The 55,517-nt window shown below is 40.7% G+C and carries 61 protein-coding genes, 1 other RNA gene and 1 other annotated feature; of the genes, 4 read left to right on the plus strand and 58 right to left on the minus strand.

All coding sequences use genetic code 11. From position 1 onward, the window contains the following. Positions 1–8 precede the first annotated feature (8 nt). From AC27EF_RS08830 to AC27EF_RS09025, 40 genes are all read right to left on the minus strand, one after another. Positions 9–1,040, minus strand: coding sequence for a sensor histidine kinase (locus tag AC27EF_RS08830; protein ID WP_306778455.1), 1,032 nt, complete (start codon positions 1,038–1,040; stop codon positions 9–11). Then, a complete protein-coding gene (locus tag AC27EF_RS08835) occupies positions 1,037–1,729 on the minus strand; it encodes a response regulator transcription factor (RefSeq protein ID WP_227755300.1) in 693 nt (230 codons plus the stop codon). The genes AC27EF_RS08830 and AC27EF_RS08835 overlap by 4 nt, the downstream gene beginning before the upstream one ends. Positions 1,730–1,940: 211 nt before the next feature. Then, on the minus strand, positions 1,941–2,498 hold the full coding sequence (locus AC27EF_RS08840) for a PTS sugar transporter subunit IIA (RefSeq protein ID WP_487110387.1): 558 nt from the start codon (positions 2,496–2,498) through the stop codon (positions 1,941–1,943). 235 nt (positions 2,499–2,733) lie between these two features. After that, entirely contained in the window at positions 2,734–3,423 is a 690-nt protein-coding gene (locus AC27EF_RS08845) for a cytochrome c biogenesis CcdA family protein (protein WP_487110388.1), read from the minus strand. Positions 3,424–3,566: 143 nt separating this feature from the next. Next, positions 3,567–4,376 carry a sporulation transcription factor Spo0A gene (gene spo0A / locus AC27EF_RS08850; protein WP_487110389.1) on the minus strand — a complete coding sequence of 270 codons (810 nt, stop codon included), beginning with the start codon at positions 4,374–4,376 and terminating at the stop codon, positions 3,567–3,569. A 265-nt stretch (positions 4,377–4,641) separates the two neighbouring features. Then, positions 4,642–5,415, minus strand: a complete 774-nt coding sequence (locus AC27EF_RS08855; protein WP_487110390.1) for an ABC transporter ATP-binding protein — start codon at positions 5,413–5,415, stop codon at positions 4,642–4,644. Further along, on the minus strand, positions 5,412–6,293 hold the full coding sequence (locus tag AC27EF_RS08860) for an ABC transporter permease (RefSeq protein ID WP_487110391.1): 882 nt from the start codon (positions 6,291–6,293) through the stop codon (positions 5,412–5,414). The genes AC27EF_RS08855 and AC27EF_RS08860 overlap by 4 nt, the downstream gene beginning before the upstream one ends. 19 nt (positions 6,294–6,312) lie before the next feature. Continuing rightward, on the minus strand, positions 6,313–7,338 hold the full coding sequence (locus tag AC27EF_RS08865) for an ABC transporter substrate-binding protein (RefSeq protein ID WP_487110392.1): 1,026 nt from the start codon (positions 7,336–7,338) through the stop codon (positions 6,313–6,315). A 77-nt stretch (positions 7,339–7,415) separates the two neighbouring features. Then, positions 7,416–7,651: a binding site (T-box leader), on the minus strand. Between the two features lie 47 nt (positions 7,652–7,698). Next, positions 7,699–8,331, minus strand: coding sequence for a cell wall hydrolase (locus AC27EF_RS08870; RefSeq protein WP_487110393.1), 633 nt, complete (start codon positions 8,329–8,331; stop codon positions 7,699–7,701). A gap of 141 nt (positions 8,332–8,472) precedes the next feature. Continuing rightward, positions 8,473–9,216, minus strand: a complete 744-nt coding sequence (gene nagB, locus AC27EF_RS08875; RefSeq protein ID WP_487110394.1) for a glucosamine-6-phosphate deaminase — start codon at positions 9,214–9,216, stop codon at positions 8,473–8,475. Next, positions 9,203–10,033, minus strand: a complete 831-nt coding sequence (locus AC27EF_RS08880; RefSeq protein ID WP_487110395.1) for a MurR/RpiR family transcriptional regulator — start codon at positions 10,031–10,033, stop codon at positions 9,203–9,205. The genes nagB and AC27EF_RS08880 overlap by 14 nt, the downstream gene beginning before the upstream one ends. Positions 10,034–10,057: 24 nt before the next feature. After that, positions 10,058–10,747: an N-acetylmannosamine-6-phosphate 2-epimerase gene (locus AC27EF_RS08885; RefSeq protein WP_487110396.1), complete on the minus strand. Its 690-nt coding sequence runs from the start codon at positions 10,745–10,747 to the stop codon at positions 10,058–10,060. A gap of 161 nt (positions 10,748–10,908) precedes the next feature. Continuing rightward, positions 10,909–11,649, minus strand: a complete 741-nt coding sequence (locus AC27EF_RS08890; protein ID WP_487110397.1) for a response regulator — start codon at positions 11,647–11,649, stop codon at positions 10,909–10,911. Further along, positions 11,642–13,183, minus strand: a complete 1,542-nt coding sequence (locus tag AC27EF_RS08895; protein ID WP_487110398.1) for an ATP-binding protein — start codon at positions 13,181–13,183, stop codon at positions 11,642–11,644. The genes AC27EF_RS08890 and AC27EF_RS08895 overlap by 8 nt, the downstream gene beginning before the upstream one ends. Before the next feature lie 56 nt (positions 13,184–13,239). After that, the gene (locus AC27EF_RS08900) at positions 13,240–13,407 is read right to left on the minus strand and encodes a hypothetical protein (RefSeq protein WP_487110399.1); all 168 of its coding nucleotides are present in this window, start codon (positions 13,405–13,407) and stop codon (positions 13,240–13,242) included. 125 nt (positions 13,408–13,532) lie between these two features. After that, a complete protein-coding gene (locus AC27EF_RS08905; protein WP_487110400.1) occupies positions 13,533–13,724 on the minus strand; it encodes a hypothetical protein in 192 nt (63 codons plus the stop codon). Positions 13,725–13,923: 199 nt separating this feature from the next. After that, positions 13,924–14,273, minus strand: an RNA gene (rnpB, locus tag AC27EF_RS08910) — RNase P RNA component class A. Positions 14,274–14,297: 24 nt separating this feature from the next. Further along, entirely contained in the window at positions 14,298–15,953 is a 1,656-nt protein-coding gene (locus tag AC27EF_RS08915) for a uridine kinase family protein (protein ID WP_487110401.1), read from the minus strand. A gap of 19 nt (positions 15,954–15,972) precedes the next feature. After that, positions 15,973–16,761 carry a Nif3-like dinuclear metal center hexameric protein gene (locus AC27EF_RS08920; RefSeq protein WP_487110402.1) on the minus strand — a complete coding sequence of 263 codons (789 nt, stop codon included), beginning with the start codon at positions 16,759–16,761 and terminating at the stop codon, positions 15,973–15,975. Then, the gene (locus AC27EF_RS08925; protein WP_487110403.1) at positions 16,751–17,446 is read right to left on the minus strand and encodes a tRNA (adenine(22)-N(1))-methyltransferase; all 696 of its coding nucleotides are present in this window, start codon (positions 17,444–17,446) and stop codon (positions 16,751–16,753) included. The genes AC27EF_RS08920 and AC27EF_RS08925 overlap by 11 nt, the downstream gene beginning before the upstream one ends. Before the next feature lie 9 nt (positions 17,447–17,455). After that, positions 17,456–18,664, minus strand: coding sequence for an RNA polymerase sigma factor RpoD (gene rpoD / locus AC27EF_RS08930; RefSeq protein ID WP_487110404.1), 1,209 nt, complete (start codon positions 18,662–18,664; stop codon positions 17,456–17,458). 37 nt (positions 18,665–18,701) lie between these two features. Next, positions 18,702–20,474, minus strand: a complete 1,773-nt coding sequence (gene dnaG, locus AC27EF_RS08935; protein ID WP_487110405.1) for a DNA primase — start codon at positions 20,472–20,474, stop codon at positions 18,702–18,704. Positions 20,475–20,581: 107 nt separating this feature from the next. After that, positions 20,582–21,598, minus strand: a complete 1,017-nt coding sequence (locus tag AC27EF_RS08940) for a deoxyguanosinetriphosphate triphosphohydrolase (RefSeq protein WP_487110406.1) — start codon at positions 21,596–21,598, stop codon at positions 20,582–20,584. A gap of 60 nt (positions 21,599–21,658) precedes the next feature. Next, entirely contained in the window at positions 21,659–22,420 is a 762-nt protein-coding gene (locus AC27EF_RS08945; protein WP_487110407.1) for a sigma-70 domain-containing protein, read from the minus strand. Positions 22,421–22,431: 11 nt separating this feature from the next. Further along, positions 22,432–23,259 (minus strand): undecaprenyl-diphosphate phosphatase, encoded by an 828-nt coding sequence (locus AC27EF_RS08950; protein WP_487110408.1) that lies wholly within the window; start codon positions 23,257–23,259, stop codon positions 22,432–22,434. A gap of 81 nt (positions 23,260–23,340) precedes the next feature. Next, positions 23,341–23,598: a DNA-directed RNA polymerase subunit omega gene (rpoZ, locus tag AC27EF_RS08955; RefSeq protein ID WP_487110409.1), complete on the minus strand. Its 258-nt coding sequence runs from the start codon at positions 23,596–23,598 to the stop codon at positions 23,341–23,343. Positions 23,599–23,609: 11 nt separating this feature from the next. Further along, entirely contained in the window at positions 23,610–24,227 is a 618-nt protein-coding gene (gmk, locus tag AC27EF_RS08960; protein WP_487110410.1) for a guanylate kinase, read from the minus strand. 13 nt (positions 24,228–24,240) lie between these two features. Beyond that, entirely contained in the window at positions 24,241–25,122 is an 882-nt protein-coding gene (locus AC27EF_RS08965) for a YicC/YloC family endoribonuclease (RefSeq protein ID WP_487110411.1), read from the minus strand. Positions 25,123–25,237: 115 nt separating this feature from the next. Further along, the gene (locus tag AC27EF_RS08970) at positions 25,238–25,774 is read right to left on the minus strand and encodes a Holliday junction resolvase RecU (RefSeq protein WP_487110412.1); all 537 of its coding nucleotides are present in this window, start codon (positions 25,772–25,774) and stop codon (positions 25,238–25,240) included. Further along, positions 25,774–26,745: an RluA family pseudouridine synthase gene (locus AC27EF_RS08975; RefSeq protein ID WP_487110413.1), complete on the minus strand. Its 972-nt coding sequence runs from the start codon at positions 26,743–26,745 to the stop codon at positions 25,774–25,776. The genes AC27EF_RS08970 and AC27EF_RS08975 overlap by 1 nt, the downstream gene beginning before the upstream one ends. Before the next feature lie 8 nt (positions 26,746–26,753). Next, the gene (locus AC27EF_RS08980) at positions 26,754–27,512 is read right to left on the minus strand and encodes an SDR family NAD(P)-dependent oxidoreductase (RefSeq protein WP_487110414.1); all 759 of its coding nucleotides are present in this window, start codon (positions 27,510–27,512) and stop codon (positions 26,754–26,756) included. A 16-nt stretch (positions 27,513–27,528) separates the two neighbouring features. Next, complete coding sequence (locus AC27EF_RS08985) at positions 27,529–28,197, minus strand: HAD family hydrolase (protein ID WP_487110415.1); 669 nt, start codon at positions 28,195–28,197, stop codon at positions 27,529–27,531. Next, a complete protein-coding gene (locus tag AC27EF_RS08990) occupies positions 28,184–28,930 on the minus strand; it encodes a pseudouridine synthase (RefSeq protein ID WP_487110416.1) in 747 nt (248 codons plus the stop codon). Before AC27EF_RS08990 ends, AC27EF_RS08985 begins: the two co-directional genes overlap by 14 nt. Then, entirely contained in the window at positions 28,921–30,279 is a 1,359-nt protein-coding gene (locus AC27EF_RS08995) for an RsmB/NOP family class I SAM-dependent RNA methyltransferase (RefSeq protein ID WP_487110417.1), read from the minus strand. Before AC27EF_RS08995 ends, AC27EF_RS08990 begins: the two co-directional genes overlap by 10 nt. A gap of 7 nt (positions 30,280–30,286) precedes the next feature. Next, on the minus strand, positions 30,287–31,090 hold the full coding sequence (locus tag AC27EF_RS09000; protein WP_487110418.1) for a GTP pyrophosphokinase: 804 nt from the start codon (positions 31,088–31,090) through the stop codon (positions 30,287–30,289). A gap of 115 nt (positions 31,091–31,205) precedes the next feature. Beyond that, entirely contained in the window at positions 31,206–32,168 is a 963-nt protein-coding gene (locus AC27EF_RS09005) for a beta-ketoacyl-ACP synthase III (RefSeq protein ID WP_487110419.1), read from the minus strand. Between the two features lie 102 nt (positions 32,169–32,270). Beyond that, entirely contained in the window at positions 32,271–33,749 is a 1,479-nt protein-coding gene (spoIVA, locus tag AC27EF_RS09010) for a stage IV sporulation protein A (RefSeq protein WP_487110420.1), read from the minus strand. 58 nt (positions 33,750–33,807) lie between these two features. Beyond that, the gene (locus AC27EF_RS09015; RefSeq protein ID WP_487110421.1) at positions 33,808–34,776 is read right to left on the minus strand and encodes a sugar-binding transcriptional regulator; all 969 of its coding nucleotides are present in this window, start codon (positions 34,774–34,776) and stop codon (positions 33,808–33,810) included. Positions 34,777–34,785: 9 nt separating this feature from the next. Next, a complete protein-coding gene (locus AC27EF_RS09020; protein ID WP_487110422.1) occupies positions 34,786–35,655 on the minus strand; it encodes a class II fructose-bisphosphate aldolase in 870 nt (289 codons plus the stop codon). Positions 35,656–35,673: 18 nt separating this feature from the next. After that, positions 35,674–36,936: a zinc-binding dehydrogenase gene (locus tag AC27EF_RS09025; RefSeq protein ID WP_487110423.1), complete on the minus strand. Its 1,263-nt coding sequence runs from the start codon at positions 36,934–36,936 to the stop codon at positions 35,674–35,676. Positions 36,937–37,290: 354 nt separating this feature from the next. Here AC27EF_RS09025 and srlA point away from each other — a divergent pair, with 354 nt between their 5' ends. Both srlA and srlE read left to right on the plus strand, forming a co-directional pair. After that, the gene (gene srlA, locus AC27EF_RS09030) at positions 37,291–37,818 is read left to right on the plus strand and encodes a PTS glucitol/sorbitol transporter subunit IIC (protein ID WP_487110424.1); all 528 of its coding nucleotides are present in this window, start codon (positions 37,291–37,293) and stop codon (positions 37,816–37,818) included. Positions 37,819–37,830: 12 nt separating this feature from the next. Continuing rightward, positions 37,831–38,835 (plus strand): PTS glucitol/sorbitol transporter subunit IIB, encoded by a 1,005-nt coding sequence (gene srlE / locus AC27EF_RS09035; protein WP_487110425.1) that lies wholly within the window; start codon positions 37,831–37,833, stop codon positions 38,833–38,835. Positions 38,836–38,933: 98 nt separating this feature from the next. Here srlE and aroE read toward each other — a convergent pair whose 3' ends face one another. The 17 genes from aroE to rimM form a co-directional block, all read right to left on the minus strand. Beyond that, positions 38,934–39,809, minus strand: a complete 876-nt coding sequence (gene aroE, locus AC27EF_RS09040; protein ID WP_487110426.1) for a shikimate dehydrogenase — start codon at positions 39,807–39,809, stop codon at positions 38,934–38,936. 56 nt (positions 39,810–39,865) lie between these two features. Then, a complete protein-coding gene (locus AC27EF_RS09045) occupies positions 39,866–41,320 on the minus strand; it encodes a UDP-N-acetylmuramoyl-L-alanyl-D-glutamate--2,6-diaminopimelate ligase (RefSeq protein WP_487110427.1) in 1,455 nt (484 codons plus the stop codon). Positions 41,321–41,356: 36 nt separating this feature from the next. Then, on the minus strand, positions 41,357–42,208 hold the full coding sequence (gene dapF, locus AC27EF_RS09050; protein WP_487110428.1) for a diaminopimelate epimerase: 852 nt from the start codon (positions 42,206–42,208) through the stop codon (positions 41,357–41,359). A 169-nt stretch (positions 42,209–42,377) separates the two neighbouring features. Then, entirely contained in the window at positions 42,378–43,646 is a 1,269-nt protein-coding gene (locus AC27EF_RS09055) for an aspartate aminotransferase type Ic (protein WP_487110429.1), read from the minus strand. A gap of 30 nt (positions 43,647–43,676) precedes the next feature. After that, a complete protein-coding gene (locus AC27EF_RS09060) occupies positions 43,677–44,696 on the minus strand; it encodes an NAD(P)H-dependent glycerol-3-phosphate dehydrogenase (protein WP_487110430.1) in 1,020 nt (339 codons plus the stop codon). A gap of 10 nt (positions 44,697–44,706) precedes the next feature. Next, the gene (gene plsY, locus AC27EF_RS09065) at positions 44,707–45,330 is read right to left on the minus strand and encodes a glycerol-3-phosphate 1-O-acyltransferase PlsY (protein ID WP_487110431.1); all 624 of its coding nucleotides are present in this window, start codon (positions 45,328–45,330) and stop codon (positions 44,707–44,709) included. Beyond that, positions 45,330–46,652, minus strand: coding sequence for a ribosome biogenesis GTPase Der (der, locus tag AC27EF_RS09070; protein ID WP_487110432.1), 1,323 nt, complete (start codon positions 46,650–46,652; stop codon positions 45,330–45,332). The genes plsY and der overlap by 1 nt, the downstream gene beginning before the upstream one ends. 90 nt (positions 46,653–46,742) lie before the next feature. Next, positions 46,743–47,561 (minus strand): peptidoglycan editing factor PgeF, encoded by an 819-nt coding sequence (pgeF, locus tag AC27EF_RS09075; protein ID WP_487110433.1) that lies wholly within the window; start codon positions 47,559–47,561, stop codon positions 46,743–46,745. Further along, positions 47,551–47,895 carry a YraN family protein gene (locus AC27EF_RS09080; protein WP_487110434.1) on the minus strand — a complete coding sequence of 115 codons (345 nt, stop codon included), beginning with the start codon at positions 47,893–47,895 and terminating at the stop codon, positions 47,551–47,553. The genes pgeF and AC27EF_RS09080 overlap by 11 nt, the downstream gene beginning before the upstream one ends. Next, a complete protein-coding gene (gene rnhB, locus AC27EF_RS09085; protein ID WP_487110435.1) occupies positions 47,892–48,548 on the minus strand; it encodes a ribonuclease HII in 657 nt (218 codons plus the stop codon). Before rnhB ends, AC27EF_RS09080 begins: the two co-directional genes overlap by 4 nt. A gap of 4 nt (positions 48,549–48,552) precedes the next feature. Continuing rightward, on the minus strand, positions 48,553–49,113 hold the full coding sequence (lepB, locus tag AC27EF_RS09090) for a signal peptidase I (protein ID WP_487110436.1): 561 nt from the start codon (positions 49,111–49,113) through the stop codon (positions 48,553–48,555). A 1-nt stretch (position 49,114) separates the two neighbouring features. Then, positions 49,115–49,969 carry a ribosome biogenesis GTPase YlqF gene (ylqF, locus tag AC27EF_RS09095; protein ID WP_487110437.1) on the minus strand — a complete coding sequence of 285 codons (855 nt, stop codon included), beginning with the start codon at positions 49,967–49,969 and terminating at the stop codon, positions 49,115–49,117. Between the two features lie 25 nt (positions 49,970–49,994). Beyond that, entirely contained in the window at positions 49,995–50,546 is a 552-nt protein-coding gene (lepB, locus tag AC27EF_RS09100) for a signal peptidase I (RefSeq protein ID WP_487110438.1), read from the minus strand. Between the two features lie 175 nt (positions 50,547–50,721). Beyond that, complete coding sequence (gene rplS, locus AC27EF_RS09105) at positions 50,722–51,069, minus strand: 50S ribosomal protein L19 (protein ID WP_487110439.1); 348 nt, start codon at positions 51,067–51,069, stop codon at positions 50,722–50,724. A 112-nt stretch (positions 51,070–51,181) separates the two neighbouring features. Then, entirely contained in the window at positions 51,182–52,009 is an 828-nt protein-coding gene (locus AC27EF_RS09110; RefSeq protein WP_487110440.1) for a Cof-type HAD-IIB family hydrolase, read from the minus strand. A 1-nt stretch (position 52,010) separates the two neighbouring features. Continuing rightward, positions 52,011–52,715, minus strand: coding sequence for a tRNA (guanosine(37)-N1)-methyltransferase TrmD (gene trmD, locus AC27EF_RS09115; protein WP_487110441.1), 705 nt, complete (start codon positions 52,713–52,715; stop codon positions 52,011–52,013). After that, a complete protein-coding gene (gene rimM, locus AC27EF_RS09120) occupies positions 52,708–53,223 on the minus strand; it encodes a ribosome maturation factor RimM (RefSeq protein ID WP_487110442.1) in 516 nt (171 codons plus the stop codon). The genes trmD and rimM overlap by 8 nt, the downstream gene beginning before the upstream one ends. Positions 53,224–53,422: 199 nt before the next feature. Here rimM and AC27EF_RS09125 point away from each other — a divergent pair, with 199 nt between their 5' ends. Together AC27EF_RS09125 and AC27EF_RS09130 are read left to right on the plus strand one after the other, a co-directional pair. Beyond that, positions 53,423–54,274, plus strand: coding sequence for an ABC transporter ATP-binding protein (locus AC27EF_RS09125; protein WP_487110443.1), 852 nt, complete (start codon positions 53,423–53,425; stop codon positions 54,272–54,274). After that, entirely contained in the window at positions 54,271–55,020 is a 750-nt protein-coding gene (locus AC27EF_RS09130; RefSeq protein ID WP_487110444.1) for an ABC transporter permease, read from the plus strand. The genes AC27EF_RS09125 and AC27EF_RS09130 overlap by 4 nt, the downstream gene beginning before the upstream one ends. A gap of 215 nt (positions 55,021–55,235) precedes the next feature. Here the strand turns inward: AC27EF_RS09130 and AC27EF_RS09135 are convergent. Beyond that, on the minus strand, positions 55,236–55,517 hold a 282-nt coding region (locus AC27EF_RS09135; protein ID WP_487110445.1), incomplete at its 5' end, for a group II intron maturase-specific domain-containing protein.

The following is a 55,517-nucleotide window of genomic DNA, read 5'->3' on the forward strand; positions in this document are numbered from 1 at the left end:
GCCGCGTTCTATTTTGTAGGCAGCATAATGGAAAATTCCGAACCCTTGCCCGGCTCCGAAACCACTTTGATATAGCCGCCCTGCCGCGTTACAATCTCGCGGGCCAGATACAGGCCAATGCCCACGCCCTGCTGTTCGTGTACTTCTTCCTCACGATAGAAGCGCCGAAAGATGGCGGCCTGATTGCTTTCGGAAATGCCCTTGCCGGTGTCGACTACTTTGATTTCCACATACATTTCCCACAGTACCACCGACACAGCGATTTTCCCGCCCGCCGGGGTGTACTTCACCGCATTGTCCAGTAGGTTAAAGAGGGCTTCCGATGTCCACTTACTGTCATGGGAAACGGCCAAATCCTCCGGGCAGTCCACGGACACGGCAATTTCCTTTTTCTCCGCTGCATACACGATCCCACTCATGGCCTGTGCCACAGTATCAAAAAGGCGGCCCGGTTTCTTATCCAACTGGATCACGCCCGTTTCCAGCCGTGAGGTTTTCACAAGGGCCTGAAAGAGAAAGTCCAGCTTATCCGTCTGGCTGCGGATTCCACGGATAAAGTCGGTGCGCTCCGCCTCGGTCATAGGCTTTTCCAGCAGGGTGTCCGTCGCCATTTTCAGATTGCTTACCGGCGTTTTCACCTGATGGGAAATATCTGATACAAGGGTCTGTAACTCCTGCCGTTCCTCGTCCACCCGGCGGCGGTTCTCCTGCATGATCTGGTAAAGCCTTGCCAGCCGGTGTCCGATTCTGGCAAGCTGGGTTTCGCTGTCCTCTGGGCGCTGGGGTGCTTCATTCCCGGCGATCATGTGGTCTAAAGTCTGGCACAGGTCAGCGGTAAACTGTGCCAGCCGCTTTCCAAAGGTCTGCGTTAATACGAAAATCCCCACAAGAGCGCACAGTAGCAGCGCCCCGCCCGTCAGCAGCACCGCCGTCTGTTTCGTCACAAAAAACAGGGCTATGGTGATCCCGGACATAGATAGGACAAGCCCCAGTGCCACCCGGCCAAACAGCCGCTTTACCGAGAGGTTTTGAAACTTCATTTTGCCTCGCCTCCCGTCCATTGATAGCCCATGCCGTAAACAGTCTTGATGTAGGGTGCGCCGCCGTTGGATTCGATCTTGCTGCGAATCCGGCTGATGGAGGTTGTCAGGGTGTGTTCGTCCACAAACCTCTCGTCTATATCCCACAGCTTTTCCAAAAGCTGCCCACGGGTCAGCACTTGCCGGGGATTTTTGCGGAACAGGTTCAGCATTTTATACTCCATCGGGGATAGGGTCAGGGGCTTGCCGTTTAAGGAAGCCGTCTGCTCCGAGAAGTCCAGAAACAGCCGCCCGTCGTCGTAAATGTCCTTGGCCGGTTTGTGGTGTTCCAGCATGGCGAACATGGCTTTGATTTTTCGCTGCAAGGCCCCGATCACAAAGGGCTTTGTGATGTAGTCCACCGCCCCCACCTCATAACCCCGTATCTGGTCGCTCTCCTGATCGTTGGCGGTTAGGAAAATCACGATGGTGTCCGGGTGCTGGGGCTTTATCAGCTTGCACAGCTCAAAACCGTTGCCGTCCGGCAGGTTGATGTCCAGCAGCACTAAATCAAATTCCCGCTGGCGGATGGCTTCGGCTGCGGTTCTGGCATTTAGGGCAGAAGTTACGCCGTAGCCGTCTGCGGTCAGGTTATAGGCCAACATCTTATTCAAAAAACTGTCGTCCTCGACAATTAAAATCTGCTTCATATCCTCACTTCCTTTGCTTTTTGCAGATAGTATAACAGGCAAATGTCCGAGAATTGTTACAAGGACAAATATATTTATCATTTTACAGCTTTTTTATGTGTACTGCAATTTTATAAAAGAAAGGACAGCAGTATCATCAAATTGCTGTCCTTGCGGTTTATTATAGCTGGTAGTGTATAAGCGTGGGTTCATCATATTTGGTGTGGTATCTTTAACTATGGGAAACTCCGGTAGGACACGCAGTAACTGCGAGCACACGATATCCGTCCTTTATATCGTTTGAAATTTCTTCTTCCACTTCTTCCGGGAATTTTTCACTTTCCTTCTCATTGATTAGACGCAGATATTCTTCTTTTGTCTTTGCATTCAAAAGATTATTTTTAAACTCCGGATCCATTAAAATCACAGACAATCTTGAAAGAGCTTCCAGATGCAGATCACTTCCCTCCGCCGGCGCCGCAATCATGAAAAATACATCAGACGGCTCGCCATCCATTGCTTCATAATCCACTCCTTCCGGAACTGTCATAGATGCCAGTCCTGCCTTTGTTACCGCCGAATTTTTTGAATGGGGAATTGCAATTCCTCCTCCAATTCCTGTTGTTCCACTAGCTTCTCTGGAAAGAATCCCCTGCTTGTACTCTTCCCGATCTTCAATGTTTCCTCCTTTCACCATTAAATCCACCAGATGGTCAATGGCTTCTTCTTTCGTATGAACCTTGACACCCAAATCAATGGTTGCTTCTTGCAATAACTCTGTAATCTTCATACAACGTCTCCTCTTTTTCTTTCTAAAACAGTCAAATTCAACCATATTTTTTATATTTTATCATATTTTTAGCCAAAGTCAATCAAAAAAAACCATTTTCTTTCATTTTTGCAAAAATCTTTTATATAATATACTTTTAGAACCAAGCATTTTTATAATATCAGGAAAGTGAAAACTTTCCTGTGTTATAAAAAAAGTATGTACAAAAAAATATTGTACATACCACACTCTTCTATTATTCAAAAAACAACATATATAACCCTATCAAAAGCATGAAAGCTCCCAAAACGCCTTTAAATACTTTTCCTGTCTTATCCGCCGCACTTCCCTCCAGTCGGTTTGCAAAGCCTACAGAGGTTCCTGCAGCCACAATCATGATTCCATGGCCAACAGAATAACAAAATAAAAGCAGTGCGCCCAAGATATAATTTCCGCTTTGCGCCGAAATTGTCAAAAGCATTAAAATCACCGGTGCTGCGCAGTGGGAAGAAAAAATTCCTCCGATCATCCCTATGAAGAAAGCTCCAATAAATCCCTGTTTTCCATTTCCCCCAATTTTATGGATATGCGGAATCACATGGATCACGCCCCACATCTGCAGCGCCATCAAAAGCATCAATGCTCCGAGAATCATATGAAGAATTTCCGAATGTCCAATCACATGTCCAACTGCCGATGCGAGAAATCCAAGACATATAAAAGTCAGAGCCGCCCCCGCCGCAAATGTCAAAGACAGCAAAAATGCTTTTTTATTATCTTGAATCTCATCACCATCTGCTGTGACATATCCTGTGATCAATGGAATATTCGATAACGCACATGGTGTCAGAGAAGTAAAGATTCCGGCAATTAGGGCAAAGAGAGGACCGATCCAAAGATTTCCCTGTATCATCTGAGTTATATTTCTTGCAAGTGTTTCTAACATAATAACCGCCTTCTTTTCTATTTTAGATTCTAAAGGTCTATTTTACTCACTTTTGAAACAATATGCAACTACAACTTCATATATTCCATTAAGATCTTTTCTCATTTGCTCTCGTTCAAATTTCCCCTGAAGATATTCTACCTTTAAGAAGCACTCATCTGGTATTCTAATCTTATTCGATCTGCAATTACTGCGATAAAGGCAGAATTGGTTGGCCGATCATGCCCAGAATACACAAAAGAACCAAAAATCTCCCCTAAAAGTTCTTGATTCCCTCGATTCCATGCAACATCAATGGCATGCCGAATTGCACGTTCTACACTGCTTGAAGTTGTTTTATGTTCCTTTGCAATTGCAGGATATAATAGCTTTGTGATGTAATTTACCATGTTGCTATCTTCCACTGCCATTACAATTCCCGACCTTAAATACTGATATCCTTTAATATGCGCGGGAATTCCTAAATCACGCGTTAGTAAACTTACGTCTCTCCGAATGTCATTGGCTTCACAAAAATTTCCTAAGCCGCAAGCTTTCTTGTCTCTCGTGTTCATCTGAATTTTGGCATGTGCAGTTCTTAACCGAATCAGTTGTTCCATTCTATGTAGAAGCATCGCTGGCTGAAATGGCTTCATCATGCAGTAATCTACTCCCATACCACATAAATATTCCATTAAATTCTGTGTTCCAATCGATGTCAGCGTAATAAAAAACGGAACTTTCTCATCCTCCAATTCTTCTTTGCATTTTTCAATGACACCAATTCCATCCAAGCCCGGAAGCATCAGATCAATAATCACGATATCCGGCTGTAAAAGAACAATATCACTAAGTGCTTGTACCCCATCGGTATCAGCGGACAGAACATCAAACTTCTCCGACAGTACATCTTCTAGCTGTACAATCTCATCTGAATTGCTATCCGCAATCAAAATACTGTAATTTTCATTCATATTCATACTCCTTTTCAAAATATGCCCCTTATTTTTAAATACCTCTACTATATCCTATTCTTAACGGGAGCAACTTGCAAGCTTTTTATTTATTTTTTTTATCTTTTAGAAGACTTTTTGCGTATAAATTCGACTTTTCGATTCATACAACAATAAATCTATATTCATCACTTTATATAAACTTAAGGACTATGATTCGATTTTGAAAATTAAAGCTCTTTCATTCCCCTCAAACTTCAGATTCAAAAGATACCGTTTCCAACTTTTAATTTCCGGTCTCAATGCTAATCTGGTTAAATTGATCTAAAAGATCATCGACCACCAAAGACTCCTTCTCTCTGCCTGCCTTATCTAAAATAGCCTTTCCCTGATGCATCATAAGCAGCCGATTGCCATATTCCACCGCATACCGGAGATTATGTGTCACCATAATGGTTGTCAAATTCTTTTCTTTTACAATTTTCCCCGTTAATTCCATAATTAATTCCGCCGTTTTCGGATCCAGCGCCGCTGTATGCTCATCAAGAATCAAAAATTGAATTGGCGTCATAGTTGTCATCAGCAATGCCATTGCCTGCCGCTGTCCCCCTGAAAGAGATCCGACCTTACTGTCCATCATATTTTCCAGTCCAAGCCCTAGCTGGCTTAACATTTCCCGATAGGCATGGATTCTTTTTTTATTGGTTCCAAACCCTAAATCAAAACGTTTTCCTTTGTTGTCCGCCAGGGACATATTCTCAAGAATTGTCATTGACGGACAAGTTCCCATTGCAGGATTTTGATAAACTCTTCCAATCTTTTTCTGCCGGATATATTCTTTTTGCCGAGTAATATTTTCTCCATTTAACAAAATACTCCCGGACTCCGGTTCCAGACTGCCGCAAATCAAATTCAACAGTGAGGTCTTCCCGGAACCGTTGCTCCCAATCACAGAGACAAAATCTCCCTCATTTATTTTCAGCTGAAAATCCTGAAATAGACAGACTTCATTTACAGTTCCGATATTATAATATTTATCAATATGCTTTAATTCAATCATGCTTTCACCTTCTTTTTTCGATCCATACTAAGAATTAAAATAATCAGGAATAATGCAGCCGTAATCATTTTCAAATCCGTCGCGGGCAAACCAATCTCAATGGCAATGGCAACACATGCTTTGTAGATCACAGATCCGATTACAACAGCTGTGGTTGCTTTTATAAAATTTCTTTTAAATACATTGGTTCCGATAATCACACTGGCAAGTCCAATGACAATGGTACCGGTTCCCATGGAAATCTCGAAAAATCTCTGCTGCTGACACATAACACTGCCTGAGAGCGCAACCAGACCATTGGAAATTGCCAACCCAATAATTTTCACAATTCCGCTGTCTTTTGCCAAAGCCGTTACAAGCGCCGGATTATCACCGACAGCTCGAAGAAGGTACCCTGACTTTGTCTTTAAATAAAGATCCAGCAATATTTTTGCAAGAATCATAACAATAAAAATAAGAAGGACCGTCTTATACGGAGACAGAGTCTCCGGAAACAGGCGATTGATCAAATCATTGTCAAAAATAGAGTGATAATGAAACAATGGCACATTGGCAACCCCTCCCACAATGCGCAGATTGAGTGTATACAGTGCTGTCATCACAATAATTCCAGACAACAGATCTCTCACTTTAAATTTTACATGAATCACGCCTGTCACCGTACCTGCCAGAGCACCGGCTGCTACAGATGCCAATAACGCCAGCCAAGGACTTTTCCCGGAGGATAACATCACTGTCGTAATTGCCGCTCCAAGAGGAAAGGTACTGTCTACGGATAAATCCGGAAAATCCAAGATTTTATAAGTTATATACACGCCCAAAGCCATGATTGCATAAATAAATCCCTGCTCAAGTACGCCGATGATTAATTGTTCCATAATTTCTTCTATCTCCTAATTATTTTTCTGGCTGTGAAATCTGATCAAACGTTTGTTTTGCTTGTTTTTTCACATTTTCATTGATGGTCATCCCGATTTTTTTTGCCGCTGCAGTATTCAAAATAACGTCTCCGTCGTTAAATGTCTCAAATTTCATATCCTTTGCCTCTGCCTCGCCTTTTAAAATCTTTGCAGCCATTTTCCCGGTTTGTTCACCTAATTTTATGAAATCAATTCCAACACTTGCCACACATCCTAATTTTACCTGTTCCACTTCAGAACCAAACACCGGAATCTTTGCCTTGTTGGCTTTTTCTAAATAAGTCTGCATATTACTGACAACCAGATTATCTGTTAAATTCGTAATACAGTCAACCTTCTTGATCAGACTGTCTGCAGCCATTGGCATATCTGCGGAAGCTGTAATCCCCTGAGTAATAATCTGAAAGCCATACTGGTCTGCAACTTTTTCATAAGCTTCAATTCCAGCCTTGGAATTTGCTTCATTTGTACTATACAAAATTCCGACTTTTTTTGCCTTCGGCATCATCTGACGAATCAGCTTTAACTGTTTGTCTGCCAAAACCATATCCGATGTTCCTGTAATATTTCCAATATTTTTCCCATCCTCATCAACAAATCCCGCTGCTTTCGGTGAAGTCACCGCTGTATATACCACCGGCGTATCACTATCCTTGACTGCATTGTAGGCACTCTGGGCACTTGGTGTTGCAATGGCACAAATCATATCAAAATCTTTTGACGCATAACTTGACGCAATCTGATTATCTGTCGCTGTATCCGCCTGAGAATTCTTATACGTAATTTCCAGATTTTCCCCTTCTTTGATTCCCTGCTTCTCAAGCCCCTGCAAAAAGCCTTTCCGACAGTTGTCAAGAGAACCATGCTCTGCAAATTGAATCATTCCAAGCTTATAAGTTTTTTTCCCACTGTCTTTTGCTCCTTTGCTTTGACATCCTGTCACCATGGCCATCGCCAACATTACACTCACTCCTGCTGCTAACACTCTTTTCATCATTCTCATCGTTTGATCTCCTTTTCTGTTCTTGTTGTTCTTCCACAAATAATCAATAGAAAAAAAGAAAAGCCCCAAGCATCTCTGCTTGAGGCGAAATATCCGCGGTACCACTCAAATTGACATAACTATGTCCACTTCCTATCATATACTAACATATATGCCCTTTCTGATAACGGGTCGGGTGCCCGGTGATCCCTACTCATCTTCAAAATCACCCTCGAAAGTCCATTCAGCAGAGAAATCATACTGCAATCCCACCATCTGCAGCTCTCTTTGAATCCTTCTGTTTCTGCCTACTACTCTTTCTCAACGGTTTCTTTTCTATTTGTCTAAGATCATAATACTTTTCATTTCAATTGTCAAGAACTATTTGTAAAAAGAATGTCCCTGATAGGTGAATAATCTGGTTAAAGAAGATTCAAACCATGAAACATTCCTTGGATTCGCCATGGTTTTTTCTACAAAATATAAGGCGCCTTCCGAATAATCTGCTCCCTCCAAAGCCTTTGTGACACTGATTTTCGTACTTTTTGTAATCGTTACGGAATCATATCGTCCGTCTGCGGTCGGAGAAAACTGCACTTTCCCATTTTCTCTTTGGAAGACAACACCTTCAATGGTATCCGGAAATTCCTCTGATCGGACTCTGTTTAAAATAACATTGGCAACTAAAATCTTACTTTTTTGGTCTTTTCCCGTTGCCTCCGCTTCCACAATCCGTTCTAAGACCGCACGTTCTCTCTGTGTGACAATATGATCTGTTTCCGGAATATACACAGGTTTTTCTTTCATGTGCTTTTCCAGATCAATTTTTGCCATCAGCTGTGCCTGCAAAAGGTACTCTCTTTGTTCTTTTAAAAGTCTCGTCTGCACCAGATGTTCCACTTTGACATTGGTCTCCTTGGGCAGCTGCAGAAATTCACTGGCACAGACTTTTTGTCCAAAGCTGCAGATCCCGATGGAACACACAATGGCTGCAATTTCTATCTTTTTCTTCAATGTTACATACGCTCCTTTGATATAGTGTATGCATTTGAGAAAAAAATATTCTTACAAAATCTTTAAGTATTCTAACTTTTCCATTACCCAAAGGAAACAAGCCCGTCAGATGACGAGCTTGGATTTTACTTCTCTTTCTTCTTAATCAAAATATTCTTCCGGAACAAGTGATAATGCCTCTTCATCTGCAATAATCGTTACATCCGGATGGAATTTTAAAATGGAACCCGGAACCTGAGGCGTTACCGGTCCGCAAATGGAATCTCTCAAAGCTTTTGCTTTTCCTTCTCCACTGACAACGACCAGCAATTTTCTGGATCTTAAAATGGTTCCAATTCCCATACTGTAAGCTTGTCTCGGCACGTCGTCTGCAGAATCAAAAAATCTTTTATTTGCCTCAATGGTGCTTTCTTTTAAATCCACACAATGTGTTTCATCCATAAAAATATCTCCCGGCTCATTAAATCCGATATGTCCATTATGTCCCATTCCGAGAAGCTGGAGATCGACAGTTCCCAAAGATTTCACCTGCGCTTCATATCTTGCAGATTCTGCCTCACTGTCTAAGTTCATGCCATCTGGAAGATAAGTATTATCAGGATTAATATTTACTTTATCAAAAAGATATTCATGCATAAAATAATCATAGCTTTGCTCTTTATCCTTAGAAAGCCCTTTGTACTCATCCAAGTTCACCGTTGTAACCTTGGAAAAATCCAAGTCTCCCTGTTCATATTTTTTTACCAGTTCATCATAAGTTCCAATCGGAGAAGAACCTGTCGCAAGACCAAGAATACATTCTGGTTTTAATGTCACAAGAGCACCGATAATGTTTGCTGCTTTTTTGCTCATTTCTTCATAATTCTTTGTTTTAATAATTTTCATTTTTTTCTCCTTTTAACGCTTTGACAGTGTAATTATGCATGGTTTCTTTGCTGCCCTTATCTTGTTCCAGATAATAAGAATAAATAAGATCCAGCATTATTAAAATCGGAAACTGCGGTGAAATGACATTTCCATGATCTAAATACTTTCTCGACGGAATCAATACCATCTCATCACAAATTTCCATATGATTTTCTCTGTTTTTCCCCGTAATCAGAATTGTCTCTGCTCCTCGTTTTTTTGCCTCCTGAAGAAAGTAAAGTACATCTTTTGACTCTCCGCTGATACTGATTCCAATCACCAGACATCCTTTTCTTTGAAAAACGGACTGCATCCGCATCAAATCCGGGTCCTGGACAGAATCAATGTCCACCCCAACCCTCATAAACCGAAGTTTCATCTCTCTGGCTGCCAGACCGGAACTCCCTCTGCCACAAACAAACACTCGTTTTGCCTGTCCCAGCTTTTCACAAATTCTGATCATCTGCTCTTCATTCAAAAGACTGTACGTCTTATTCAACAATTCTTGATACGTATTCAACACCTGTCTGGTGTGTCCTGTCATCTCCTGACTTTTCTCAACAAAGGATTCTTCATATTGATAAATAAATTCTCGATATCCCCGAAATCCGCATTTTTTTGAAAACCTTGATAAGGACGCCTCGGAAACATACAACCGCTTCGCAATTGCTTTTGCGGAAAAATCCAGCTTTTCCTGATTGTTCATAAAAAAATCTGCAATCGTTCTTTCCAAAACCGTAAAATTCTCATAATTCGATTCAATAATTGGAATCACCGATTTCACATAATACTCCATAAGACTTCCCTCTCAGCCGGTTTCTTACGATGGAATCGCATCTGCAAATGATTTGGTAATTAATTGCGGCCGCGTAATCGCAGAACCAACCACAACGCTATATGCTCCCAGTTCCAAGACTCGTCTTACTTTCTCCGGCGTATTGATATTGCCTTCTGCAATAACCGGATGCTCTGCCTTCTTTATCATATCTCTTATGATCTCAAAATCATCAGCCTCAATTCTTAAATTTCTGCTCTGCTTTGTATATCCCACCAAAGTCGTTCCAATAAAATCAAATCCCAGCTGATCTGCAAACACTGCTTCCTCCACTGTAGAACAATCTGCCATCCAAAGCTGGTCCGGATATTTTTCTTTGATTTCATGGAAAAATACATCCAGACTCTTTTTCCCCGGCCGTTCAGAAATCGTTGCATCCAATGCTATGATCTCCGGCTTTACTTCCATCAACTCATCAATCTCTTTCATTGTCGGAGTAATATATACGTCGCAGTCCTCATAATTTCTCTTGACAATGCCAATGACCGGAAGATCAACCTGAGATTTAATTTCCTTGATATCCTCCTTCGTGTTGGCGCGTATTCCGCTGGCGCCACCTTGTTTGGCTGCCAACGCCATTCTTCCCATAATAAAGGATGAATGCAGCGGCTCTTCTGGAAGAGCTTGACAAGATACAATTAACTTTCCTTTTATCTGTTCCATCTTTGGATTCATACGACTTCCTCCTTCTCTCACCTGTTCTTAATCTTTAGTATATCCTGTTTAAAATTATTTTCAATAGATTTTATTAATTTTGAAAGTTCTTTCATATCCAATCAAAAACTGTCGATTTCTTCCCTCTATATTGTATGTAATTTCAAAAACCCCAATCTGTCTTATTTTGACAGATTGGGGTTTTTAGATCCACCATCAGATCCTTCTACCTTTAACATTCGGTAGCCGACTCCGATATGCGTCTGAATATATTTTGGAGTGTTGGGTTCTTTTTCAATTTTTTTCCTCAAAGTCGCCATAAAAACTCTCAGCGACGCTATATCATTTTCCCAACTGCTCCCCCAAATTCGTTGTGTGATAAAAGTATGGGTCAATACTTTCCCGACATTTTTCGAGAGAAGACTTAGCAGCTTGTATTCAATCGGGGTTAAATGCAGCTCTTTTCCATCAAAATAAGCGCATCCCGCCGCATAATCAACCTGAAGCTTGCCGTTTGTAAAAACAGAAGATTCTTTCTCTGACTCCTTCTCCATAATCGCCAGGCGTCTCTGTGTGACACGAAGACGCGCCAACAATTCTTCCACTGAAAAGGGCTTGGTGAGATAGTCATCCGCTCCCGCATCCAGAGCATCTATCTTATCTGTGTCTTCACTTCGGGCGCTCAGAACGATCATCGGCATATTGGACCAAGTTCGTACTTTTTTAATAACTTCAATTCCATCCATGTCCGGCAGCCCAAGATCCAGCAAAACAATATCTGGATTGTGAGATGACGCCTCCAAAATTGCAGAAGTTCCATTTGCAGCTGTTAAATAACGATAGTCGTGAGCCTTCAAAGTCGTTGTAACTAAATTTTTCACAGACGCATCATCTTCCACAACTAAAATTAATGGTTTATTCATGTATTTGTACCTCCTCTGCCGGTAGTGTAAACGTAAATATCGTGCCATGCGGCTTATGATCAGACACCCAGATCCTTCCTCCGTGCGCATGTATTATAGACTTGCACAACGCCAGTCCAAGACCGAGACTTCTTCGACTATCTGCTATTTTATCAGCGCCGCTGTAGAACATATCAAAGATACGCGGTTTCCTTTCCTCTGAAATGCCATCCCCATCATCAGTCACCGATACTGCCACTTGATTTTTGCGTTTCATGGTCCGAATCACAATCCTTGATCCCTTCGGTGTATATTTAATGGCGTTATCCACGAGATTGATCACAACCTGAACGATCAGCTTCGCATCCATTTTTGCAAAAAGAAATTCCTGCTCATGTTCCACGACAATTTCATGCTCCACGCTTTTCCGATTGATATGGTGCAACGCCTCAACGATTACATCATCTATTAGATCATTGGTCATTCGCAGATTCAACTGTCCTCCTTCGATTCTTGTGACAGAGAGTAAGTTTTCCACTAAATTTATCAGCCACATGGAATCGTCATAGATATCTGTGTAAAGCTGCTTTCTTGTTGCCTCGTCAAAAGAAGTTTCATTGGAGAGTAAATTGCTGGCATTACCAGAAATTGAAGTTAGCGGCGTGCGCAGGTCATGAGAAATCGTGCGCAGAAGATTGGCCCGAAGCTGTTCATTTTTCGCAAGAATTTCCGCCTCCTTTTTCTCTCTGGCATTTTTTTCATTTTCCAGAGTCAATGCACATTCACCTAAAATCGACAAAAGAATTCCTTGTTCAAAGTCATCCAGCGGCTGTTTCTGAAGCGCAATTCCAATCACACCATAGATTCTGCTGTTTGTTCTCACAGACAAATACAGACATTTTACATCGGATAAAATATCTGTGAAAGCTCCTGCCTGTTTGTTATGTTTAAAAACCCAGGAGGCTGCCTTCTGCTCGTTTTCAGAACTGTAATTCTCCTGCACGCTGCCTTCCTGTACATAAAAAATATAAGGCTCTCCGAGGCTTTTTTCTTCTGCCAGATAAAAAATCACATCTTTTCCTAAAAGCCTCATGAGCTGATTTGCTGTCCTTTGAATAATTTCTTTCGGATCCTCTGCCTGCTGCAGCAACTGATTGGTCTCCAGCAACAGTTTCGTCCGATATGCAGATCGTGCAGCTTGTTTCGCCTGTTCCTTCATCCGCACTGCAAGAGTTCCGGTTAAAAAAGCAGCCATAAACATCACCACAAAAGTCACCGGATACCCCTGATCATAAGCATGTAACGTCAATTTAGGTTCTGTAAACAGAAAATTAAAAACCAAAACACTCACAACCGATGAGATTAAGCTGTAAATACGATATCTTGTGACAACCGATATGACCAAAACTCCAAAAACATAAACTGTAATAATATTTGATTCTGCAAACTCCAGACTCTGAAATAATTTTCCAATACAGCTTACAACCAGTATAATCCCAACACTCTTTAAAACATCTTCCAGTGAAACTGCAAGACGACTTTTCTTTTTTCTCACCCCATCCCCTCCTTCTGCTACTGATAAAATACCATATTTGCTTTTTATTTTCCACTTTACAAACTGTTTCTCTGATTTTTATTTTCTTTTCTGAGTTCCCAGATTAATTGTTTTCTGGCATCTCTTGTATTTTTTATTTCTAAAACTTCATCCAGTTTTTTCATTATCACATATCCAAAAAGAAAGATTCCGCACATTGCTGCCGCTAAAATTACATTTTCCATATGATCATACCCTTTTTTCCTTACACTTAACATATACGAAGTTCTATGTCACTTATCATAGCTTTCTTTTCATTAAGCTCGTATAAACAAATAAAAGGCTATCTTAAGATTGTATAAAGAAGCCTCTAAAATCCCACCATAACATAAAACAGAAAACTGATTATAGCAGTGCAAAGACACAGTATGGTCAAAATGCATACCGGTATTCCAATAAATACAAATAGCATTGCAACCAACGGATGATGAAAGAAAAATTCTCTTTCACTATCGCTGTATTGTACTTTTATTTTTTGAATTGCTTTTAAAATTGCCGTCATATCAAATCCCTCCTTCTGTTCTTAACTTAACATAAGGAGTATTAAAACGGAAAAAGAACTTAGAGAAAAAAATTAAGATCAAATAAAGCAAATAAGTCTGACTCAAAGTGTGCATCCCGTAAAGCGTTTTTATGATACAGGAAAGTAAAAACTTTCCTGTATCATAAAAAACCCTATTTTGCAACTGCAAAATAGGGTTTGCTTTAGTTGAACGATAAGCCGGGTTATGTCGTTGAATGGCCATCTGTCTCGACTTACTGTTGCCAGCAAGCTCATGCGACCCACCTGAGAACAAATCGGGCCGATTTATCGTTCTCCATTCGGTCTTGCTTCGGATGAGGTTTACATATGCCCTGCCTGTTACCAGCCAGGCGGTAAGCTCTTACCTTACCTTTCCACCCTTACCGGTTTGCACCGGCGGTTTATTTCTGTTGCACTAGCTTGAGGGTCACCCCTACCGGACGTTATCCGGCATCCTGCCCTGCGAAGCCCGGACTTTCCTCACCATCTCCCTTTCGTCTGAAATGGCGCGGCCACCTGTCCAACTAAACACGATTGATATCATATCACAAATCACGTCTCAAAACAACTCCCGCCGATAAATTCTCTTAAAAGTGAAGTCTTGGGAATATCCTCACTCTTAATATTTAAAAAGTACTCTAAAAATTTTAACAGCCGCTTTGCTTCCTGATATTCCGGACAATCTCTCGGAACTGCATATAATAAAGGCTCCGCATATTGTTTTAGCACTGCCAGTTCATAAATCTGTGCAGAATTAAACATGATATCCGCTTCTTCCTGATAAGGAAAAATATTTTCTTCTTCTCCTCTGCGCACAGAATCCCATCGGGAAATGGTGGAACAGGCATCGTTGCCCCTTGTCATAGCGTCCCGGACAATTCTGCGAAGCAATCTTCCGTCTGAGCTGGGAATCCGGTTATGCTCATCCAGATTGATCTGACTCAGGGCACTGACATAAATTTTATATTTGGATTTTTCCTCAATTCCCGCAGTCAACGCTCCGTTCAATCCGTGAATCCCCTCTAAAACCAAAACATCCTTCTCTCCGATTTGAAGTTCTTTTCCCCGATATTCCCGCTTCCCTGTGACAAAATTATAGGTCGGAAGAGAAATTTTTTTTCCTGCCAGCAGCTGATTTAAATGCTCTGATAACAATTCCACATCCAGAGACGCAATCGTCTCAAAATTATAATTTCCAAATTCATCCTTGGGCGACTGCTCCCGATCCAAAAAATAATCGTCCAGGGAAATCGGATGCGGTTTCAGTCCGGCAATCTCCAGTTGAATGGAAAGACGATGAGAAAATGTTGTTTTCCCGGAGGAAGACGGACCTGCAATTAAAATAACTCTCTTTTTTTCACTGACAATTTCATCTGCAATATCAGAAAGCACCTTTTCCTGCAGCCCTTCTTGAAGTAAAATCAAATGATTGATGTTTCCGGAAGTAATCTCCTCATTCAAAGCTCCCACTGTATCAACACCCATGGTCTTACTCCATTCTCTTGAACGCTGCATTGCCCGAAATAATTTGGGCTGAGGCTGAAAACGTACAATTTCTTCTGTCTGATTTCTTTTGGGAATTTGAAGTACCACACCGTGCTCGTAAACAGAAACCCAAAACTTTGGAATATATCCTGTGGACGGCGCCATGTATCCATAAAAATAATTTTCATATCCATCCAGTTCGTAAACATTGGTCTTTGATTCTCTGCGAAACTGCATCAATTTCTGCTTTTCTCTCAAGCCAATGGCCCCAAAATAGCGTTCCGCCCGATAAGTATCCATGGTTTTCTTGTGAATGGGAAGATTTGCTTTGCACAGTTCTTCCATTTTTTTCTGAATCGTTTCTGCAACTTCCTCCTTGACGGTTCTCTCATTTTTTGAAAATTCACAAAAAATACTGTTTCCAATGGAGTAATTAATGGCAATGTCTCTGGATGCTCCCTTTCCAAAAAGTTCCTCACATGCTTTTAAAAACATCATTGTAGCGGTCCGCTTATAAGCCATATATCCGGTTTGTTCCTTTAATGTCACAAAGCGAACATAGCTTCCATCTTCTACCTGAGCAAACAATTCCTTTAACTTTCCATTCATATACGCCAGAAGAATCATCGGCTCTCCGGCAACCTTCACCTGTTTTGCAAGCTCCGCCAAAGTTGTTCCATCCAAAACCTGATGGATTTTCTGATTTACGGTGACCTTTACCATAAGCTGTCACTTCCTTCTTTTAAAATATCTGATACGGACTCCCTATTTTATATGAAATGATTTCCAATTGTGGAATCCGTTTTTTTAGAAATTGTGTCATGTCATCAATAAAAACCTGTTCCAGACCATAATGCCCTGCATCAATTACACACAACCCCATATCCATTGCATCCAATCCCTCATGATGCCCGATATCTCCGGTAAGAAATAACTCTGCGCCTATATTCTTTACCACTTTTAACATACTTCTTCCAGATCCGGGGACAACGGCAATCTTTTTGATTTCTTCCTCTGGATTTCCAAAAATCATCACAGAGTCTAAGGAAAATGCGCTCTTGACTTTCCTGGCATACGCTTTCACCGATATGGCTTCTTTTAAAACCCCAAAAACTCCGATTCCTTTTCCCTGTGCTTTAGGATCAGAAGCGTCTGACGGCTCTACCGGACGTTCTGGCTTCAAGCCCAGACGCTCCGATACTTGATCGCACATACGGCAGACATCATAGTTGGTATGCATTCCATAACAGCATATGCCGTTTCCAATCAAAGTGAGAAGCTTTTTCTGCTGAAAATCATCGCTGGTGCATTTCTGAATCTTAGAAAAAAGAACCGGATGATGAGAAAGAATCAAATCTACTTTCTCTTTCACAGCTTTTTCCACAACTTGATTTGTAATATCCAAAACCACCATAATTTTTTGAATTTCCTGATTCTGATCTCCAATCAGAAATCCCGGATTATCCCAGCTTTCTGCAATCTCTACGGGAACCGCTGCTTCTAAAAGCTCAATGATTTCACTACATTTCATAATATCCCAATGCCTCCCTGATATCACCCAGTATTTCCTCTACCTGAAATCTTCGTTTTCTTATGTGATCCTTTGCATTATCTTCCAATTCTTTTTGAATGCGGCTGTACTTCTCATATTCCCGGTTCAAAAATTCCAACAGCACAGGATCTTTATTCCAGAGGAGCTCTGCCCCAAAACGGTAAAAGCACTCTTTTTCATAAGTCTGGGTTCCAAAAACAGCTCTCAAAACTACATAATATTTTCCGTCTTCCTCCAAAAATGCTTCCCGCAGAATCCGAAAATTTCGATCATGAAGGAAATGCCTCACCTTTTCCCAATGTGACTGTGGAGAAAGAATCAATTCCTTCACATCGAAAAGCTTGTCCCATCCGTTCTCCAAAATTCTCATCATCAGATCTCCGCCCATCCCTGCAATGACAATTGAATCAACTTCCCCTTGGGGAAGCTGATTCAATCCGTCTGAGAGAATGCATTGAACCTGTTCCTGTGCATGCTCCTCTAAAATATGTTGTTTTGCCCGCTTTAACGGCTGTGGATTTAAATCCATCGCAAAGGCCTTGGGGCATCTTCCTTTTTTCGTCAGATAGATCGGTATGTATCCATGATCTGTTCCTATATCTGCGAGACGATATCCATCTGTCACAAAAGAGGCAATCGTCTGCAATCGTTTTGATAATTCCATAGTTACACCCTAATCCAAGTAATCCTTTAACTTTCTGCTGCGGCTCGGATGTCTCAGCTTCCGAAGAGCTTTTGCCTCGATCTGACGAATTCGCTCTCTGGTCACATTAAATTCTTTTCCTACTTCCTCTAAAGTTCTGGCTCTGCTGTCATCTAATCCAAAGCGAAGTCTTAAAACCTTTTGCTCTCTTTCTGTTAATGTTCCGAGAACTTCATCCAGCTGCTCTTTCAACAAAGTAAATGCCGCGGCATCTGCGGGAACCGGCACATTTTCATCCTGAATAAAGTCTCCGAGATGACTGTCTTCTTCTTCTCCAATCGGTGTCTCCAAAGAAACCGGCTCCTGTGAAATCTTAAGAATTTCACGTACCCTCTCTACCGGAATATCCATCTCCTCTGCGATTTCTTCCGGGGATGGCTCCCTTCCAAGTTCCTGCAGCAGCTGTCTGGATACTCGGATTAATTTATTAATGGTCTCTACCATATGAACCGGAATCCGAATGGTTCTCGCCTGATCTGCAATTGCTCTCGTAATTGCCTGACGAATCCACCATGTCGCATAGGTACTGAATTTATATCCTTTACTGTAATCAAATTTCTCCACCGCTTTGATCAGACCCAGATTTCCTTCCTGAATCAAATCCAGAAACAGCATTCCACGCCCTACATACCGTTTTGCAATGCTGACAACTAAGCGCAGATTTGCCTCCGCCAGTTTTTTCTTGGCGGCATCTCCCTGTGCAAGATTTCCCCGTTGTTTTTTCAGCTGCTCCTTGATCTCTTTCTTTTCCTCTTCATCTTCCGTCTCGGAAAGCTGCTGATTTAATTTTGCAATTTCTTCTTCCGCCTTATTTCCATCTTCCATTTTCTGTGCCAGTTGGATTTCCTCATCCGCACTCAGAAGCGGTACTTTTCCAATTTCTTTCAAATACATTCTTACCGGATCTTCAATGCTGATGCCATCCGGGACGGTGATCTCTGTCTCGTCATCTAATGTTTCGTCCAAATCATCGTCATCATCTTCCACCGCTGCCAATGTCAAAACATCAATGCCGTTTTGCTTCAAATAGTCATAAATGGCCTCCATCATATCAGAGGTTAATTTCATTTCCTTAAAATATGACTCAATCTGCGCATACTCCAGAAAATTCTTATTCTTTTTTCCTAATTCCACCAAGCCTGCAAGTTTCTCAGTGAACTGTTCCATTGTACCTTCCATTCCTTCGTCCTTTCTTCTCTCTCCTATTTTAACCAACCTATAATGAAATATGCAGTTTTGAAAGACTGCCTTTTTCCTTGATTAGATCTTGCCATTTCAAAATATCATTTGTCGAATTCATCTGCTGTTCTATACTGTCTTCTTTCACTCGCCGTACAATATCCGTCAATGCTTTGCTGCGGTCTTGCGGCGAAGGACTCATCTCCAGCGTTGTATTAAATAATTCTGCAATTTTCTTCTGGTCTTCAAGGTCTGTATATTGATTTAAAATTTTCCCCGGAACAACCTTCTTCTCCTGTTCATACTGCGCAAACAAAAGCAGCGCAGCTCCATGGTAAACCGTTTCAAAAAAATCATCAGGACCTATGATCCCCTGAAGTTTCTCAAATAAAACCGGTTCATTGACCATCCATGTCAACAAAAGTTTCTGTGGTTTCTTTCTTTTTTCCTCTTTATCGTCCCTTTGCTGTATTTTTCGTTCTTCTCTTTGCCTCTCCTGTTCTTTTCGTGCGACTGCATATCCGGAAGTCCCATAATAATTTACCAGATCTTCAAAATCTCCAATCTCGACAAAATACTCTCTGGAAACTGCCTCAATATAATTTCTCCGCTCCAGCGGCTCCTCAATGGACGACAGCAGCTTTGCCGCCTCATGCTGAAATTTTGTGCGCTCCTCCGGATCTTCCTGTTGAAATCGTTTTGACAACACTCGAATTTGAAACATAAAGCTATTGACTGCCTTTTTAATCCGGTCATGAAGAGCCTCACTTCCAAGCCCTTTGAGAAACTCGTCCGGATCTTTATAGGGCGTCAAATCCAAGACCTTCACCGTCAGCCCCGCATCCTTTAAAATCGGAATTGCCCGAAGAATCGCTCTCTGTCCTGCATCATCACTGTCAAATGATAAAATAACATTTTCCGTATATCGTTTGAGAAGACTTCCATGTCCGCTGGTAAACGCAGTTCCGAGAGCTGCTACCGCATTGGTAAATCCTGCCTGATGCATGGCAATCACATCCATATATCCTTCGCATAAAATCAATTCATTTTTTCTGGAACTTCTCGCAAAATTCAATCCATAGAGGTTTCTGCTTTTATCAAACAACTTAGTTTCTCTGGAATTTAAATATTTCGGAGTTCCCTCTCCCATGACGCGCCCGCCGAATCCGATGACCCGATTGTTTACATCCATAATCGGAAACATAACACGATTCCAGAATTTATCGCTTCCTCCCCGTTTTTCATCAATCGTTACCAGCGCAGAATCTTTCAGTTCTTCATCCGTATACCCTTTTTTCTTTAAAAAGCGATAGAGGTCATCGTTATAAAGATCTGCGTATCCAAGTCCAAATTTTTTTATGGTTTCATCTGAAATACCACGATTCTTTAAATATGCAAGTCCCCTTTCACCTCTCCTGTGATGCAGGAGATAATAAAAATAATTTGCAGCAAGCTTATTCATCTCACGAAGCCTGGCTTTTTCATCCATTTGCCGCTTTGCTTCTTCATTCAGCTCTTCCTTGGGAAGAGTAATTCCTGCTCTCTCCGCCAGATATTTTAAAGCTTCCGGAAATGAAAAATTTTCATATTCCATCAGGAAAGTAAAAACATTTCCTCCGGCTCCGCACCCAAAACAATAATACATCTGCTTGTCCCTGCTCACAGAAAAAGAGGGGGATTTTTCGTTATGAAAAGGACATAGCCCAAAATAGGAACTGCCCTTTTTCTTAAGCGGCACATATGCAGAGATCAAATCTACAATATCATTGCGGCTGCGCACTTCCTCTATGATTTCTTCTCCGTAAATCAACCTTGTCCCTCCTTCAAATTTCCCTCTATCTATATTATTCTACATATTTTGTTCAATTCCTTTTTTATTTTATAAGAAATTCTACAGAACTTTTGCCGGCACTATTTTCAGTTCTTCTCACTTCCCATCCAAAACTTCGGAATAAAAATCTCTTTGTAGGCTTCCACGGCATAGTGGTCGGTCATCCCTGCAATATAATCGCAAACAATCTGTTCTTTTGTAGTATCCTGACCAATCTGACAGGTGAGATATGCAGGAAGTTCTTCCACGTGATGAAGATAATAATCATAGAGAGATTCTATAATATTATGAATCTTTTTTTCTTCTTTTTTCGTTGAAGGTTCCAGATAAACACGCTGAAATAAAAAATTTCTCAGTCCAAGCATGGCATCTCGTATTCTTTTTGACATGATAATATCGTTTACGCCTTGACTTTGTTTTATAATATCAAGAATCATGGTATTGATTCTTTCACGAAATGTGATGCCCAAAATCTCCGTATATTCTGCAGGCAGTTCTTCTTCTGACAGCACTTTCCCGCGAACCGCATCATCAATATCATGGTTGATGTATGCAATTTTATCAGCCAAACGAACCACCTTTCCCTCTAAAGTTGCCGGCTGGCTATGAATCGAATGATGTTCCATGCCATCCAAAACTTCCCATGTAAGATTTAATCCTTTTCCGTTTTTCTCAAGGTATTGTGCAACTCTCACACTTTGCTGACTGTGACGAAACCCATCGGGATTCATCTCATTGAGCACCCGCTCTCCGGCATGACCAAACGGCGTGTGCCCCAGATCGTGCCCCAATGCAATAGCCTCCGTCAACATTTCATTTAAATTTAAAGCCCGGGCAATGGTTCTGGCATTTTGAGAAACCTCCAACGTATGCGTCAGCCTTGTTCGATAGTGATCTCCCTTTGGTGATAAAAAAACCTGCGTCTTATCTTTGAGACGGCGAAAAGCCTTGCAATGGAGAATGCGATCCCGATCCCGCTGAAAGCAGGTCCGGATCACACACTCCATCTCAGGCTTTTTTCTTCCTTTTGTATTAACACTTTGCATTGCATAGGGGCTCAGCAGATTTCGTTCTTCTGCCTCCTGCTTTTCTCTGATATTCATAAAAGAACCTCCTATCCACCGATACGGCTGGTTCCGGTTGTTACAATCCGATCTTTGAAACTATGAGGGACTGACCGAAAGATCCGGCTCCGTCACCGAAATCGCATCCAAAGATATTTTCATAATCTCCTTAATTTCCGCTTCTGTCATTGACAGATATTCGGCAAGCTCCTCTACCGTTGGCTCCCTCCCAAGCTCTTTAGATAAATCTGTCGACGCTTCATCCAGACGATTGGCTTTTTTCGCCATCTGTTCTCCGACACTGTCAGAACCTTTCTGAATGGCAATTGCATCCAGCATAGAATTTTCAATGGCATTCCCTGCATGCAGCAAAAATTCCTCCTCATCGCAGCCGGTATAAATTGCCATCGCTTCCAGAAGACCGATATTCCCCTCCTGCACGAGATCTGCAAACAGCAGACCTTTTCCTGCATGCCTTCGGGCAATTTCAAGCACCGTCGGAAGCAGACAGGAAATCACATCATCACCATTTTCTTCTCCCTGAATCCATCGGCGAATGCATTCCCTTTTCCCTTTTTCATCCGGCAAATCCAGCTTCGACAATTCTTCTTCATAGAAACGAATCACACCCTGCTCTTCTTCTTTTAAGACCTCTTTCTCCTCGGACGCTAAAAAAGCTTCTGCGCCGGTTACACGGATTCCTGCCTCCTGAAAGCTTGCAACTAACAAGTTCTCTGCTTCTTCCTTTAACTGATATTCACTAAAATAATCCAGCAATTCTTCTTTGGCAATCTGATTTCCGTTGGTCTTTGCAACTGCCAAAATTTCCTGCATACTTTTTAAAAACAGCTCTTTATTCATGCAATCTCTCCTTATTTTACAAACGCGAAATAAGCAATTACTAAAATACCAAGAACGATTCGATAAACACCAAACACCTTAAAATCGTTCTTTTTAATATATCCAAGCAGGAATTTAATTGCCGCAATGGATACCAAGAATGACACCAGCATTCCTGTAATTAACACGGCAGCTTCTGTTCCGGTAAAATGAAAACCAAATTTTACAATCTTTAACAGGCTGGCTCCGAACATTACGGGAATTCCTAAGAAAAATGAAAATTCTGCTGACACCGTTCTGGAACATCCCAGCAATATTCCTCCGAGAATCGTAGCACCGGATCTTGAAGTCCCCGGTATCAAAGAAAGGATTTGAAAGACACCGATCCCGATTGCCATGGGATAGGACAGCCGATTCAAATCATCCATTGTCCTTCTGCGCTGTCTCTGATTTCGATTTTCAATTACAAGAAACAATACACCGTAAATAATCAGAGTTGCTGCCACAACCGGAGGATTATAAAAATGCTCATCCAGCCAGTCGTTTAATGGAATTCCAATCACTGCCGCCGGAAAGACAGCCAGAATTACCTTGCTCCATAAAACCATAGTGTCGCTTTTCTCTCTCCGATCTTTCTTTGGAGAAAATGGATTCAGCTTATGAAAATATAAGACCACAACAGCCATAATCGCGCCCAGCTGAATTACAACATTAAACATTTCCATAAACGAATCCGACATATTCAGCTGAATAAATTCATCTGCCAAAATCAAATGACCCGTACTGCTGATCGGAAGCCATTCCGTAATTCCCTCCACAATTCCCAAAATCATTGTTTTCAAAAATAATAAAATATCCATCTTCATCTCCTGTCATACTTTATATGCTCCCCGAATACAGATCAGGGTGTTTAGGAATTCCTAAGCACCCTGTGTTGATCTCTAAGCTTCTGTTTCTTCAATCTCTTCATCTTCATCATCGCCGAGAATCTTAACTTTCTCCTGATACAGCTCTTCTACCGCGGTAGACAATGGCTTAGATCCGTCCCGTTCTTCCACCAAAGCCATATCCCCTCCGATAATCTGTCTGGCCCGCTTTGCACTGGCAAGCACTACGGAATAACGGCTGGATATTACCTTTTCATCTTCACTTTCTCCATTGATTACTTTCATTAATTCTGTATATGATGGATGTAACATAATCATTCCTCCTATAAATCTTTCAATTCTTTTTTGGTTGTTTCTATAAAATCAAGATTATTCTCAAGCAGACATTCTTTTGCCTGAACAATCGCATGAACACGATCCACACACTCGTCGAGATCATCATTTACAACAATATAATCATATTTTGTCATATCCTCAGATTCTTCTTTGGCGCGTTGGATCCGTTTATGTATTACTTCTTCCGATTCCGTTCCTCTTCCAATCAAACGTTCTTTAATTGCAGCGGCGCTCGGCGCCGTAATAAAAATCAACAATGCATCCTGATACTGCCGTTTGATGTGAAACGCCCCCTGCACTTCAATCTCTAAAATCACATGATGTCCGGCTGCAAGTTCCTCTTCCACAAACTTTCGCGGCGTACCATAATAGTTTTCAACATATTTGGCATATTCAATAAATCCATTGTAATCAATGAGATTTTTAAATTCTTCTTCTGACTTAAAAAAGTATTCTTTTCCATGAACTTCCCCTTCTCTGGGCGCTCTGGTCGTTGCAGAAATCGAAAGACTATATCCATATTTTTCTACTAATTTTTTTGCTACCGTACCTTTTCCTACGCCGGAAAATCCAGACAGCACCAGCAGTGAACCTTTTTTTCCCATGCTTTATCCCTTCTTATTCTATATTCTGAATCTGTTCCCTAACTTTCTCAACATTGGTTTTTAATTCAATGGCATGATCGGATACTGCCACATCATTTGACTTCGATAATATGGTATTTGCCTCACGATTCATCTCCTGTGCCATAAAATCCAGCTTTCTTCCAATGCTTCCTTCTTCTCTCAGAACATCTCTCATAGACGCAATATGGCTCTTTAAACGTACAATTTCCTCATCTACTGCAATTTTATCCGCATACAATGCCACTTCTGCCACAATGCGATTTTCCTCAATGGAGGAATCCTCCAGAAATTCCTTTACCTTTTCCTGGAGTTTTATTCTATATTCTGCAATGATCTCCGGTGAACGCTGCTCAATAAAATCTACATCTTCTTCCATCTGTGAAAGTTTTTGTAAAAGATCCATTCTCAGATTCTCTCCTTCAATGGTTCTTGTCTCCACAAATTGTTCCGCAGATTCTCTCAGCGCCTTTTCTAATAATTCCCACCAGATTTCCTCATCCTGCTGCACTTCCTCAATAGAGACCACTTCCGGATATCCGGCAAGACTCTCCGCGCTTACCTGAATCTCAACCCCAAAGTCTTCCTGCATTCTGCGAAAAACTTCCATATATTCTGCCGCCATTGCCCGATTATAATGAAGTCCTACCGCGGTCTCTGATAAATCTTCGTAAGATACAAAAATATCCACCTTTCCGCGATTGGCATATTCTTTCATAATATTGCGAATCTTTGCCTCAAACATAGCAAACTTTTTTGGAAGCTTTAACGAAATATCACAATATCTGTGATTTACCGATTTCATCTCTACGGTTACTTTCTGATTTTGAGAATTGGACACTTCTCCATGCCCAAAACCTGTCATGCTCCTAATCATAAATCTATCCTTTTCCATCCTGTTGCTCTGTCATTTACAGGTTCTATTTTTTCAAATCTTATTTATTATACGCGAATCTATGTACTTCGTCAATGTTTTCCGCCAAAAACCAACGTTACTTCTGCCGTTTTACCAATACCTTCTGCAGACATTCCAGATAATGAAGAATCATGCCCTGTTTCAAAGAAACAAAATATCCTAGATCCAATTCTTCATATTTAAAATGTTTTATGCCTCCCGTCTGTGCCCTCTCCCAAAACCGCATCACTTCCTCAAATGACATAAAATAGCACGCATGACGACTTGTAAAATAAATTAAAAGAAAGCTGACCCCTCCCTGCTCTTCAAATTGACGCATAAATTCAATTTGATGTTCATGAATATTTTGAAGCGGAAAAATATCTTTGGCACATTCCTTTGCATCAAAACATATGGGAACTCCCTGCACCACTCCAATATAATCTACAGTACTTTTTTGGTCAAAATAAGCAAGCGTAATGTGCCTTGTGGCTTTGTCAAATCGAACCGGTTTAATGGATGTGGGAATTTTCTGTACCAACGCCAGCTTTTGCTGTCTGTACTTTTCATTGGTATAATTCACCAGTTCCTCTAAAACGGAACCCCGCAGCCCCTTTGTATTCCATTGATCCATTATATTCTCCCTAACAATCCTTCCTTTATTTTTTGAAACCGCTCAGGAAGAGGCGCTTCGATCACTTTTCCCGACAATTCACGGCACATGTTCATGTTTTGTGGAAACACCACCTTCCGACAGTGAAGAAGCTGATCCTTCAGTCCAAATTGCTGTTTTACTTTTTGATTCAACTGCCGGTCCCCGTATTTAAAATCTCCAACCAAAGGATGTCCGATGCTTGCAAGGTGCGCCCGAATCTGGTGGGTTTTCCCCGTAATCAGTTTGACCCGAAGCAGCGTAAATCCCTTATGAAACAGGATCGGTTCATAAAATGTCTCGATTTTATTGCCCTGCCCGTGCTTTTCTGAAGAAATTCTTACTTTATTTAATTTATCATCTTTCACTAAATACCCCGAAATACTTTGCGACTCTCGGATGCACCCCTTCACAATGCATTCATAATATTTATCAATGGTTCGATCTTTGAGCATAGAGGAAATCGTCTGAAGACCTTCTATGGTAATCCCACAAAGAATAATGCCCGTAGTATTGCGGTCCAAACGATTACAAATGGATGGCTGTACAACCTGCAGCTCTTTTTGCGTCAAAAGGCCTTTGGAGAGCACATAAGGAATGATTTGATCATTGATGGAAAGATCGTCTGGTTTCGATTTCTGAGACAACACGCCCCACGGTTTGTTTATAATCAAAACGTTCTGATCTTCATAAAGAATATCCAATTTGATTTTCTGTTTCTCAACTATTTTTTCTTCTCGAAATTTTTCTATCGTTTCTTCTGATAAATAAACAGAAATCAGATCTCCGACAGAAAGTTTCTCATTTCCTGACGCTTTCTTGGCGTTTAACTTAATGTTTTTTTTCCGAAGCATTTTATAGACAAAACTCTTTGGTGCCTGATTTAAATATTTCATCAGAAGTTTATCCAGACGCTGTCCTTTTTCTTTCTCTGTGATTTTTATTTCTCTCATTTTAGACCCTATCCAACGATTCTTACAATCCACTCTGCCGGGATGATCTTGCATAAAATTCTCACTGCCTTCATTGTCCATCCATAAACAGAAATGCTTTGCTTATTCCTTCCGTCCTTCAAAGCTTTTTTCACAACCTTTTGTGGATCAGCCATAACTAATTTTTTATAAAATTTCATTTCTTCATGGACATAAGCCCGATGAAAAAAAGCTGTATCCACCGGTCCCGGACAAACTGCAGTTACATGAATCCCTCTGGATTTTACCTCCCGTCTCAATGCCATTGCAAAACTCAAAACATAGGATTTGCTTGCAGCATAGACCGCAAATCCCGGCTGGGGCGCAAAAGCCGCCGCTGAGGCAAACTGATAGATATAAGATCCTTTCCCCAAATAAGGCAGCATCAGATGTGTTATTCTTGTAAGTGCTCTGCAATTTACATCAATCATCTCACAAATTTCATTTTCTCCCAGCGTTTGAAATTTCCCGGAAATTCCCACCCCCGAAGCATTAACTAAAATTCCCACTCTGACCTGTTCCTCTTTGAGTGTTTGCTTTAAAATCTCAAAACTGGAATCTTCTCTTAAATCTAAAAAAAACGGGCGAAGTTTCTTGTAGGGAATTTCCTTTTGAAGTTCACGAATCGCTTCTTTTTTTCTGGCAATCACCCAAATTTCTTCTAAAATCGGGTATTTTTCTGCAATTTGACAAGCAAATGCTCTTCCCATACCGGAGGATGCTCCGGTTACCACTGCAATTTTCTTCATTTCCCAGCCTTTCCTCTCAACCTAATTTCCGATAAGTTCCGTTTAATACATCGAAATAGTCGTCAATATAATAATCCGCAATCTGTAATTTTTCCTCCATTGCCTCCTTGGAATACCGGTCATTTACGGCACAAACGGTCATCCCGGCACGCTTTCCTGCCAGCATACCATAGGGGATATCTTCAAAAACCAGAGTCTCCTCCGGCTTTGCGCCAATGGCCTCGGCGGCATAAAGGTATACATCCGGCTGCGGTTTCCCCCGCTGCACTTCGTCTGAGGTACATATATCATCAAATGCATCCAAAATTCCTCTGGATTCTAAACACGCTTTTGTCAGTTCCCTGGAATTACTGGTTGCAATTCCCAGTTTCATATTTCTCCCCTTCAAAAGTGTGAGAAATTCCCTTACTCCTCGTTTCAATGGAATTTCGTGTATATAAAGCTCTGCCGCCATTTGATTCCACGTATCCATGATTTCCTCTGTACTCAAAGGCAGCTCAAAATGCTCTTTGAAATAAACTGCCGTTTCATGAAAACTGTACCCTTCCAGCTTATCATTTAGTCCTTTGGGTACTTTAAGACCGTATTGTCCAAGAAAACGCAGATCAATTTCTCTCCATATCCACATAGAATCTACTAACGTTCCATCCAGATCAAAGATCACCGATGTCTTATTTTTCAACATGTTCCGACTCCTTTAATTGGTTGATTTCTTCTTTTGTCAGTGCGCGGTACCCGCCGATCGGGAGCTGTTCATCCAGACAAAGCATTCCCATCGACAACCGTTTCAAATATAATACCCGGCTGCCAACCGCAGCCACCATCCGTTTTACTTGATGAAATTTCCCCTCTGTAATCGTAATGAGAACTTCTGATTCCGCTTCTCCAGCTGTTAAAATTTCAAGTTCTGCTTCTCTGGCAGTTTCACCATTTCCAATGGAAATTCCCTGTCGAAATGCGTTCTTCGCCGTTTCCGGGATTTTCCCTGCAACTTTTGCATAATAAACTTTTGTCACATGCTTTCTCGGAGACAACAACTCATGGGCAAGCTGTCCGTCGTCGGTCAGCAAAAGAAGACCTTCCGTATCTTTATCCAGACGGCCTACCGGAAATAACCGGTCTTTCCACGGCTCTGAAATCAAGTCCAAAACTGTTGAGTCCCGGGAATCCTTGGTTGCCGATACCACACCTGCCGGTTTATGTAGCATAAGATAATGAAATTCTTCAAAAAGCAGTCGATGATCGTCATAGAAAATCAGATCTCGGGCAGCATCCACTTTACATTCCGGCTTCCTTTCCTCTTGTCCATTGACCGTCACATGTCCCTTTTTGATCTGTTCCTTTGCTTCTCTCCTTGAAAGATTCAGACTTTCACACAGAAATTTATCCAAGCGTATTTTCTTTCCCATTACAGCCATCTCCAACTGGATGCATATTTATTTTTCATTTTTCCTTTTTGAATTTTTGCCCATCCCAGAGGAAACTCCTTTGTGCCAATCAAATGAATCCCCTCTGTCTCTGTCTCTGCCTGGAGAGTTTCACATTTCAAATATCGAATTGCATCTTCTTTGGCATCCAACGATACATATGGTGTAAATTCATCGGGGAAAAGCGCTGCCGCAAGAGACTGACTCGGTTCAAACCGCCCTTTTTTCATTTCTCCTAAAAACAGCCCTTTTCTTAATACACGAACCCCTCTCAATTCCGGTAAATCCACCGGTAAATAAAATAACTTTCCCTGATGCTCTCTCACATGCTCCCAATGAATTTCCATCTTGCATTTTTGAAAAAATTCTTCCGTTTCCACTGTAAGCTTCGGTTTTCTGACCTTTTCCACGGAAAAAGAAGGTTCCTTTCCTTCCGCTTTTTTTAACAGCGCAAGAAAATGCCCCTCCCCCTTTATTTTATGTGGCCAGAGCCGAATACAATTTTTTATTTCCGGTCTTTGATGCAGCGCCCATTCCGGGTGTCCGCAGTCAAACCCTTCACACATTTTCATAGGTACAAGAGAGAGATCTTCATTTTTTTCCAATAAATATTCTATAACCTGTTCATTTTCTTCCGGGGAAAAGGTACAGGTAGAATACAATAGCATTCCCCCTGGCCGCAAAAGCTTCACCGCATCCTCTACAATCTCTTTTTGAAGCTTTGCATATGGTTCGCTTCCCTTTTGCTGCCAATTCTTAATTTCCTGATTTCCTTTTCGGAACATTCCTTCGCCGGAGCACGGAGCATCCACTAAAATTTTATCAAAATATCCGGTCAGGGAAGGCACTAAAAATCTTGCTTCCGTACAAAGCACCACACTGTTTCGGATTCCGAACATCTCAAGATTGCGAATCAGAGCTTTGGTTCTTGAAATACTTACATCATTGGAAAACAAAACTCCCTGTCCCCTGAGCTTTGCCCCAAGTTCCGTCGATTTTCCTCCCGGAGCCGCACATAGATCCAAAACTCTGTCTCCCGGCTCTACCGGGAGATAAGCTGCCGGAGTCATAGCACTTGGCTCCTGAATATAATATAATCCTGCATGATAGTATGGATGCTTGGAAGGCTTTTCCTCCCGATCTACATAAAATCCATTCTCCGTCCATGGAACCTTCGTCACATGGAAAGGACATATTTTCAAAAACTCTTCCACTGTAATTTTTAAGGTATTCACTCGAATCCCATAAAACGCAAGATCCTCTAAATGTTGTTCATATTCTGCAAAATCATCGCCCAACAGACGTCTCATCTTCTCTTCAAATTGTATTGGTAACTTCATATATCTCCTAAGAAATGCTCTGTGCACGATAACCTTCCGCTATAATATCCAGCTGTTTGTTAAAGTGCTCTAAGCGCTCCATATCTCCTGTTTCATATATTTTATAAAATTCATCCTGAATCTTAATCACTTCATGCTTATTGGCAACTTTATAAAGATTCTGCATGGTATGGAGAATCTCAGACACAAGATTTGATTTTTTGCGAAATGAGTTCTGTGCATCCATAATCTCATCCCGAACACTTGACATTTCATGATCCAAAACATCAATTGCATCCGATGCCGCAAGAAGTTTATCCGTTACATGGGACGGAATATTACCTTTGTATTTGTATTGGAGGGAATGCTCCACTGTTGCCCAAAAGTTCATGGCAAGTGTGCGGATTTGGATCTCTGCCTGAATTTTCTTCGCTCCGTAAATCGTATTGACTTCATAATAAATAATCACATGGTAACTTCGATATCCACTGTCTTTGGACTGGGAAATATAGTCTTTCCGACTTTTAATTTCCATATCAGACCGTCCCTCGATTATTTCCAATACTTTATCAATATCTTCCACAAATTGACAGATCAATCGTACCCCCGCAATATCTTCCAATTCAGCTTCCACATTATTTACATTAATTTTTTTTCGTTGCATTTTATCTAAAATGCTCGAAATGGTTTTGACTCTCCCGTCCACCTGCTCAATTGGCGAATATCTTCCTGCTCCGCGATATTCCTGAATAATATGGCGGAATTTAAGAATTAATTCATCAACTGCCAATTCATATGGGGTAAGTATTTCTCTCCACAATTGTAATTCCATATGTACCTCCTGTACTTATCTTTTCATTATAGCATATTTTTGCCAAAAAAAATAGCCAACTTCTATTGTATGCCAAGGAAGCTGACTATATTCCAAAAATCCTATTTTACTAAAATTACCATTGAAGAAGTATGGACCCCCAAGTCAATCCACCGCCGAATCCACTGAGCACAATGTTATCACCTGAACTGAGCATTCCTTTTTTATTCATCTCATCCAATAAAATCGGAATAGTTGCTGAGGACGTATTGGCACACCGATCTACATTGATCGGGAACTTTTCCATAGGTTCTTTTAACCGTTTTGCAGCAGATTCAATAATCCGCCGATTTGCCTGATGAAGGACATAGTATTTGATTTCATCCTTCTTTACCCCTGCCGATTTTAACACCTGATCAATGCTCTTCGGCACCGTTCTCACTGCAAATTTAAACACTTCCTGACCATCCATCATGACTTGTTTCATCGGTTCCTGATCCTGAACAAGGAAATTATTTAGGTGACGTTCATCACATGTTAAAACATCTCCTTTTCCCCCGTCAGAACCTGCATCAATATAAATTTTTCTTGAATCATCCGCTTCCACGATCACACAGCCTGCACCGTCGCCAAACAAGACACTGGTACTGCGGTCGTTCCAGTCAAGAATCTTGGATAACGTCTCAACCCCCATCACCAGCATTTTCTTTCCCATTCCTGCTTTCGCATAGGCAATCGCTGTATTCAGACCGTATACAAAACCGGAACATGCTGCATTCAAATCCATGCAGACTGCATGAACTGCTCCGATTTCCTTTTGCAGTTCACAGGAAGTACTTGGAGTTGCATGATCTCCCGACAAAGTAGCCACAAAAATATGATCCAGCTCTTCCGGCATGACGCCTGCATTCTCCAACGCAATCTTTGCCGCTTTGACTGCCATGGAAGTGGTTGTATCCTGAACCGATATATGTCTACTACGAATACCGGTTCTTGATGAAATCCATTCATCGCTTGTTTCCATCACTTTTGCAAGATCGTCATTGGTCACTAATTTTTCCGGAAGATAACTTCCTGTTCCTAATATTTTTACAGCCATAATTACTCCATTTATCTTAATCGTTTCTCTCTGTTTTACCGTTTTTGCTGACATTCTTTGTCTATCAAAGTATATTCTTTTTTTATAGATTTGTCAACAATCTCAAATAATGATGCAAACCAGTCCTCCATTACTTTCATTTACAATTTTCTCCATAGTATCCTGCAGTTTTTGCTGGCTCTCTTCTGTCATTTTCAAAGCTTTGCTCTGCATTCCATCCCCGACAAGCTGCTCCAGTGTTTTTCCGAAAATGTTCACATCCCACATGCTCTCTCCGGGTTCTCCAGATCCCTTTTCGATATATTCCATCAGATCTTTTGCCTGATATTCCTCCCCCACAATTGGAGCAATTTCCGTTGAAATATTTGCACGAATCATATGGATGGACGGAGCACTCGCTTTAATTTTTACACCATATTTATTTCCATGTTTGACAATTCTCGGCTCTTCCAAGATTATATCCTCTTTTGTCGGCGTCACAACGCCATACCCTCTCTGCTTCACTGCATTCAAAGCCTCTCCAACCTCCTCATACTCTTTTTTCTTCTGTGCCAGTTCCCGCATGATTTTAATAAACTCATATTCATTTTGAATCTGAAATCCAATGGTATCGCTTAAAAATTCATAATAATACGAGTCATCCACCGTTACCTGTATGGTTACCTCTCCTGTATCCATTGCAACCGTATCTAATTTCCAGTTTTTTATGTACCCATGATCTGTCTCTGTCTCATTTTTTTCATAAACATCTTTCATGGTTGACTTCTGATTGATAATTTCCCTTGCAGTTTCCAGCAATTCCTTTTTCAGGGGATGTTCTTTTGATAAAGTTTCCGTCCATCTCGGAACATAAAACCCAATGGATGAAATTGGGAATTCCATCAATACACTTTTCAGAATGAAATACACATCTTCTTTTTTCAGCTGCTCCAAATTCATGGGCAAAACCTTTGTATGATATTGCTCCTCTTTTTCTCTTGCCAGATTTTTTGTTTCTTCTGAGTACGGATGTACTGTGTTCAGAAGTACAACAAATGGCTTTTTTAACGTCTTTAATTGATGAATGGTCTCCATCTCCGGTTTCTCATATTGTTTTGCCTCAATTTCACCAAACGATCCGTCACAAGTTACAACCACGCCAATCGTGGAGTGTTCTGTAATAACTTTTTTCGTTCCGATCGCCGCCGCTTTGGTAAAAGGAATTTCATAATCAAACCACGGGGTCTTTACCAGTCTTTCTTCTTCCCCTTCCATGTGCCCTGTTGCTCCATCTACCATATACCCAACACAGTCAATCAGGCGGACGCTTAAATCGATTTCGTCTTCCACCTGAATGGAAACTGCTTCATTTGGAACAAACTTCGGTTCCGTTGTCATAATGGTTTTACCGCTTGAGGACTGTGGAAGTTCATCATTGGCACGATTCCTCTCATGATCATCTTCCATATTGGGAAGCACCATAAGATTCATAAAACGTTTGATAAAAGTACTTTTTCCCGTCCGAACCGGTCCCACAACGCCGATGTAAATTTCTCCGTTGGTTCTTGCTTTCATATCCTTATATACATTAAATTGATCCATAACATCCTCCTTGGATAGACTGTTAAAGTATATGCAGGAGCAAATTTAAATATGCGGATCATTTTATTTTATGATCTTCTTTGTTGCACAATTCTATCAATTCATTAGCAATCTCTACATTTGTTATTAATGATGTAATCAGCTCATTCTTAACCGCAACATAAATACTTTCCACTTTTTCTTGTTCTGTGGCGATACAAATAACTTCTGGTATTTCTAATAATTCATCCAATTCAATCCCGATCAGCTGTTTATTCCAGTTGCACTCTATTAACTTTCCTTCATTGTCATAATAATTATAAGAAATATCACCCTTGATCATATCCATATTTTTCTCTTCTTGTCCGGACTCCAAAAGATAGTTTTCGGTCAGTTCAAAATATTGCCGCGCATTTCCAACTCCTACAATTGCAATATCGGCATTCCTCGCTTTGTCCAAAACATTCTTTATAAAGTGTTGTTTCATTAAAATTTCCCTTGCCATTATACTATCTACCATAATCGGCGCATGAAGCTGTTCACTTTTTGCTCCGGAATTATGTGCAAAATACTTGCATACATTATTTGCTTGAATCTCCCAACGCTCTTCCCCTAATCCTCCTGACATGGGAACAAACACCGTCCCGGTTAAAGGGAACGATGTTGTAAAATTCAGTGCTATTTCTCTTGTCATTCTTCCTGCTGCAACCGCAATATATTTCGCTTTAGATATTTTTCTTGCCAAATATTTACTGGTTTCAACAGCTATTTTTTTACGTGGAGCTCTGCTATTGAATGTATCAACAATAAAGACGTCATTTATTCCAAAAAGCTGTTCGATCTTTTTTTCCAACCCGCGATGAGGATACAGGTTTTTATCTTTAATCGTTATTTCTACAATTCCTTCTTTGCGAGCTTTTATCAGAAGCTTCGAAACCAAAGAACGACTCATACACATTTTTTTTGCGATTTGCTGCTGTGTTAATTGTTCATCATAATACATATGTGCAATTTCTATCATAACTCGAACATCTTCTGTACCACTCATTTTTCTCTCCTAAATTCTCTGAAAAACTCTCATAGCCCGTTGAACATCTTCTTTCAATCGATCTGTTGCATATAACGACATCTGATCGTAAAAGAAAGGATGATCCTGTTTCCAATATTCACTTGATGCCTGTCCGGCAGTAGTATTCATATAGGTATAGTAATTCACCTTGCAAATCCCATTTTCAATTGCCACCTTATAGTCTGCATCCGAAACACCTGATCCCCCGTGCATGACCAATGGTATTTTTATAGTATTCCTGATTTTCTTCACTCTGTCAAGATCTAATTCAGGTTCTGTTAAATATACACCATGCGTTGTTCCAAACGCAATTGCCAGACAATCAACATTTGTCTCATCAACAAATTTTTTTGCCATATCCGGATCTGTATAAATATCATCAAAATTTTCATAATCTTCTTGCTGATCCTGCACCGATCCTTCCCCCACAACTAATTTTGAAGTAAATACATGTCCAAGTTCAGCTTCTACACTCACACCTGCTGCGTGTGCAATTTTTACGATTTCTTTTGTTTCTTTCATATTTGTTTCAAAATCTTTCGCAGATGCATCATACATAACAGACGTAAACCCAAGGCGAATCGCCTGTACACATCGCTCAAAACTGCTTCCGTGATCCAGATGTACCGCAACCGGCACTTTTGCCCTTTTGGCGTAGTACAAAAGAATCGGCCCAATCTCATCTAGACTTATAATATCATCATGACTTTGAGCATGTTGTAAGATTACCGGACAATTTAATTCTTCCGCTGCTTTTATTGTCCCGCGAATCGCCTCTAACGTTGTTCCATTAAATGCTCCTACTGCTTTTTTCTGTTTTTTCGCATCTTCTAATAATTCTTTTAATGTAACTAACATATACTATCTCCTTTTCTGCTATTTTGTTAAATCTACGTTAAAGTGATTCAATAAGATTTTCTCTGCTTCTGCATTCCAACATCCCTGATGATTTTTACAGGAAGCTGCTAATTTTTCAAACAATGGATCTTCTTTTCCTAATTCTTCAAAATCATCAATTGCTGTTAATGGCAGGTTAATCTGAGTGTAAATCATTTTCTTTCCACCCGGAATCTTTGGAAGATTCAAGGTGGCATCAATCGCACTCTCTAATCCACCAATATGCGTTACCATAACTGTTGGCTGAATAATTCCCTCCTCCATCAAACGGAGTGTATCGATCAAGTCATCTTTTGTACTTCCTGTAAACCCCACTGTATGTGTTCTTGAATAATGTACATTATAAAAATTAATACTTGCAGATAATTCTTTATCAATAGGTCCTGCAAAGAAATTCAGGCAGCCATCCTCTGCAAGTAATTGATCTGCTTCTTCAATCAATGCTTGAACCGGTGCATATACAAATACATCGTCAAATCCATGACCATTTGTTAGTTCCATTAAATTTTCAATTAATTTCTCGTCTTTTCCATTTACAAATTTCAATTGCTTATTATATGTATTTCTTGGAATTAATACTTTCTCTGCTCGAGCTAATCGTTCCTCAGTGACATCAACCGCTACGATCATTCTTGCTCCATCCTTCATCTGAAGTCCATAATCAACACATTCTAACCCCATTGGTCCACATGCCCCCAAAACAATCTGGTAACCGTCTTTTTTTACTTCCATCGTATGTTCATGGTTTTGTTTTGATGTGTGATACATTCTTCTATATCCGGCAGCTATGCACGCAGCAGGTTCTGATAATGATGCCTCGAAGAAGGAGTCTCCTTCAAATGGTATTAAACAATCCAGTTCCATAACTTCTTTGGGAAGAATGCTGTATGTACTATCCCCACCACAAAATTCATAATAATATCCCGGAGTTAGTGTTTTTCCATGATAATTCATATCCGGTTGAATTGTAAATTTCATTCCTTCTTTGTATTTTTCTTTCCACTGTTCCCCAACCTTAACAATAATTCCTGACATCTCATGCCCTACGATCGCAGGATGATTTTTTAAATCCCTGGATGCTCGTTTATGTTTTTCTCCCTGCTGACACAACTTATATGTAGACATACACACACTATCCGTAATGATCTTTACAAGAATTTCATCATCCTTTAATTCCGGAAGATCAAATGTATCCAATCTTAAATCCTTAACTCCATATAAACGAATTGCCTTTGTTTTCATGTTTGCACCTCTTTCTGTACTGCTTCTTGTTGCTATGTACTTAAAATATCTTTCTGAAAATTTTTTGTCAATCTTTTGATTTACATTGGAACAAATGACATATTTTCAGCAACTTGTTTTATTTCCAATACATCTTTTTGTAGAATATGTTCCAATATACCCATTTTCATTGACTTATTTCATCCATTATCGCTAAAATAAGTCCAACATTTGATGAATTTTTAGTAGAAAGGAGGAAATTAGTGGTTTTGATTTATGAAGTTAATTAACAGTCAACAGGCTCTTGCTCTTACATCTACTTTAGAACAAAGAGCCACTTAACTATGATCTTTTAAATATTTAGGAGGATTATCTATGAATTTTGTTGTAAAAATCGCAGAGGGATTCACCGGTATTGTTTCTGCCGGCGGCACAAATTTGGTTTCTTTAATCACCGGTATCTTGCCAAATGTATTAGTTTTGTTAACTTTCATTAATGCCTTAATCAGTCTGGTCGGTGAAGAAAAGGTTATGAATTTCTCTAAAAAATTAACCCGATTTCGTCTTCTAAGATATACATTGCTTCCCGTTATGGCTATGTTTTTCCTTACAAACCCAATGGCATACACCATTGGTCGATTTGTAGAAGAGGAAGAAAAACCTGCTTTTATTGATTCGGCTTTTTCAATTGCACATCCTTTGACCGGTCTGTTTCCTCATGCCAACCCCGCGGAATTATTTGTATGGACAGGAATTGCTTCAGGTATTACCACACTCGGTCAGTCAACGACACCGTTAGCCGTCCGTTATCTTCTTGTTGGTATTATTGTCATTTTTATTCGTGGAAACATCACTGAGTTTGTCACAAGAAAATTAATGAATCGTGAAAAAAAACAAAAATAGGAGGATGTACATATGAAAAAGCCAGTTGTTAAAATTACTCGTGGAACAAACGGATGGGGTGGTCCCCTTACCATCAGTGAAACTTCTACTCAAAAGGTCGTCGCATCAGTAACCGGTGGAACAATTCATCCTTTAGCCCAAAAGATTGCAGATCTTTTAGAGGTTCCTGTTGTTGATGCATTTAATAATAAAGTAGAGCCTGAAACTATGATCATTGCGGTTGTTGATTGTGGCGGAACCCTTCGTTGTGGTGTATATCCTAAAATGGGTGTCAAAACCATTGATATCCATCCGATTTCACCATCCGGTCCGCTCGCGAAATATATCACACAGGAGAATTTTGTATCCGGAGTAAAAGAAGAAAATGTCTTTCTGGATGACGAAGCAGATGCTGCAGTACCTACAGAAAGCAAAGTCTCAGAAGAATCCTCTCATATTTCTTCACAGTCAGATCCCCACACTCCTTTGAAAGAAAACAATCAGAAAGGAATTGTCGGCTTTATGACGTCCATCGGACGTGGAATCGGAAGTATTGTCAATGTTTTTTATCAGGCGGGTCGTGATACTTTAGACGTTGTATTGAAGAACATACTTCCATTTATGATCTTTGTCAGCATCATTGTTGGTATCATTAATTACTCCGGTATTGGAAATGTTCTGGCAAATACCATTAAACCTCTTGCCGGAAGTCTTCCGGGATTGCTCGCATTGTCTGTTTTTTGTGCAATTCCTTTTTTATCGCCTGTCCTCGGACCAGGCGCTGTAATTGCTCAGGTCATCGGAGTTCTTTTAGGTGTCGAAATCGGAAAAGGTACAATTCCTTTGGCATATTCTCTGCCTGCCCTATTCGCTATTAACTCACAAGTTGGATGTGACTTTGTCCCTGTTGCGTTAACCCTGGCAGAAGCTGAAGATGATACAGTAAATTACGGAGTTCCGGCAATGTTATTTTCCAGACTTATCACCGGACCAATCGCCGTACTCATTGCTTTTGCTCTGAGCTTTGGAATGTACTAAAAAATATATCTTAATTTTTCTGCAAGAATGAAATAAAGAAAGACCAGAATCAGCAAATTGTGAAACTGGTCTTTTTGGTTTTCTCTTTTTTGGTTTTTCTATTTTTCCCCGAAAAATAACTTTTTCGCTCCCTCTACCGGCATATCTTTTCCTGTAAATAGCTTAAAAGAAGCGATTCCCTGCCACAATAACATTCCTTTTCCCGGAATTGCAACACATCCATGCTCTTTTGCTTCTCTTAACAATCTGGTCTCTTCCGGATTATATACTGCATCCGCTACAACCAGTCCTTCATGAAACATGGAGGTATCTGTGATCACAGTCGTATCTTCTTTCGGTTTCATTCCAAGCATCGTTCCGTTCACCAAAATGTCTGCCTCATCAAGTCTTTCACGCATCACTTCTTTCGCATCCAAATCATACAATTCAATCTTACATGCCGAAACCTTCTCGCGAACTTTTTCATGAAGTTTCTCAGCTCTCTCAAAGAAAGAATCTCTCGGATTAAACACCGTGATAGATTTTGCTCCGTCCAGCGCACACTGTACCAAAATAGCCGTAGCAGCTCCCCCCGCACCAAATAATACAAGATTTTTGTTTTCAACGCTAACCCCATGATCCTTTAAATTGGCAACAAAACCTTCCCCGTCTGTAATATGTCCATACAGCTTTCCATTCCGATTCACAATGGTGTTGACAGCCCCAATCAACTCAGAAGCCGGGGACAGTTCATCCATATTTTGCGCTGCCGCCGTTTTATCCGGCATGGTTACATTACATCCTTGTATATCCAAAAGACGCATTGTTTTCACAAAATCTGCCACCTGATCCTCTTTAATATCAAATGCCAGATAAGCCCCGTCGACTCCGCATGCTTTCAGTCCGAAATTCTGCAGCGCCGGGGATGCAGAATGTGCCACCGGTGATCCGATCACCGAAAATAATTTTGTTGTTCCTGTAATTCTTTCTTCCATTTGTCTCTTCTCCTATCTATTTTCCAGTTCATCATCTAGTATAAATTTTCTGACACTCAGGAGCGCAGAATATCCTGAATCAATTCTCTCTCATCCATATGATATTTTACACCTTTGATCTCCTGATAATCCTCATGTCCTTTTCCAGCTAAAATAACAATATCTCCCTTTTGCGCATGTTCCATGCAATAGCGGATGGCTTCTTTCCGATCCGGAATCGTGACATATTCTCCCGGACCTTTCTGCACACCGACTAAAATATCATTGATAATATCCATCGGCTCTTCGTTTCTCGGATTATCAGAAGTAACAACGGTCAAATCCGCAAGGTTTGAAGAAACCTCACCCATCTCATAACGTCTTGCCCTGGCGCGATTCCCCCCGCAGCCAAACAGACAATAAATCTTATTTGGTTCATATTTCCGAATCGTTGTTAAAAGGCTCTCAAGACTCATGGCATTATGCGCATAATCAATCATCAGCGTATACTCTCCCGGAGTCTTTATAATCTCCAGCCGTCCCTTGACCTGAATGGTATTTAGAGCAGAAAGAACATCCTCTTGTCGGATTGCCATATGACGACATAACGAAATGGCTGCCAACGAATTATAGACAGTAAAATCCCCCGGAATATCCACATGGACATTATACTCCTGTTTTCCCTTCAAATCATACGATACGCCAAGATACCCCGGTTCTTGTATTCTTCTGATATGTTCTGCGTAAACATCATTGGAGGAACTCATACCATATGTTTCAATCTGACAGGTATGATCTTTGATAATCCGCTCAACATAATCATCATCTCCGTTGACAATTCCCTGTTTGCACTGCTGAAACAAAAGACTTTTGCAGTGAATATAGTCATCCATATCTTTATGTTCGTTTTCTCCGATATGATCTTCCGCCAGGTTTGTGAAAATTCCATAATCAAAGGTAAAACCACTGCATCGATGCAGCATCAGCCCCTGAGAGGAGACCTCCATAACAACATTCTGAATTCCCGCATCTGCCATTTTTCGGAAAGACTCTTGAATCACATAGGATTCAGGTGTGGTATTCACAGAAGGAATTCTTTCATCTCCAATGATGGTTTCAATGGTTCCAATCAAACCGGTGCGCTGCTTTGCATGTTCTAAAACTGCCTGTATCATATAAGTTGTCGTAGTTTTTCCTTTGGTTCCCGTAATGCCAATGGTCGTCAGTTCTTCTGCCGGATACCCAAAATAAGCCGCCGACATTTCTGCCAGAGCAAGTCTTGTGTTCTGTACTCGAATCACCGTGATTCCTTCCGGCACCGCTGCTTCTTTTTCTACAACCAGCGCTGCTGCCCCCTGTTCGGCTGCCTGAGCCGCAAACTCATGACCATCAAATGCAGCCCCGGAAATACATACAAACACACTGTTTTTTTCTATTTTTCTGGAATCATATACTAACGTCGAAATTGTAGTTTCCACGGTTCCCTGCACAAGAGAATACTCCAAACGCTCCAATAAATCTTTTAAAATCATGATCTTTCTCCCTTTTTCTCTGCTTGCCTCTTTTCCCTATCGGATTGTCTCCGGAAGCTCGATCTCTCCATCAAAAACCTTTGTGGCTGGTCCGGTCATAAAAATCGTATGTTTCTCCCGATCATATTCAATTTCCAGATCTCCTCCAAGAAGATGTACAAGAACTTTACTGCCTGTTTTATGATTTAAATAAGAAGCATATGCACTGGCACACGCGCCGGTTCCACAGGCAAGAGTCTCTCCGGATCCGCGCTCCCACACCCGCATCTTAATAGTGTGATCATCCACTACTTCCACAAATTCTGTATTCACCCGGTCCGGAAACATCGGATGATTTTCAAACTTTGGTCCAAGTTTTTCAAGATTTAAATCATCCACGGAATCTACAAATACAACTCCATGAGGATTTCCCATGGAAATACAGGTAATGCGATAAGACTTATCATCCACAATCACCGGCTGATCAATGATTTCCGAAAGATCATCATAAATCGCCGGAATCTTTGCCGCTTCCGTCACCGGCGCTTCCATATCAACTTTCACCAGAACTACTTTCCCATCTTCTACTGTGAGCTCCAGTTCCTTCATGCCGCCTTTTGTCTCAATTACAATTCTTTCTTTATCTGTCAGCCCATAATCATAAACATATTTTGCAATACAGCGCACACCATTGCCGCACATCGCTCCCTCGGATCCATCAGAATTATACATCTCCATCCGAAAATCTCCTTGATCTGACGGACAAATACAAATCATTCCGTCAGAACCAACGCCAAAATGCCGGTCACTGACAAATTCTGCTGCCTTACTCTTATCTTTAATTGTCTCTTCAAAACAATTTACATATACGTAGTCATTTCCACAACCGTGCATCTTTGTAAATTTCATGGAATCACTCCTTTTTGATTTTTTACTATTTTATCATAATAAAGTACAAATTGTACAGAAATTTATAGAATCAATAATTTCTGTACTAGTCCTATCAGAAAAAAAGGCTGTGAAAAAGTAACAACTCTTTCACAGCACTCAAATCAATGAATATTTCCAATCTTAACTTTTACGCTTCCAGAAGTTTTTCCACTCCTGCTTTCATAACACAGACACAAAACAATTCCATTGCCTGCTGCAGTTCTTCTACAGTCGGATAACTTGGGGCAATCCTTAAATTGCTGTCCTGCGGATCCTGCTGCAGCGGATAGGTCGCTCCCGCACCGGTCAAAACAACCCCTGCTTCTTTTGCAAGACGCACAACTTCCTTTGCGCATCCCGGAAGAACGTCAACGGATACAAAATATCCCCCCTTCGGACGTTCCCATGAGATTAATTCACTGCCGCCTAATTTTTCCTCCAGAGTATTGAGCACCGTCTCAAATTTCGGTCTCATACTTTCTGCCAATTTTTTCATGTGACTGCGGACACCCTCTGCATTCCGGAAAAACTGTACATGACGAAGCTGATTGATTTTATCAAATCCAATGGTCTGAGCTCCCATAATTTTTTTAATTTCCGAAATGTTTTCTTCACTTGCGGCAACCATAGATACTCCGCCGCCCGGAAAAGAAATCTTAGATGTGGAAAAGAAATAATACGGGCGATTTGGATTTCCTGCTTTTTCACATTCTTTTAAAATATCCTTTACTTCCACATCTTCAAATACCCAGTGAACACCATATGCATTATCCCAGAAAATTTTAAAATCCTTCGCAGCAGTCTTCATAGATGCCAGACGACTCACAGTTTCATCACTGTAACAGATTCCCTGAGGATTGGAATACTTCGGAACACACCAGATTCCTTTGATTGAGGCGTCCTCCGCCACAAGCTGTTCCACCTGATCCATATCCGGACCTGAACTTGTCATTTTTATCGGAATCAATTCCATTCCCAACGTTTCACTAATGGTAAAGTGACGATCATATCCAGGACTCGGACAGAGAAATTTCACTTTTTCCAGCTGTCCCCATGGTTTTTCTCCCATAGTTCCAAAGACATACAATCGCATCATCGCATCAAACATCAGATTCAGACTGGCATTTCCTCCTACAATCAGCTGCTGTGCCGGAATATCCAGCAATTCGCTAAAGAGCTGCTTCATCTCGGGAATTCCATCTAATACGCCATAGTTGCGGACATCCATCCCTGCTTCCGTATGATAATCTTCCATAGCTTCCAACATCTGATTGCTGTAATCAATTTGGCTCGGCGCCGGTTTTCCTCTTGACATATCCAAAGACAAATTTTTATTTTTCCATTCCCCATATTTTTTATCAATTTCTGCCTTCAGTGCCTGCAATTCTTCCTTTGATTTTGATTTCCATGATTCCATCGTCACCATTCCTCCATTATTCTTGTCTCTTTAATCTTCTTTCTCCCATTCCAGGCTATGATACTCTTTTTTACGTTCCCTCAGCAAAAGATTCATAACCTCCTCTTTTGGATCGGCATGTTCAAAAAGTACGCGATTCACAGATTCCACAATCGGCACGGAAACACCGCATTTTTTTGCAAGTCCCAAAGCTGCTTTGGCTGAATATACACCTTCCACTACCATCTTTACTTCTTTCATTGCCTCATCTGCCGTCATTCCTTTTCCCATCAAATATCCCGCCTTGCGGTTACGGCTGTGTACACTGGTACAGGTTACAATCAAATCTCCCACACCGGTCAGGCCTGAAAATGTCTCCGGTTTTCCTCCCAACGCAACTCCAAGGCGAGATAATTCCGCAATTCCTCTTGTCATCAAAGCTGCCTTGGTATTATCTCCATATCCAAGACCATCGGTGGTTCCCGCCGCCAATGCTATGACATTTTTCAAAGCTCCGCCAAGCTCGATTCCTATAATATCAGGATTGGTGTACACACGAAATACCTGATTCATAAATACATCCTGCAGCATCTCCGCAACTTCTTTTTTCTTTGAACCTACAACCACCGTCGTTGGAATTCCTCTTCCCACTTCCTCTGCATGGCTCGGTCCGGATAATACACACACTTCAGAATTCGGAATCTCTTCCTCAATAATTTCCGTTAAGGTCTTATAGGTTACATCCTCAATTCCTTTTGCCACATTGACAATCACCTGTCCTGGTTCCACAAAGGGAGCCATCTGCTTTGCCACAGAACGGACCACCGGAGAAGGAACTGCCATTACAACCACATCTTTTCCTTTCAATGCAGCTGCGAGATCTGCCTCAATTTTCACATTTTCCGGAAGCTTGACCCCCGGGAGTTTCTCTTCCTGCTCCCGTTTGTTTTGAAGCATTTCAATTTCATGGGGATCATGTGTCCATAATGAAACATCATGTCCATTATTTCCCAATAATACAGATAGCGCGCTTCCCCAGCTTCCTGCGCCAATAACGCTGATTTTCTTCATAGATTCCTCCTTAACGTTTTACTTTCTGACCCAATTTGTTTTCAGTACCATGCATCAGGCGGTCAATGTTGGCACGATGGCGCCAGATTGCCATACCTGTAAAAACGCAGCCGACAGCCACAAGCTTCCAGTCCTGCGGATGATTAAAATATAAAATAAACGGAATAATCAGCACCATGCAGATGGACCCCAGAGATACATATTTTGAAATCGCTGTAATCACTCCGAAAACCAACGCACACAAAAGCCCTAACTGCCAATGAAACGCAAAAATCACCCCGCCGGTAGTTGCAATTCCTTTCCCTCCCTTAAAACCAAGATAAAACGGAAAATTATGCCCCAAGACTACGGCAAATCCTGTCAGCAGCCATAAATAGGCTTCCCCTTCCACATGAAACGCGGGCATAATTATGTAACGGGCCAAATTAACTGCAATCAGCCCTTTTGCTGCATCTCCGAGAAATGTTATGACCGCCGCTCCCGTTCCGAGGGTTCTAAGAGTATTTGTAGTACCGGAATTCCCGCTTCCGTATTCTCTGATATCAATGTGATTCAGCCGCCCCACAAAATAGCCTGTCTGAAAACAGCCAAAAAAATATCCGACAATCATACAAACAGCAATACAAAGCGCCATTATTTTTCCTTCCTTTCCCTTGCAATAATATGAATCGGTGTTCCCCGGAATCCAAAAGTATTCCGAATTTGATTTTCCAAATATCTGGTATAGGAAAAATGCATTAACTGACGGTCATTGATAAATACAACAAACGTCGGCGGCTTCACCGAAACCTGTGTAATATAATAAAGCTTTAATCTGCGTCCTTTGTCAGACGGAGGCTGTTTCATTGCAACAGCCTCCGCCAAAATCTCATTTAGCACGCCTGTCTGCACTCTTAATGCATGGTTTTCGATCACCATATCCAGAACATCAAAAATTTTCGAGAGACGCTGCCCGGTTTTTGCTGAAACAAATACCAGCTCTGCATAAGACATATAAGCCAGCACTTCTCTCACTTTATTTGTATATTTGTAAATTGTCTTATCATTTTTTTCAATCAGATCCCATTTATTAACTGCAATGATCATGCCTTTTCCACGCTCATGGGCAATTCCCGCAATTTTGGCATCCTGTTCTGTAATTCCCTCTTCTGCATCAATAACTAATACTGCAATATCACATCGTTCTACTGCTGCGACCGTACGAATTACGCTGTAGCGCTCAATATCTTCCTTCACCCTGCTCTTTCTGCGAAGTCCTGCAGTATCAATAAAAACGTACTCTTTTCCATTGCGCCGCACAACTGTATCAATAGCGTCTCTGGTTGTCCCCGCGATGTCAGACACAATCAAGCGATCCTCTCCCAGAATCTTATTAATAATCGAAGATTTTCCGGCATTTGGTTTCCCGATAATCGCAACCTTCGGCCGTTCGTCTTCTGTCTCTTCCTGATTTTGCGGATTACAATGTACAATGACCTCATCCAGCAGGTCTCCAAATCCAATCTTAGAATTCGCAGACACCGGAAACGGAGTCCCCAGTCCCAAATTATAAAATTCATATGTGTCTAAGACAAATTTCTCATAGTTGTCCACTTTATTGACTGCCAGTACAATCGGTTTCCCGGAACGGCGCAGCATGTCCGCTACCTGATAATCTGCATCCACCAGTCCCTGCCGCACATCTGTCAGGAAAATAATAACATCTGCCGTCTCTACGGCAATCTCTGCCTGATCTCTCATATGCGACAACAAAAGATCACCGGTATCCGGCTCAATTCCTCCTGTGTCAATTAACGTAAACTGATAGTCCAACCAGGTAATATCTGCATAGATACGATCTCTTGTCACTCCCGGCGTATCTTTTACAATTGAAATCTTTTCTCCCGCCAAAGCATTAAACAATGTAGATTTTCCTACATTGGGTCTTCCAACAATGGCAATGATCGGTTTGCTCATAATCTATATACCTCTCTCATTATTTTCAGTTTCTTTTAGTATACCGTATGAAATGAATCACGTAAAGTGCAAAGCAGGATGATTTTTTTCTCAAAGAACCATAAATGCCCCCAAATTTCCTCGCTTTCCGTGACTTGCCCTGTGCGAAAACAGTAGATCAGAGTTGCAGCAGGTGCAGATATCCGTGATATCCAAATGTTCCGGCAAAATCCCTGCCTCCAACAAAATAATCTCATTGACTTTCCAAAGATCCAGCTGATATTTTCCGTTTTCTTTCTCATCCAAAAATTCTTCTTTTTGATGTTCCCTGAACTCTTGTTCAAACTGCTCTGCGACTTCCCAACTCACTTCATAACAAGTTCTGCAAATTGACGGTCCTATGGCAACAATTAAGTCCTCTCTGGAACTTCCGTATTCTTTTTCCAGAAAAAAAACCATCTTAGCGCCGATTCTCCCCACCGTCCCTCTCCATCCGGAGTGAGCCAGCGCAATCACTTCTTTTTTAGGATCATAAAAAAACAACGGAACACAATCTGCATAACCAGTATATAAAGGAACTCCTTTCTCATTGGTTGCAAGACCGTCCATATTTTTCATTACCATTCCGCAGTGCTGCTGTGTCGCCCTGCAAATTCCGGTCTCATGAATTTGATTGGAAAATACCAAACGTTTAGAATCAAAACCAATGGCTTTTCCGATTCTTTGAAAATTCTCATCCACTGCTTCTTTCTCGTCACCTCGATGATAGCTTAAATTCATCGACGCGTAAACGCCCTGGCTGACACCTCCCATTCTGGTGGAAAATCCATGGACCACTCCTGCCTGATCCAGTTTTTTAAATGTTAAATATGGAACCTCACCAAGGTGAAGCTTTGTAGACTGATTCTGATTCGATTTTTTAAAATGCATACTTTATCACTCTTATTTTCTTTCCTAAGATCTCGACAACATCGAAGCGCATTGGCTGATCAAAAGAAAGGTGCTTCGTTTTCAGATACCACATTGCCGTATTTCTTATTTTTTGCTGTTTTTTCCAGTTGACAGCCTCTCCCGGCATCCCCAGCCTGCCATCGCTTCGATATTTCACTTCTATAAATACCAGTACATGATCTTCTTTGGCAATAATATCAATCTCTCCGGTTTTTGCATAGAAGTTCTGCTCTAAAATTTCATATCCCTGAAGCTTTAAATATTCACAGGCAATTTTTTCTGCCCGGGCTCCTTGTTTTCTTTTATTCATCATCGGTATTTCTTTACAAAAGTTTTTCTGTGAAGATCGCAAATCCCCTGTTCTCGGATTCCCTGAATATGTGCTTTTGTCCCATATCCTTTATTTTTTGCAAATTCATACCCCGGATATATTTTATCATACTCCTTCATCATTCGGTCTCTTGTAACCTTAGCAACAATACTTGCCGCTGCAATGGATGCGCTCTTTGCATCTCCTTTTATAATCGGGACCTGCCTCATTTTCATTCCCGGAATCGTCACTGCATCATTCAGCAAAAGATCCGGTTCCACAGATAATTTTGAAACTGCCTGACGCATCGCTTCATAAGTCGCCTGCAAAATATTAATTTCATCAATGACTTTTTCCGATGCCATTCCTATCCCAATGGAAATTGCTTTTTCATAAATTTCATCATATAGCAATTCTCTCTTCTTCTCTGACAATTTCTTAGAATCATTCAAATACAAAATATCACAGTCCCTGGGCAGAATTACTGCTGCCGCTACTACCGGACCTGCAAAAGGTCCTCTTCCAACTTCATCAATTCCGCAGATCGTATCATAAGTTTCATATTCACGCTCATAAGAAAACATTTGATACATTCTTTGTTGTTCCTGCTGGTATTTTTCAAGCCTTCTGGCTTCTCGTTCTTCCTTTTTTGTCATATCCCTATCCCCGCTCTCTTAGTATACCTGCATCACTCAACGGAAAAATCCGAAATAGAATGCGACCTCTTAATTCGGATCTTTTCACCGCTCCCACAGCCTTATAGCGGCTGTCCTCACTGTTATTCCTATTGTCTCCCAATACAAAATATTCGTCTTCCTTCAGATGAATGGGTTTTGTCATTTCTCCGCGTTCTGTCACATGATCTTTGGAATAGTCCTTTACTTTTTTTCCATTGACATAGACAACGCCCCTCGCAATTTGAATGGTTTCTCCGGGCAATCCTATGATTCGCTTTACAAAAAATCGGGTTTCTTCTCCCGGTCCCGGAAATACAACGATTTCATAACGTTTCGGATCCCGAAACCGATAGGTCAGCTTATCTAAAATCACTTGATCGCCATCGTGAAGATAAGGCTCCATAGAATATCCACTGACCCTTGTCCGCTCTCCCACAAAAGTTAAAATCAATGCTGCAACTCCCACTGCCAAAGCAATGGTTACACCCCACTGATATATGATTCTTCGGACACGATTTTTTCTTTTTCTTTCGCGAAATGACATATTACACTTCCCCTTCTTTCGGAACCTCCAGTGAAATTTTCCCTAACTTTCCATTCCGAAACTCTTCCAGAAGAATTTTAGATGCTTTTTCATAATCCCATTCGTCGCCCTTCATTTTACAATTTCGATTCGATGCGATCGCTTCCAAAATTTTTACTTTCTCCTGTTTCTCATCTACCTGATAACGCTCTGCAAGCACTCCCTCATAGTGATGTGTGAGATAATCAATCAACTCCAATGCCATCTCGTCCTGATTTAAAATTTCATCTCGAATAGAGCCAATCAGCGCCAGACGAAGCCCCACCGTCTGATCCTCAAATTTGGGCCATAAAATCCCCGGTGTATCCAGAAGCTCAATGTTTTTATTTAACTTAATCCACTGTTTTCCCTTGGTCACCCCAGGTTTATTTCCGGTTTTTGTACATGCCTTTCCCACAAGACTGTTAATAAATGTAGATTTTCCAACATTGGGAATCCCTGCAATCATAGCCCGAATCGGCCGGTTCTTAATGCCCCTCTTTCGATTCCGCTCAAGCTTTTCTTTGCAGGCTTCCATCACAATTCCCTGTGTCCCTTTCACGCCTTTGCCGGACCTTGCATTGGTTCTTGCCACGTAGAATCCTTTTTCCTTAAAATATTCTTCCCATAAAGCTGTAACACGTTCATCTGCCATATCTGTCTTATTTAATAAAATAAGGCGGGATTTATTCACAGCCAGTTGATCAATATCCGGATTTCTGCTGCTTAATGGAATTCTTGCATCCACAAGCTCAATCATAATATCAATTAATTTCATATTTTCCTGCATCATACGTTTTGCTTTGGTCATATGACCAGGATACCACTGAAAATCCATGTTCTGCACTCCCTTCCCTTTGCATCTACCACGGCCAATATTTCAGGCTGACCTTTCCGATAATATTTTCTTTTTTCACATTTCCAATATTTGCGCTTCTGGAATCTTCACTGTTGTTGCAGTTATCTCCTATCACAAAATATTGTCCGCTTTTTAACACAATTTCATCAGATGCCAATCCCGGTGATAAAATCTTTTCGTCAGAAAAATTCTTGGTCTTTCTGCCATTGACATAAATTTTTCCATTCTTTATCTGAATTTTTTCTCCCGGCAGACCAACAATTCTCTTCACATAAAAATTTTGATTCTTTTTGTCATCTAACTTAAATACAATCATATCATACCTGTCCGGTTTCTTCACCTTATAAATCAGTCGGTTGACCAAATGTTTTTCTCCTGCCTCTAAAGCAGGGGACATGGAATCTCCTTGAATTGTATAACTGCTGCATACAAAACGAACCAACAGAAAAGCTGCTGCAACTACAGCAATAAATTTCAGAAGATACCGAAGAATCTGATCTCTTCTCTGACGCTGCTGTCTGCGCATCTGATAGGTGACAGTGTAGCCTTTTTTCATAAAACACTCCTTTCTTATGCAACGAAACCACTGGAAGTGCCAAAAGGCGCATTCCAGAACTATCAGTATCCAACAAAGTCTCGGGCAGGCCCGGACTTTGACTCATCGCTGTCACAAAATAAAACAGGGATAAGCTATGACAGCCTATCCCTCTCTCTTCAATCATACGTTATGATTATACTCTTTCTTTTACTTTCGCTGCTTTTCCAACACGATCACGTAAGTAGTATAATTTTGCACGTCTTACTTTACCGCGTCTTACAACTTCAATCTTCTCAATAATCGGAGAATGTACCGGCCATGTTTTTTCAACACCAACACCGCTTGCCTGTTTTCTTACTGTAAAAGTCTCGCGTGCTCCGCCGTTCTGTCTTTTGATCACGGTTCCTTCAAAAACCTGAATTCTCTCACGGTTTCCTTCTTTTACTTTCGCATGAACTCGAACAGTATCTCCTGTCTTAAATTCTGCTACTTCTTTTAACTGTGCATCTTCGATGCTTTTAATAATATCCTGTGCGTTCATCGTTGTTCCTCCTTGAACGAATTTAGATGTTCTTAATACCCTTAGTAACAGAGGACCATCCTATTTATAACAACTTGAATATTTTATCATATTTTATTATCAATAGCAAGTCTTATTTTATGAATTTCTCCATAGCCTTTGCCACGCCATCTTCATTGTTGGACACTGTAATATAATCTGCAATGGCTTTCATAGACTCCAGTCCGTTTTCCATCACTACAGCAATCCCCGCGGTTTCAAGCATTTCTCTGTCATTGTCTGCGTCTCCGCATGCCATAGTTTCTTCCTGTTTCAGACCGAGATGCTTTGTCAAATGAAGCAGTCCATCTCCTTTGTTGCATCCCTTTAAAGAGATTTCAATGTTTTTTGGCAGAGAACTTGCAAACTGAATATCATTAATTCCGGATAAAATTTCCCAGGCTCTTGCTCTTTCTTCCATAGTTCGGAATACTAAAGTAATCTTCTCTACGTTCCCATCCTTCGATTTTAACAAATCTTCCAGATTTTCAACAGGCTGTCTGGAACCAAGAATAATGGCTCTTGTATTCTCATCTAATTCATAATCGTCGATATGCTCCATTGCTTCACGCTCTCCAAAAGAACGTCCATTTCGATTTACACTTAACATTACCTCAAACGCTCTTAGAAACTGAACCAGCTCCAATGCTCTTTCTCTGGAAAATTGGTTTTGATACAAGGTTTTTTCTTCCCAAAGATCGTAGACCGTTGCGCCGTTGCTGAAAATCCCATATCGAAGTTCTTTTAAGGATTTTAATTCCTGCGGCAGGGCATTGACTGACCTTCCGGTGGCAGGAACAAAATAAATCCCCTGCGACATGGCTTTTTTAATTACTTTTTGTGTATATTTTGTAATCCTGCGCTCTCCATTCAACAGCGTTCCATCCATATCCGCCGCGACCAGTTTTATCCTTGATTCCATGTTACCGCTCCCTTTCCTTTTCATATGCCTGCCATAAATCCGGCCTTCTTTCTTTTGTTCTTCTAACCGACTGCTCATATCTCCATTTCTTAATATTCTCATGATGCCCCGATAAAAGTACCGGCGGCACCTCTTTTTCCAAAAAAATCGGTGGTCTTGTATATTGAGGATACTCTAAAAGTCCGTTCTCAAATGATTCTTCTCCCGCCGAATCATGATTATGAAGAACTCCCGGAATCAAACGGGAAATCGCATCAATCATAACCATTGCGGGAAGTTCTCCTCCAGTTAGTACATAATCGCCAATGGAGACATAATCCGTTACGATTTCTTCCAAAACCCGCTCATCAATTCCCTCATAATGACCGCATAAAAAAATGATATCTTCCTCCTTTGCAAGTTCCTTTGCCATTTCCTGCCGAAATACCGAGCCCTGCGGCGTCATATAAAGAACCCTTGGCTTTTTTTTCATATTCTTTGTCACATCCTCATAAGCACGATATACCGGTTCCGGCTGCATCACAAGTCCTGCCCCTCCGCCATAAGGATAATCATCGACTTTCATATGCTTATTGGTAGAATAATCGCGAATATTTACTGCATGTATTTCCAGAAAGCCGGCATCCGCAGCTCTTCCAATAATACTTGTATTCAGCCCGTCTTTTACCATATCCGGAAATAACGTTAAAATATGAAATTTATTCATCCAGCAATCCTTTCATCACATGGACGATCACTTGTCCTGTTTCCAAATCTACTTTTTTAATACACTCACGGATCACCGGAAGTAAGACTTCTTTTCCATCTGCCATTGTCACCGCATAAACGTCATTGGCTCCGGTTTGTAAAACATCTGTCAGTTCTCCCAGCACTTCTCCATTCTCCTCTCGAAGTACAGACAATCCAATCAGATCTGCAATAAAATATTCATCATCTTTCAGAGGAACCGCCTGATCTCTCGTAATAAAAAGACCACATCGCTTATATTTCTCCACCTCATTGATATTGGAAAACTCTTTAAACTTTAAAATGGGCTGATTTTTCACAAACTTACAAGACACCACATGTAGAAGCATCCTTTCTCTTCCTGTATCCAAATATACCTCTTTTAACTGCTTAAAACGTTTAATGTCATCCGTCATCGGAAAGACCTTGACTTCTCCGGCAATTCCATGAGTATTGGAAATTGCCCCAACCTGTAAGAATTCTTCCATAGCTCTTTTTCCTTTCTTTCTGCTTCTTCTTTCTATCATAAAGAAAATTTGTGCAAAACTCAACTGTTTTATATTCAAAATCCATAGGATGAAACACAATACGACATCCAAACATCAAAGTAATATTTTCACAATTACACTTCTATCTTTTTCTATGGTATAATAAACAAATCAAAACATAAGCAGGAGGGAATTTCATATGAAAAAAGAGTTGATCCGTCTGGATCACATTTCAAAAAGGTTTAAAAACGAATTGGTCTTAAAAGATATTAATGCAAGTTTGCTCCAGGGAGAAATTCTTGGCTTTCTTGGTCCAAGCGGCGCCGGAAAAACTACGACCATCAAAATCATCACCGGGCAGCTCAAGCAAACCTCGGGAGAGGCTTATCTTATGGGAATTAACTCTCACAATATTGATGAAACTATTTATGAACAGATCGGAATTGTCACGGATATCAGTGGAGTTTACAGCTATTTAACAGTTTATAAAAACTTAGAATACTTTGCCAAAATCCTGTCTGTTCCCAAAGAACGAATTGATGTTGTTCTGAGACAGGTAGGTTTGTATGAGCATCGCAAAAAGCTTGCAGGAAAGCTTTCCAAAGGACAAACTCAACGACTGATTCTGGCACGCGCTGTCCTTCACAAGCCAAAAATTCTATTTCTCGATGAACCAACCTCAGGTTTGGATCCATCTACAGCACTGGATATTCACAAAATGCTGTTCCAATTAAGAGAGGAAGGCATGGCAATTTTTCTCACAACGCACAACATGGAAGAAGCCACAAAAATGTGCGATCACGTTGCATTGTTAAACGAAGGAGTCATTGTAGAATACGGTTCTCCAAAGGAGATCTGCCTAAAATATAATAAAAACAAAAAATACGAGATTTCTTTAACCACCAGAGAAAATCACATTCTCTCACAAAACGATGAAAACACAGAAAAAATCTATCACTGGATGAAAGAACAGAAAATTAATACACTACATTCCTGTGAACCTACATTAGAAAGTGTATTTTTAGAAGTTACAGGGAGGGAATTATCATGAAACCAATACATTTCAACAAAGTTGCAGCAATTGCACAAGTAAAAACAAAAGCCTTTATGGGAAAAAATTGTATTATCATGCCGCTTTTTTCCATTGGATTTACTTTTATCATGAAGTTACTTTATGAAAATATGGATCTTGGACCAGCCGCCTCCATGGATTCTCTGTATGCCTATGTATTAAGTATGGGGCTGGTTATGAATATCGGAATGTGCGGCATCTACTGTCCAAGCCTGCTCTTAGCCGAAGAAAAAGAAAAAAATACACTGAGAGTTTTGATGACCTCCTCGGTAAATGGTCTGGAATTTTTTCTTGGAAGCATTCTTCCGGTCTTTTTTATTACAGCGGTCATTAATTTTTTACTGATGCCGATCAGTGGATTTATGATCACAGGAAGCAATTTTGCTCTCTTTGCTCTTGTTTCCATATTAGCCTCTCTAACCAGCTGCATTATTGGAATGCTTCTTGGAATTTTTGCAAAGAATCAGGTCAGCACGGGAACCATCACTTCTCCGGTTCTTCTGGCACTGATGTTAATTCCGATGTTTTCACAATTTATTGATGGTTTAGAAAAAATCTCTGAGTTCTTGTTTACCGGAATCATTATGGATATGATTTCCAATATCGCTTCAAAATCAAACACCATTCTTGATCTGAAAAGTATTTTAATTTTAGCAGCAGAAGTAGTTCTCTCCGTTATTTTATTTATCTTTTTTTATCAACGAAATGGATTTGAACATGATTAATCCCCAATTAATTGGGGCAGGATTTCGCAATAGAAATCCTGCCCTTTTTTCTTTGTAAAATCTACTGATGCTAAATAAGCAGTTGTTCCGCCACTAACATTGTTGCTACCTAATTAAAAAAACGTAAATCGAGTAGGAGAAATTCCTCTTAGGCGAGAAATTTCGACCTCTCACACCACCGTACGTACGGTTCCGTATACGGCGGTTCAATCAACTTAACAAGTAACACACCTTTTGGTGTAGTAATCTAACATTGAGACTAATCCAAATTGGGTTAGTCTCTTGTTGCTTATCGCAACATTTACAGCTCCTTTATTGCATACATACGCTATTCTGTATCCTGCGTATGCGACGTGAAAGGCTCTGTTCTTTTCGATTCCTAGTTTCATCAAGTTCTTTGCTCTATTTTGTGGCGTTTTCCAATGTTTCCAGATGCACATTCTCAACCGATAGCGAATGTTACTGTCCAACTTCGCACAAAGGGTTTTCATACTTCC

The sequence above is a fragment of the Anaerostipes stercorihominis genome (genome assembly GCF_057535655.1).

Excerpts from the sequence above, each read along its gene's own strand:
- AC27EF_RS08830 (WP_306778455.1), bottom strand. The coding sequence starts at position 1,040 with ATGAAGTTTCAAAACCTCTCGGTAAAGCGGCTGTTTGGCCGGGTGGCA.
- AC27EF_RS08835 (WP_227755300.1), bottom strand. The coding sequence starts at position 1,729 with ATGAAGCAGATTTTAATTGTCGAGGACGACAGTTTTTTGAATAAGATG.
- AC27EF_RS08840 (WP_487110387.1), bottom strand. The coding sequence starts at position 2,498 with ATGAAGATTACAGAGTTATTGCAAGAAGCAACCATTGATTTGGGTGTC.
- AC27EF_RS08845 (WP_487110388.1), bottom strand. The coding sequence starts at position 3,423 with ATGTTAGAAACACTTGCAAGAAATATAACTCAGATGATACAGGGAAAT.
- spo0A (WP_487110389.1), bottom strand. The coding sequence starts at position 4,376 with ATGAATGAAAATTACAGTATTTTGATTGCGGATAGCAATTCAGATGAG.
- AC27EF_RS08855 (WP_487110390.1), bottom strand. The coding sequence starts at position 5,415 with ATGATTGAATTAAAGCATATTGATAAATATTATAATATCGGAACTGTA.
- AC27EF_RS08860 (WP_487110391.1), bottom strand. The coding sequence starts at position 6,293 with ATGGAACAATTAATCATCGGCGTACTTGAGCAGGGATTTATTTATGCA.
- AC27EF_RS08865 (WP_487110392.1), bottom strand. The coding sequence starts at position 7,338 with ATGAGAATGATGAAAAGAGTGTTAGCAGCAGGAGTGAGTGTAATGTTG.
- nagB (WP_487110394.1), bottom strand. The coding sequence starts at position 9,216 with ATGAAAATTATTAAAACAAAGAATTATGAAGAAATGAGCAAAAAAGCA.
- AC27EF_RS08880 (WP_487110395.1), bottom strand. The coding sequence starts at position 10,033 with ATGGAGTATTATGTGAAATCGGTGATTCCAATTATTGAATCGAATTAT.
- AC27EF_RS08885 (WP_487110396.1), bottom strand. The coding sequence starts at position 10,747 with ATGAATCCAAAGATGGAACAGATAAAAGGAAAGTTAATTGTATCTTGT.
- AC27EF_RS08890 (WP_487110397.1), bottom strand. The coding sequence starts at position 11,649 with ATGAATAAACCATTAATTTTAGTTGTGGAAGATGATGCGTCTGTGAAA.
- AC27EF_RS08900 (WP_487110399.1), bottom strand. The coding sequence starts at position 13,407 with ATGGAAAATGTAATTTTAGCGGCAGCAATGTGCGGAATCTTTCTTTTT.
- AC27EF_RS08905 (WP_487110400.1), bottom strand. The coding sequence starts at position 13,724 with ATGACGGCAATTTTAAAAGCAATTCAAAAAATAAAAGTACAATACAGC.
- AC27EF_RS08915 (WP_487110401.1), bottom strand. The coding sequence starts at position 15,953 with ATGGTAAAGGTCACCGTAAATCAGAAAATCCATCAGGTTTTGGATGGA.
- AC27EF_RS08920 (WP_487110402.1), bottom strand. The coding sequence starts at position 16,761 with ATGAAATGTAGTGAAATCATTGAGCTTTTAGAAGCAGCGGTTCCCGTA.
- AC27EF_RS08925 (WP_487110403.1), bottom strand. The coding sequence starts at position 17,446 with ATGGAATTATCAAAACGATTGCAGACGATTGCCTCTTTTGTGACAGAT.
- rpoD (WP_487110404.1), bottom strand. The coding sequence starts at position 18,664 with ATGGAAGGTACAATGGAACAGTTCACTGAGAAACTTGCAGGCTTGGTG.
- AC27EF_RS08940 (WP_487110406.1), bottom strand. The coding sequence starts at position 21,598 with ATGAATATCAGAGAAAAGCAGGAGGCAGAAGAACGAAATCTGCTGAGC.
- AC27EF_RS08945 (WP_487110407.1), bottom strand. The coding sequence starts at position 22,420 with ATGAATAAAGAGCTGTTTTTAAAAAGTATGCAGGAAATTTTGGCAGTT.
- AC27EF_RS08950 (WP_487110408.1), bottom strand. The coding sequence starts at position 23,259 with ATGGATATTTTATTATTTTTGAAAACAATGATTTTGGGAATTGTGGAG.
- rpoZ (WP_487110409.1), bottom strand. The coding sequence starts at position 23,598 with ATGTTACATCCATCATATACAGAATTAATGAAAGTAATCAATGGAGAA.
- gmk (WP_487110410.1), bottom strand. The coding sequence starts at position 24,227 with ATGGGAAAAAAAGGTTCACTGCTGGTGCTGTCTGGATTTTCCGGCGTA.
- AC27EF_RS08965 (WP_487110411.1), bottom strand. The coding sequence starts at position 25,122 with ATGATTAGGAGCATGACAGGTTTTGGGCATGGAGAAGTGTCCAATTCT.
- AC27EF_RS08970 (WP_487110412.1), bottom strand. The coding sequence starts at position 25,774 with ATGGATCAATGGAATACAAAGGGGCTGCGGGGTTCCGTTTTAGAGGAA.
- AC27EF_RS08975 (WP_487110413.1), bottom strand. The coding sequence starts at position 26,745 with ATGAGAGAAATAAAAATCACAGAGAAAGAAAAAGGACAGCGTCTGGAT.
- AC27EF_RS08980 (WP_487110414.1), bottom strand. The coding sequence starts at position 27,512 with ATGAAGAAAATTGCAGTGGTAACCGGAGCATCCTCCGGTATGGGAAGA.
- AC27EF_RS08985 (WP_487110415.1), bottom strand. The coding sequence starts at position 28,197 with ATGTTGAAAAATAAGACATCGGTGATCTTTGATCTGGATGGAACGTTA.
- AC27EF_RS08990 (WP_487110416.1), bottom strand. The coding sequence starts at position 28,930 with ATGGCTGTAATGGGAAAGAAAATACGCTTGGATAAATTTCTGTGTGAA.
- AC27EF_RS08995 (WP_487110417.1), bottom strand. The coding sequence starts at position 30,279 with ATGAAGTTACCAATACAATTTGAAGAGAAGATGAGACGTCTGTTGGGC.
- AC27EF_RS09000 (WP_487110418.1), bottom strand. The coding sequence starts at position 31,090 with ATGGAATTACAATTGTGGAGAGAAATACTTACCCCATATGAATTGGCA.
- AC27EF_RS09005 (WP_487110419.1), bottom strand. The coding sequence starts at position 32,168 with ATGGCTGTAAAAATATTAGGAACAGGAAGTTATCTTCCGGAAAAATTA.
- spoIVA (WP_487110420.1), bottom strand. The coding sequence starts at position 33,749 with ATGGATCAATTTAATGTATATAAGGATATGAAAGCAAGAACCAACGGA.
- AC27EF_RS09015 (WP_487110421.1), bottom strand. The coding sequence starts at position 34,776 with ATGAGTGGTACAGAAGATGTTCGAGTTATGATAGAAATTGCACATATG.
- AC27EF_RS09020 (WP_487110422.1), bottom strand. The coding sequence starts at position 35,655 with ATGTTAGTTACATTAAAAGAATTATTAGAAGATGCGAAAAAACAGAAA.
- AC27EF_RS09025 (WP_487110423.1), bottom strand. The coding sequence starts at position 36,936 with ATGAAAACAAAGGCAATTCGTTTATATGGAGTTAAGGATTTAAGATTG.
- srlA (WP_487110424.1), top strand. The coding sequence starts at position 37,291 with ATGAATTTTGTTGTAAAAATCGCAGAGGGATTCACCGGTATTGTTTCT.
- srlE (WP_487110425.1), top strand. The coding sequence starts at position 37,831 with ATGAAAAAGCCAGTTGTTAAAATTACTCGTGGAACAAACGGATGGGGT.
- aroE (WP_487110426.1), bottom strand. The coding sequence starts at position 39,809 with ATGGAAGAAAGAATTACAGGAACAACAAAATTATTTTCGGTGATCGGA.
- AC27EF_RS09045 (WP_487110427.1), bottom strand. The coding sequence starts at position 41,320 with ATGATTTTAAAAGATTTATTGGAGCGTTTGGAGTATTCTCTTGTGCAG.
- dapF (WP_487110428.1), bottom strand. The coding sequence starts at position 42,208 with ATGAAATTTACAAAGATGCACGGTTGTGGAAATGACTACGTATATGTA.
- AC27EF_RS09055 (WP_487110429.1), bottom strand. The coding sequence starts at position 43,646 with ATGGAATCATGGAAATCAAAATCAAAGGAAGAATTGCAGGCACTGAAG.
- AC27EF_RS09060 (WP_487110430.1), bottom strand. The coding sequence starts at position 44,696 with ATGAAGAAAATCAGCGTTATTGGCGCAGGAAGCTGGGGAAGCGCGCTA.
- plsY (WP_487110431.1), bottom strand. The coding sequence starts at position 45,330 with ATGGCGCTTTGTATTGCTGTTTGTATGATTGTCGGATATTTTTTTGGC.
- der (WP_487110432.1), bottom strand. The coding sequence starts at position 46,652 with ATGAGCAAACCGATCATTGCCATTGTTGGAAGACCCAATGTAGGAAAA.
- pgeF (WP_487110433.1), bottom strand. The coding sequence starts at position 47,561 with ATGCATTTTAAAAAATCGAATCAGAATCAGTCTACAAAGCTTCACCTT.
- AC27EF_RS09080 (WP_487110434.1), bottom strand. The coding sequence starts at position 47,895 with ATGATGAATAAAAGAAAACAAGGAGCCCGGGCAGAAAAAATTGCCTGT.
- rnhB (WP_487110435.1), bottom strand. The coding sequence starts at position 48,548 with ATGACAAAAAAGGAAGAACGAGAAGCCAGAAGGCTTGAAAAATACCAG.
- lepB (WP_487110436.1), bottom strand. The coding sequence starts at position 49,113 with ATGTCATTTCGCGAAAGAAAAAGAAAAAATCGTGTCCGAAGAATCATA.
- ylqF (WP_487110437.1), bottom strand. The coding sequence starts at position 49,969 with ATGGATTTTCAGTGGTATCCTGGTCATATGACCAAAGCAAAACGTATG.
- lepB (WP_487110438.1), bottom strand. The coding sequence starts at position 50,546 with ATGAAAAAAGGCTACACTGTCACCTATCAGATGCGCAGACAGCAGCGT.
- rplS (WP_487110439.1), bottom strand. The coding sequence starts at position 51,069 with ATGAACGCACAGGATATTATTAAAAGCATCGAAGATGCACAGTTAAAA.
- AC27EF_RS09110 (WP_487110440.1), bottom strand. The coding sequence starts at position 52,009 with ATGGAATCAAGGATAAAACTGGTCGCGGCGGATATGGATGGAACGCTG.
- trmD (WP_487110441.1), bottom strand. The coding sequence starts at position 52,715 with ATGAATAAATTTCATATTTTAACGTTATTTCCGGATATGGTAAAAGAC.
- rimM (WP_487110442.1), bottom strand. The coding sequence starts at position 53,223 with ATGGAAGAATTCTTACAGGTTGGGGCAATTTCCAATACTCATGGAATT.
- AC27EF_RS09125 (WP_487110443.1), top strand. The coding sequence starts at position 53,423 with ATGAAAAAAGAGTTGATCCGTCTGGATCACATTTCAAAAAGGTTTAAA.
- AC27EF_RS09130 (WP_487110444.1), top strand. The coding sequence starts at position 54,271 with ATGAAACCAATACATTTCAACAAAGTTGCAGCAATTGCACAAGTAAAA.